The organism is Streptomyces sp. NPDC088116, assembly GCF_044741745.1.
Lineage (GTDB): Bacteria > Actinomycetota > Actinomycetes > Streptomycetales > Streptomycetaceae > Streptomyces.
In genome coordinates this window covers 766,757-822,835 of sequence record NZ_JBIUTF010000002.1, presented here as the reverse complement: position 1 = coordinate 822,835, position 56,079 = coordinate 766,757, and the positions used below count along the sequence as shown (strand labels likewise).

Annotated in this window: 51 protein-coding genes, 1 other RNA gene and 1 riboswitch (2 of these 53 only partly in view); of the genes, 22 read left to right on the top strand and 30 right to left on the bottom strand. The window is 71.7% G+C overall.

The window, feature by feature from the left end; all coding sequences use genetic code 11:
• From ACIOJD_RS09915 to ACIOJD_RS09880, 8 genes are all read right to left on the bottom strand, one after another.
• Positions 1-145: the beginning of a MerR family transcriptional regulator gene (locus tag ACIOJD_RS09915; protein ID WP_401910452.1), read on the bottom strand. The gene continues 608 nt to the left of window position 1, outside the view; the window shows 145 of its 753 coding nt (coding positions 1-145); its start codon is at positions 143-145; its stop codon lies off the left edge, out of view.
• 165 nt (positions 146-310) lie between these two features.
• The gene (locus ACIOJD_RS09910; protein ID WP_401910450.1) at positions 311-1,795 is read right to left on the bottom strand and encodes an NADase-type glycan-binding domain-containing protein; all 1,485 of its coding nucleotides are present in this window, start codon (positions 1,793-1,795) and stop codon (positions 311-313) included.
• Positions 1,792-2,364: a phage tail protein gene (locus ACIOJD_RS09905; protein ID WP_401910447.1), complete on the bottom strand. Its 573-nt coding sequence runs from the start codon at positions 2,362-2,364 to the stop codon at positions 1,792-1,794. The genes ACIOJD_RS09910 and ACIOJD_RS09905 overlap by 4 nt, the downstream gene beginning before the upstream one ends.
• Positions 2,361-4,328: a putative baseplate assembly protein gene (locus tag ACIOJD_RS09900; RefSeq protein ID WP_401910444.1), complete on the bottom strand. Its 1,968-nt coding sequence runs from the start codon at positions 4,326-4,328 to the stop codon at positions 2,361-2,363. The genes ACIOJD_RS09905 and ACIOJD_RS09900 overlap by 4 nt, the downstream gene beginning before the upstream one ends.
• A complete protein-coding gene (locus ACIOJD_RS09895) occupies positions 4,328-4,819 on the bottom strand; it encodes a GPW/gp25 family protein (protein ID WP_401910441.1) in 492 nt (163 codons plus the stop codon). Before ACIOJD_RS09895 ends, ACIOJD_RS09900 begins: the two co-directional genes overlap by 1 nt.
• A complete protein-coding gene (locus ACIOJD_RS09890) occupies positions 4,819-6,720 on the bottom strand; it encodes a VgrG-related protein (RefSeq protein WP_401910438.1) in 1,902 nt (633 codons plus the stop codon). Before ACIOJD_RS09890 ends, ACIOJD_RS09895 begins: the two co-directional genes overlap by 1 nt.
• Positions 6,720-7,493 carry a LysM peptidoglycan-binding domain-containing protein gene (locus ACIOJD_RS09885; RefSeq protein WP_401910435.1) on the bottom strand — a complete coding sequence of 258 codons (774 nt, stop codon included), beginning with the start codon at positions 7,491-7,493 and terminating at the stop codon, positions 6,720-6,722. The genes ACIOJD_RS09890 and ACIOJD_RS09885 overlap by 1 nt, the downstream gene beginning before the upstream one ends.
• Positions 7,494-7,931: a phage tail protein gene (locus tag ACIOJD_RS09880; RefSeq protein ID WP_401910433.1), complete on the bottom strand. Its 438-nt coding sequence runs from the start codon at positions 7,929-7,931 to the stop codon at positions 7,494-7,496.
• A 227-nt stretch (positions 7,932-8,158) separates the two neighbouring features.
• On the opposite strand from ACIOJD_RS09880, the gene ACIOJD_RS09875 reads away from it, so the two are divergent.
• Positions 8,159-8,962, top strand: a complete 804-nt coding sequence (locus ACIOJD_RS09875; RefSeq protein ID WP_401910432.1) for a hypothetical protein — start codon at positions 8,159-8,161, stop codon at positions 8,960-8,962.
• Positions 8,963-10,726: 1,764 nt separating this feature from the next.
• The gene (locus tag ACIOJD_RS09870; RefSeq protein ID WP_401910430.1) at positions 10,727-11,125 is read left to right on the top strand and encodes a hypothetical protein; all 399 of its coding nucleotides are present in this window, start codon (positions 10,727-10,729) and stop codon (positions 11,123-11,125) included.
• A 149-nt stretch (positions 11,126-11,274) separates the two neighbouring features.
• Here ACIOJD_RS09870 and ACIOJD_RS09865 read toward each other — a convergent pair whose 3' ends face one another.
• The 5 genes from ACIOJD_RS09865 to ACIOJD_RS09845 form a co-directional block, all read right to left on the bottom strand.
• Positions 11,275-11,430, bottom strand: coding sequence for a DUF6760 family protein (locus ACIOJD_RS09865; RefSeq protein ID WP_401910427.1), 156 nt, complete (start codon positions 11,428-11,430; stop codon positions 11,275-11,277).
• Entirely contained in the window at positions 11,427-11,933 is a 507-nt protein-coding gene (locus ACIOJD_RS09860; protein WP_401910425.1) for a hypothetical protein, read from the bottom strand. Before ACIOJD_RS09860 ends, ACIOJD_RS09865 begins: the two co-directional genes overlap by 4 nt.
• Positions 11,933-12,373, bottom strand: a complete 441-nt coding sequence (locus tag ACIOJD_RS09855) for a phage tail protein (protein ID WP_401910422.1) — start codon at positions 12,371-12,373, stop codon at positions 11,933-11,935. Before ACIOJD_RS09855 ends, ACIOJD_RS09860 begins: the two co-directional genes overlap by 1 nt.
• A gap of 91 nt (positions 12,374-12,464) precedes the next feature.
• Positions 12,465-14,054, bottom strand: coding sequence for a phage tail sheath family protein (locus ACIOJD_RS09850; protein WP_401910419.1), 1,590 nt, complete (start codon positions 14,052-14,054; stop codon positions 12,465-12,467).
• 178 nt (positions 14,055-14,232) lie between these two features.
• On the bottom strand, positions 14,233-15,444 hold the full coding sequence (locus ACIOJD_RS09845) for a DUF4765 family protein (protein WP_401910416.1): 1,212 nt from the start codon (positions 15,442-15,444) through the stop codon (positions 14,233-14,235).
• A 246-nt stretch (positions 15,445-15,690) separates the two neighbouring features.
• On the opposite strand from ACIOJD_RS09845, the gene ACIOJD_RS09840 reads away from it, so the two are divergent.
• On the top strand, positions 15,691-17,130 hold the full coding sequence (locus ACIOJD_RS09840) for an RICIN domain-containing protein (protein WP_401910413.1): 1,440 nt from the start codon (positions 15,691-15,693) through the stop codon (positions 17,128-17,130).
• A 38-nt stretch (positions 17,131-17,168) separates the two neighbouring features.
• On the opposite strand, the gene ACIOJD_RS09835 is transcribed toward ACIOJD_RS09840, so the two are convergent.
• The 3 genes from ACIOJD_RS09835 to ACIOJD_RS09825 are packed head-to-tail and all read right to left on the bottom strand — an operon-like array spanning position 17,169 to position 20,691.
• Positions 17,169-19,379 carry an ATP-binding protein gene (locus ACIOJD_RS09835; RefSeq protein WP_401910410.1) on the bottom strand — a complete coding sequence of 737 codons (2,211 nt, stop codon included), beginning with the start codon at positions 19,377-19,379 and terminating at the stop codon, positions 17,169-17,171.
• On the bottom strand, positions 19,376-20,026 hold the full coding sequence (locus ACIOJD_RS09830; RefSeq protein ID WP_401910409.1) for a DUF4255 domain-containing protein: 651 nt from the start codon (positions 20,024-20,026) through the stop codon (positions 19,376-19,378). Before ACIOJD_RS09830 ends, ACIOJD_RS09835 begins: the two co-directional genes overlap by 4 nt.
• Complete coding sequence (locus ACIOJD_RS09825; RefSeq protein ID WP_401910406.1) at positions 20,023-20,691, bottom strand: response regulator transcription factor; 669 nt, start codon at positions 20,689-20,691, stop codon at positions 20,023-20,025. The genes ACIOJD_RS09830 and ACIOJD_RS09825 overlap by 4 nt, the downstream gene beginning before the upstream one ends.
• A gap of 429 nt (positions 20,692-21,120) precedes the next feature.
• Here ACIOJD_RS09825 and ACIOJD_RS09820 point away from each other — a divergent pair, with 429 nt between their 5' ends.
• Positions 21,121-22,170: a zinc-binding dehydrogenase gene (locus tag ACIOJD_RS09820; protein ID WP_401910404.1), complete on the top strand. Its 1,050-nt coding sequence runs from the start codon at positions 21,121-21,123 to the stop codon at positions 22,168-22,170.
• 28 nt (positions 22,171-22,198) lie between these two features.
• Here the strand turns inward: ACIOJD_RS09820 and ACIOJD_RS09815 are convergent, their stop codons facing one another.
• The 3 genes from ACIOJD_RS09815 to rnpB form a co-directional block, all read right to left on the bottom strand.
• Complete coding sequence (locus ACIOJD_RS09815) at positions 22,199-22,870, bottom strand: TetR/AcrR family transcriptional regulator (protein ID WP_401910402.1); 672 nt, start codon at positions 22,868-22,870, stop codon at positions 22,199-22,201.
• Positions 22,867-23,541: a DUF998 domain-containing protein gene (locus tag ACIOJD_RS09810; protein WP_401910399.1), complete on the bottom strand. Its 675-nt coding sequence runs from the start codon at positions 23,539-23,541 to the stop codon at positions 22,867-22,869. The genes ACIOJD_RS09815 and ACIOJD_RS09810 overlap by 4 nt, the downstream gene beginning before the upstream one ends.
• 184 nt (positions 23,542-23,725) lie before the next feature.
• Positions 23,726-24,126, bottom strand: an RNA gene (rnpB, locus tag ACIOJD_RS09805) — RNase P RNA component class A.
• 169 nt (positions 24,127-24,295) lie between these two features.
• Between rnpB and ACIOJD_RS09800 the strand changes: the two genes are divergently transcribed.
• The 3 genes from ACIOJD_RS09800 to eda all read left to right on the top strand — a co-directional run bounded on the left by ACIOJD_RS09800 (position 24,296) and on the right by eda (position 26,829).
• Entirely contained in the window at positions 24,296-25,042 is a 747-nt protein-coding gene (locus ACIOJD_RS09800) for a MerR family transcriptional regulator (protein WP_401910398.1), read from the top strand.
• A 204-nt stretch (positions 25,043-25,246) separates the two neighbouring features.
• The gene (gene yaaA, locus ACIOJD_RS09795; protein ID WP_401910396.1) at positions 25,247-26,053 is read left to right on the top strand and encodes a peroxide stress protein YaaA; all 807 of its coding nucleotides are present in this window, start codon (positions 25,247-25,249) and stop codon (positions 26,051-26,053) included.
• 152 nt (positions 26,054-26,205) lie between these two features.
• Positions 26,206-26,829 (top strand): bifunctional 4-hydroxy-2-oxoglutarate aldolase/2-dehydro-3-deoxy-phosphogluconate aldolase, encoded by a 624-nt coding sequence (gene eda, locus ACIOJD_RS09790; RefSeq protein ID WP_401910393.1) that lies wholly within the window; start codon positions 26,206-26,208, stop codon positions 26,827-26,829.
• 83 nt (positions 26,830-26,912) lie between these two features.
• Here eda and ACIOJD_RS09785 read toward each other — a convergent pair whose 3' ends face one another.
• The 4 genes from ACIOJD_RS09785 to ACIOJD_RS09770 all read right to left on the bottom strand — a co-directional run bounded on the left by ACIOJD_RS09785 (position 26,913) and on the right by ACIOJD_RS09770 (position 31,387).
• A complete protein-coding gene (locus ACIOJD_RS09785; protein WP_401910390.1) occupies positions 26,913-28,268 on the bottom strand; it encodes a bifunctional RNase H/acid phosphatase in 1,356 nt (451 codons plus the stop codon).
• A gap of 9 nt (positions 28,269-28,277) precedes the next feature.
• A complete protein-coding gene (locus tag ACIOJD_RS09780; protein WP_401911689.1) occupies positions 28,278-29,021 on the bottom strand; it encodes a zinc ribbon domain-containing protein in 744 nt (247 codons plus the stop codon).
• Positions 29,018-29,962 carry a Nif3-like dinuclear metal center hexameric protein gene (locus ACIOJD_RS09775; protein WP_401910387.1) on the bottom strand — a complete coding sequence of 315 codons (945 nt, stop codon included), beginning with the start codon at positions 29,960-29,962 and terminating at the stop codon, positions 29,018-29,020. The genes ACIOJD_RS09780 and ACIOJD_RS09775 overlap by 4 nt, the downstream gene beginning before the upstream one ends.
• Positions 29,963-30,322: 360 nt before the next feature.
• On the bottom strand, positions 30,323-31,387 hold the full coding sequence (locus ACIOJD_RS09770) for an ABC transporter substrate-binding protein (protein WP_401910384.1): 1,065 nt from the start codon (positions 31,385-31,387) through the stop codon (positions 30,323-30,325).
• A 265-nt stretch (positions 31,388-31,652) separates the two neighbouring features.
• Here ACIOJD_RS09770 and ACIOJD_RS09765 point away from each other — a divergent pair, with 265 nt between their 5' ends.
• From ACIOJD_RS09765 to ACIOJD_RS09755, 3 genes are all read left to right on the top strand, one after another.
• Positions 31,653-33,152, top strand: coding sequence for a hypothetical protein (locus tag ACIOJD_RS09765; RefSeq protein ID WP_401910381.1), 1,500 nt, complete (start codon positions 31,653-31,655; stop codon positions 33,150-33,152).
• A 502-nt stretch (positions 33,153-33,654) separates the two neighbouring features.
• Complete coding sequence (locus tag ACIOJD_RS09760; RefSeq protein WP_401910378.1) at positions 33,655-34,653, top strand: ATP-binding cassette domain-containing protein; 999 nt, start codon at positions 33,655-33,657, stop codon at positions 34,651-34,653.
• Positions 34,653-35,378, top strand: a complete 726-nt coding sequence (locus ACIOJD_RS09755; RefSeq protein WP_401910376.1) for an ABC transporter permease — start codon at positions 34,653-34,655, stop codon at positions 35,376-35,378. The genes ACIOJD_RS09760 and ACIOJD_RS09755 overlap by 1 nt, the downstream gene beginning before the upstream one ends.
• Before the next feature lie 194 nt (positions 35,379-35,572).
• On the opposite strand, the gene ACIOJD_RS09750 is transcribed toward ACIOJD_RS09755, so the two are convergent.
• Positions 35,573-35,980 carry a hypothetical protein gene (locus tag ACIOJD_RS09750; protein WP_401910373.1) on the bottom strand — a complete coding sequence of 136 codons (408 nt, stop codon included), beginning with the start codon at positions 35,978-35,980 and terminating at the stop codon, positions 35,573-35,575.
• Between the two features lie 362 nt (positions 35,981-36,342).
• Between ACIOJD_RS09750 and ACIOJD_RS09745 the strand changes: the two genes are divergently transcribed.
• Complete coding sequence (locus ACIOJD_RS09745; protein WP_401910371.1) at positions 36,343-37,224, top strand: alpha/beta fold hydrolase; 882 nt, start codon at positions 36,343-36,345, stop codon at positions 37,222-37,224.
• A gap of 40 nt (positions 37,225-37,264) precedes the next feature.
• Here the strand turns inward: ACIOJD_RS09745 and ACIOJD_RS09740 are convergent, their stop codons facing one another.
• Positions 37,265-38,020, bottom strand: a complete 756-nt coding sequence (locus tag ACIOJD_RS09740) for a MerR family transcriptional regulator (protein WP_401910369.1) — start codon at positions 38,018-38,020, stop codon at positions 37,265-37,267.
• 47 nt (positions 38,021-38,067) lie between these two features.
• Here ACIOJD_RS09740 and ACIOJD_RS09735 point away from each other — a divergent pair, with 47 nt between their 5' ends.
• The gene (locus ACIOJD_RS09735) at positions 38,068-38,547 is read left to right on the top strand and encodes a DUF6194 family protein (RefSeq protein ID WP_401911687.1); all 480 of its coding nucleotides are present in this window, start codon (positions 38,068-38,070) and stop codon (positions 38,545-38,547) included.
• Positions 38,548-38,567: 20 nt separating this feature from the next.
• On the opposite strand, the gene ACIOJD_RS09730 is transcribed toward ACIOJD_RS09735, so the two are convergent.
• Entirely contained in the window at positions 38,568-40,007 is a 1,440-nt protein-coding gene (locus ACIOJD_RS09730; RefSeq protein ID WP_401910367.1) for an MFS transporter, read from the bottom strand.
• A gap of 412 nt (positions 40,008-40,419) precedes the next feature.
• Between ACIOJD_RS09730 and ACIOJD_RS09725 the strand changes: the two genes are divergently transcribed.
• From ACIOJD_RS09725 to ACIOJD_RS09705, 5 genes are all read left to right on the top strand, one after another.
• Positions 40,420-42,291 carry an MFS transporter gene (locus ACIOJD_RS09725; protein WP_401910365.1) on the top strand — a complete coding sequence of 624 codons (1,872 nt, stop codon included), beginning with the start codon at positions 40,420-40,422 and terminating at the stop codon, positions 42,289-42,291.
• A gap of 262 nt (positions 42,292-42,553) precedes the next feature.
• Positions 42,554-43,198 carry a class I SAM-dependent methyltransferase gene (locus ACIOJD_RS09720; protein ID WP_401911686.1) on the top strand — a complete coding sequence of 215 codons (645 nt, stop codon included), beginning with the start codon at positions 42,554-42,556 and terminating at the stop codon, positions 43,196-43,198.
• A gap of 22 nt (positions 43,199-43,220) precedes the next feature.
• Positions 43,221-44,189: an N-acetylmuramoyl-L-alanine amidase gene (locus tag ACIOJD_RS09715; RefSeq protein ID WP_401910364.1), complete on the top strand. Its 969-nt coding sequence runs from the start codon at positions 43,221-43,223 to the stop codon at positions 44,187-44,189.
• A gap of 181 nt (positions 44,190-44,370) precedes the next feature.
• Positions 44,371-45,216 carry a hypothetical protein gene (locus tag ACIOJD_RS09710; RefSeq protein ID WP_401910362.1) on the top strand — a complete coding sequence of 282 codons (846 nt, stop codon included), beginning with the start codon at positions 44,371-44,373 and terminating at the stop codon, positions 45,214-45,216.
• 161 nt (positions 45,217-45,377) lie between these two features.
• Positions 45,378-45,671 carry a hypothetical protein gene (locus ACIOJD_RS09705; RefSeq protein ID WP_401910359.1) on the top strand — a complete coding sequence of 98 codons (294 nt, stop codon included), beginning with the start codon at positions 45,378-45,380 and terminating at the stop codon, positions 45,669-45,671.
• Between the two features lie 39 nt (positions 45,672-45,710).
• Here the strand turns inward: ACIOJD_RS09705 and ACIOJD_RS09700 are convergent, their stop codons facing one another.
• The 3 genes from ACIOJD_RS09700 to ACIOJD_RS09690 all read right to left on the bottom strand — a co-directional run bounded on the left by ACIOJD_RS09700 (position 45,711) and on the right by ACIOJD_RS09690 (position 49,201).
• The gene (locus tag ACIOJD_RS09700; protein ID WP_401910356.1) at positions 45,711-46,802 is read right to left on the bottom strand and encodes a prenyltransferase/squalene oxidase repeat-containing protein; all 1,092 of its coding nucleotides are present in this window, start codon (positions 46,800-46,802) and stop codon (positions 45,711-45,713) included.
• Positions 46,799-47,563, bottom strand: a complete 765-nt coding sequence (locus tag ACIOJD_RS09695; RefSeq protein ID WP_401910353.1) for a methyltransferase domain-containing protein — start codon at positions 47,561-47,563, stop codon at positions 46,799-46,801. The genes ACIOJD_RS09700 and ACIOJD_RS09695 overlap by 4 nt, the downstream gene beginning before the upstream one ends.
• 252 nt (positions 47,564-47,815) lie before the next feature.
• The gene (locus ACIOJD_RS09690; RefSeq protein ID WP_401910351.1) at positions 47,816-49,201 is read right to left on the bottom strand and encodes a glycosyltransferase family 4 protein; all 1,386 of its coding nucleotides are present in this window, start codon (positions 49,199-49,201) and stop codon (positions 47,816-47,818) included.
• A gap of 475 nt (positions 49,202-49,676) precedes the next feature.
• Here ACIOJD_RS09690 and ACIOJD_RS09685 point away from each other — a divergent pair, with 475 nt between their 5' ends.
• Positions 49,677-50,906 (top strand): S8 family peptidase, encoded by a 1,230-nt coding sequence (locus ACIOJD_RS09685; protein ID WP_401910349.1) that lies wholly within the window; start codon positions 49,677-49,679, stop codon positions 50,904-50,906.
• 112 nt (positions 50,907-51,018) lie between these two features.
• Here the strand turns inward: ACIOJD_RS09685 and ACIOJD_RS09680 are convergent, their stop codons facing one another.
• Entirely contained in the window at positions 51,019-52,044 is a 1,026-nt protein-coding gene (locus ACIOJD_RS09680) for a DUF1259 domain-containing protein (RefSeq protein WP_401910347.1), read from the bottom strand.
• A 218-nt stretch (positions 52,045-52,262) separates the two neighbouring features.
• Positions 52,263-52,324: riboswitch (cobalamin riboswitch) on the top strand.
• Positions 52,325-52,456: 132 nt separating this feature from the next.
• Here ACIOJD_RS09680 and ACIOJD_RS09675 point away from each other — a divergent pair.
• The 4 genes from ACIOJD_RS09675 to ACIOJD_RS09660 all read left to right on the top strand — a co-directional run.
• Positions 52,457-53,854 carry a prenyltransferase/squalene oxidase repeat-containing protein gene (locus ACIOJD_RS09675; RefSeq protein WP_401910345.1) on the top strand — a complete coding sequence of 466 codons (1,398 nt, stop codon included), beginning with the start codon at positions 52,457-52,459 and terminating at the stop codon, positions 53,852-53,854.
• A 68-nt stretch (positions 53,855-53,922) separates the two neighbouring features.
• Positions 53,923-54,570, top strand: a complete 648-nt coding sequence (locus ACIOJD_RS09670) for an SCO2322 family protein (RefSeq protein WP_401911683.1) — start codon at positions 53,923-53,925, stop codon at positions 54,568-54,570.
• A gap of 46 nt (positions 54,571-54,616) precedes the next feature.
• Positions 54,617-55,828, top strand: a complete 1,212-nt coding sequence (locus tag ACIOJD_RS09665) for an energy-coupling factor transporter transmembrane component T (protein WP_401910342.1) — start codon at positions 54,617-54,619, stop codon at positions 55,826-55,828.
• A protein-coding gene (locus ACIOJD_RS09660; RefSeq protein WP_401910339.1) for an ABC transporter ATP-binding protein crosses the window boundary here: on the top strand, positions 55,825-56,079 show its 5' end (the start). The gene runs 1,521 nt beyond the window's last position; 255 of the gene's 1,776 nt are visible here — the first part of the coding sequence; its start codon is at positions 55,825-55,827; the stop codon falls past the right edge of the window. The genes ACIOJD_RS09665 and ACIOJD_RS09660 overlap by 4 nt, the downstream gene beginning before the upstream one ends.

Here is a 56,079-nt window from a genome sequence, read left to right as displayed (position 1 = left end):
GGTGAGCGACGCCGTACTGCTTGTAGCCGTTGGCACGCCGCTCCGGCTCCTCCAGCAGACCGACCTCGTGATAGTGCCGTACCGCCCGCAGGCTCGTACCGGCGAGCTCGGCGATCTCTCGGGTGCTCCAGGCCACGACCGTCATCTCGTTTCGAAAGCGGCTCCGTCGACGCGGTCGCGCCGACGGATGCCAGTCGAAACGTGCCGTAGCGGCATGGTCAAGCGCGGTCACGCCAGAAGCCGCCAAAGTGGCGTGGAACATTCGCTTCGGAGAGTCGCGGGTGCCGGGACGACTCCCTCTGCCGGCTTTCTACCGGGTCGCGTTGGACGGACCGAAGAACTCGACCTCGGCGATGGCCACCTGCTTCTCGGCGTCGGCTCCGTAAGCCGAACGGATCGTGAAGCGGACCGCGGTGACCTCCTGGGCGCGGAAGGGGCGGCGCTGGAAGCCGGCGCCCTGATCGAGATTGAGTTCCCTGGTGGTGGTCTTGCCGTCCACCGTGGTGATGCGGGCCTCGACGCGGTGCGGGAGCGCGGACTCGGTGAGGGTGTCACCGCGGGAGGACTGGCCGGGAGTGATTCCGACGTCCAACAGGCGTACCGGGTCCTTGAAGCGGGCCTCCAGCCATTCGCCCTCGGCGGACTGGCTGACCCCGGGCCCCCACCAGGAGTTGCTGACCACGTCGAACGCCTCGTCCGGGCCGTGATCGGGGTACGAGCGTGACGCCTTGAAGGAGTCCGGCGCGACCGGGGCGCGCTTGGCGAAGTGGTCGCGTACCGCGTCGACGGCCCGCGGGGTCTGGAAGAGGGCCCAGGCCACCAGACTCAGTACCACCGCGAGACCCACCCAGCGCAGGATGCGACCGACCTGGCGCCGCAGGCGCGGGCGGTCGCCGGCCCAGGGCGCCTCCCTGTCGCGGTAGTCGGACATCCGTCGCCACCAGGGGCGGCGGGCCGGATTCTCCGTGCGCTCGGCCATCGGCATGGCACACCGGGCGCAGAAGTGGCGGTCGGGGCGGTTGGCGGTGTGGCACCAGGGGCACGCGACGCCGCCCCGCACCTCCGGTTCGTCCGGGGCACGGACCTCCGGGCGGGCGGGGGCGGGGCGGCCGGGCAGTACCGGGGATACGTACGGAGGGCTCTCCGGCTCGCCCTGGGCGTCGGCCACGGGCACCAGGAGGGCTCTCGCCCGGTCCCGGTCCTGATCCCGTTCCCGTTCCCTGTCCTGATCCCGGCCCGGGGTCCACTCCCGGTCCCGGTCCTGATCCCGGCCACGGTCCCGGTCCCGGTCCTGATCCCGGCCCCGGCCCCTGTCCTGATCCCGGCCCGGGTCCCACTCCTGATCCCGGCCCGGAGCCCACTCCTGGTCCCGTTCCCGATCCCGCTCCCGCTCCTGGTCTGTGGCGGCGGAGCCGGTCCCGGTGGCCTCCGCGGCGGCTTCGTGCGTCCCGGCCGCCGTCCGGGGCACGGGTTGGGTCGATACGTCGTCGGGGTCGGCATCGGTCCACCTGGGTCCGCCCGGAGGGGAGTCCGGCCGCTCCGGTCCGGGCATGGCGTCCCGACGGACCGTCGTCGGGCTCTGCGAGCCGTGGCGCCCCGTCCCTGGGACGGCACCGGTACCGGGCACGGCCTCGCGGTCGGGGTGCTGGGCCGGGACCCGGGTGGGCGTCCAGGGCAGCAGCGCGGAGCAACCGTCGCAGAAGGACTGCTCCCTCTCGTGCCGCGTACCGCACTCGGCGCAGATCACGGCCGGCTTCCCGGTGTCACCGTCGCCGGATGCCTGACTGGGGGTCATGTCTGCTGGGTCCTTTCCGCGGCGGTCACCTGGACCGTGTAGGGGACGTGGGCGGGGCGTGCGGCCGCCACGATGTCGTTCAGCCGGTGCTCGTCGGCAGGGGTGGGCGACGGGAGGCGCAGCGTGACGTGCAGCCCGGGGCGGGGTTCGCCGGGGAACGTGCCGCGCGGGCGGGCGCTCCAGGTCGCGCCGCCGCTCTCGGTGATCTCCGGATCGACGCCGAAGGCGAGCCGTACGGTCTCGGCCAGGCCGCCGCGGGTGCCGCGGACCCGGTGCAGGTACGCGGCGGCGCCGACCGCGTCGCGCAGCCGGGCCAGGCCCTCCGGGTGATCGTCCTCGATGCCGTCGGTCTCGGCGCCGATCCATCCGCCGAGCCAGCGGGTGAAGTCGGCGGGCGCGAGGGCGGGGGTGAAGTAGCTGTCCTGGCAGTCCAGGACGTTGTGGAGAGGAGCCAGGACCTCGTCGAGCCCGGCGACGAAGCGTTGCGCCAGGTCGTCGTCGGCGAAGACGCTGGGCAGCATCGCCGCGAGCGGGGCGGACGAGGCGAGGCCGTCGACGGAGCCCCTCATGAGGCGCCCCCGATCACCCGGACGCGGTGGTCGTAGGAGAAGACGAGGGACGGCGGATCGAGGTCGATCCGGTCGGTCCGGTCGCCGCGTTTGCCGGTCAGCGGATCGGCCGCGTGCAGCCGTACCTCGTCCACCAGCTCCACTCCGGGGACGCGCTGGAGCACCGCGAAGATCTCGCCCGCCTGGACGGGGCGGCCGAAGGGCCAGCCGGTGCCGCCGGCGCCGCCGGTGAGCGGGTCGATGTGGCGGTGGAGGGCATCATGGGCGTCGCGCCGGACGCGGTCGGCGTCGACGCCGCGGAAGGCGTGGACGGTGGCGACGACGGTGATGCCCTGGTAGTACGGCGGGCCGACGGCCAGCCGGGTGCCGATCAGCCGCCGTTCGTCGAGGTGGCGGGTGATCCGCCGGAGCAGCGTGTCGGCGGGGACGAGCTGTTCGAAGCGGAGCCGTCCGCCGGGGTCGGGGACGGCGCGGGGGACGACGAGGACGCGTACGGCGTAGGAGCCGTGCTCCTCGGGTTCGCCCTCCAGGCAGGTGATACGGGCGGTCTCGGGGGCGGCGCGGCGGGCGAGTTCCTCGTAGTCGCGCAGGGTGACGGCCCGGTCCTGGGCGCGCAGCGTGATGGGGGCGCGGGTCTTGGCCTCCTCGACGCTCTCGCCGTCGACCCCGCCCTGGGCGGCCTCGCGGTTGACGACCTCGGCGACGTACGGGACTGAGTCACGCAGGGTGCGGATGGTGCCGCGGGCGACGTTGCCGGTGCGGCCGCCGCCGGTGCGGTAGCGGCGGGCCCGGATCACGGCGCCCTTGGGCGGTACGGCCCCGTACTGGCGCAGGGTGCCGTCGGGTTCGCGTACGGCGGGGCCGAAGGCGATCTCGCCGGTCGCGGCGTCGAGCGTGAGGTGGCGGTCGTGCGGGCCGGAGGCGGCGAAGTGCGGGACGACCTCCCAGTCCTTCCAGCCCTCCTGCCCGGCGTAGTCGGCCACTTGGAGGTCGAGCGGGGGTACGTCGCCGACGACGGGTGCGTGGGCGAGCCGCAGCCGCTGGCCGGGCAGCCCGGTGGACTCGCCCAGGGCCTCGTCGCGCACCGTCTCGGCGTGGACGGCGGGGACGGTGCCGCCCACGGTGAACGTCTCGGCCGACCGTACGGTGGGCGAGGTGGTGTAGAAGGGCTGGCCGGCCCCGGGCTCGGTGACCCGGCAGCGCAGCCAGCCCGCTTCCTGCCGCCCGGTGCGGGAGAGGATGTGCCCGCCGGGAATGTGCAGGACGACGTCGCCGGGGCGGTTGAGGCCGCCGGTGGTGTCCTGGTCGACCTCGCAGACCACCCAGCCGTCGGCGGTCCACGCCTCCCAGACCAGCGGCGGCTGCCGGGGGTCCACACCGACGCCGTCGACCCGGCTGTCGAGCCGCAGCGCGACCGCGCAGTGCGGGACGGCGGCGCTGAGCCCGAGCATCATGCTGTCGCCGGGGGACGGGGATTCGGCGAAGCACAGCAGGTCGGTGCCCTCGGCGAGGTCCGTGGTGCGGTCGGTGACCGGCTGCCCGCCGTGCTGGACGGCGACATGGCGCAACTCGCAGGGGACGACGGTCAGTTCGCGCTCGGTGGCGAAGACGACGGCTTCGTCGCCGTCGGCGCGCCGGGTGGCGGTCTCGGTGCCCAGGGGCACGCTGACGGGGTCCTCCTGCGGGGCGGACAGCCAGAAGGTGAGCTCGGTGCGCGCGGCGGACGGCGGGAAGAGGGTGATGCCGACGAGGTCGAGGAAGGCCAGGTGGTTCTTCTCGGGGATCCGGTTGAGCCGGTAGACGATCTGGTCGGCCATGTGGGCGACCGTTTCCACGAGAGTGACACCGGGGTCGGACACGTTGTGGTCGGTCCACTCGGGGGCGCGCCGCTGGATGTAGCGCTTGGCGTCGTCGACGAACTGCTGGAAGCGCCGGTCGTCGAGGTTCGGGGAGGGCAGTGCCATCAGCGGTCGCTTTCGGTGGCCGGTCCGCCGCCGGTGCCGTCGGGGTCTGCGGCGGACGGGGGAGGACCGGAGGAGGGGTCGGAGGACGGATCGGAATCGTCGTGGGAGGGGATGACGTAGAACGGGAAGACGAGATTGCGCGGGTTGTTGGTGCCGCGGATGACGTAGCGGACGTCGATGTAGAGCACCCCCGGGTCGTCGCCCGCGGTCACCTCCACCTCGCGCACCTCGATACGGGGCTCCCAGCGGTCCAGGGTGGTGTACACCTCGTGCTGAATGCGGCCCGCCGTGGCCTCGTTGACCGGTGCGAAGACCAGGTCGTGGACGGCGCAGCCGAACTCGGGCCGCATCGGCCGCTCGCCCGGCGCGGTCGCGAGCACCAGCCGGATGGCCTCCTCGATCTCCCGCTCCCCGCTGACCAGGGCGATGCCCCCGGTCGGACTGACGCGCAGGGGGAAGGACCAGCCGGATCCGACGAACTGCCCGGCCATCAGAGCGGCACCGGCTTGGTGTTGACGGTGACCAGGCCGGTCAGCGCGACCGAGGTGCCGCCGATGGTGACGGCGCCGGGGGTCACGACATGGAGGACCCCGGGCTGGATGTTCATCGCCCCGCCCGTCACGTTCAGCGTCCCGGCCTGGATCGATCCGGTGGCGCCCTTGACGTTGAAGGTGCTGCCCGCGGTGGCGGACAGGGCGCCGCCCGCCGTGAGGGTCATCGCTCCCCCGGCCTGGAGGTTCATGGTGCCTTTCGCGCGCATGCTCAGGTTGGCGCCGGCCTCGACGGACACCGACCGGGTTCCCTTGATGACGACGCTTCCCGCGCTGTCCACGGTGATCTCGGTCCTGGTGCGGTCCAGGTTGATGGTGAGCCGGTCGTTGCCGGTGCTCAGCCGCACCCCGCGCTTGCCGATCTTCTGACTGAGCAGGTCCAGGCGGTTGTTCTCCCGGTCGGCGAGGGTGTGCCGGGTCGCCTTGCCCTTGAGGGGGTCGTGCAGCGGTACGTCGCCGGGCTTCGGCTTGTCCCTGCCGTTGTAGAGGCCGCCGATGACGTACGGATGGTCCAGGGCGCCGCGGTCGAACGCCACCAGCACCTCGTCGTTGACGTCCAGCGGAAGGATGCTGCCGCCGCCCACCCCGGCGAACTGCACGGTGCGGCTCCAGTCGCTCACGTAAGTGGCGTCCAGCCAGGGGAACTTCAGCTTCACCCGGCCCTGCCGCAGCGGGTCCTTCACATCGGTGACGATCGCGTTGGCCACGGACGGCAGCCGGGACCGGTCCGCCGCACCGCCGCCGGAGGCGAGGCCGTACAGAGACCGCCACTGGCGCCCGCTGACGGTCACCCAGGTCTGGTAGTGGCTGCCCGGCTCGAAGACATGGCGGACACCTGTCATCGTGTACTTGCCGTCGAAGGGCTTGCCGACGTCGGTGAGTGTCACCGGGATGTCGGCGCGCAGCTTGGGGTTGCCGCGCACGGTCATCTCCAGCTCGGCGAAGGCCGACGTCACGTCGTCGGCCAGTGACTGCGCCGCCCGTCCGACCTCCCGCTGCTGGTCGTAGGGGCTCGACGTGTCGACCAGCTTGGCCGGCTTGAACTTCCCCTTGCCTGCGCCGGGTTCGGTGCCGAGGTCGAGGGCGGTGTTGTTGGTGGCCGGCGCCTGGGCGGTGATGGCTTTCTTGCTCCGCACGTTCCAGCCGCGCGCCTGCACCTGGGGCACCTGGTCGGCGGAGGTGACGGAGATCCGGCAGCGCAGGATGTCCTCGCCGCCCTTGAGCACGAACGGGTTCGTGTCGCTGTCCACGCTCTTGGGGGGCGCCCCGGCGGCGCGCTTGCGGCTGACGAACTGGAACTTCCCGTCGGAGTCCAGGAACATCACCTTCTTGCTGTCGTCCGCCAGGCGGGCCAGGAAGTCCCAGTCGCTGATGTTGTCCTGGGTGATGAAGTCGTACGGGGCCCCGGTTGATTCGATCTTTCCCACGGTGATCCCGCTCGCCTTGATCAGCCGCTTGGCGATGTCGCCGGCGGACATGCTCGTGTATCCGGCCACGCGGCGCTGGCGCAGCATGCGGTGGCCGAGGTCGTAGCCGCGTACGACGGTGAACGTGCCGGTGCCGTCGTAGTCCTTCTCCAACCCGGTGACCTCGCCGGTGAACAGCGGATCCTGCGCCCCCTTGCCGTTCGCCACGGGCGCCAGCACGGCCTTGGAGCCGATGTCGATCTTCATCTCCTCCAGCAGTCTGCGGTCCTCGTCACGGAAGGTGAGCTGGAAAGCGCCGGGCACCCCGGCCCCGAAGTCCACCCAGGCATCGGACAGTTGGTTCTCGATCGGGCGGGGCAGCGGCCTGTCGTTCAGCCGGATGTGGATGACACTGGAGTAGGAGATCTTCGTCATCAGGCGGTCACCTCCTCGACCGCGGGCAGCACGAGTTCGGTGCCGGGTGCGAGCCGCGAAGGGTCGTCGATGCCGTTGGTCTCGGCGATCACCCGCCAGACGGCGGCGTCCCCGTACTCCCGCCAGGCCAGCGACTGCAGCGAGTCGCCCGCCACCACCCGGTGGACGCGCCGTGCGGTGAGCGCGCCCGACGTGGGGTTCTGTCCCTTGGTCGTGCCCGGTATCTCATGCAGCCGGACCTGGCAGGCGGCCCGGATCGGCACTCCGGTGGTGCCGAAGAGGGTGTACGTGGCGTCCACGGACTCGACGTAGGCCGTGAAGCGGGCGGTGGAGAACGCCCCCCACTGGAACACCACCCACGGCGTCGACGGCTGCTTGGCGGCGAGGCTGGCCGCCGTCACCTCGCAGCAGGAGAAGAGCGCCTCGACCTTCTTCAGCACGCTGTTGCCGTTCGGCTCGTCGGACGAGTCCAGGAACACGTCGATGCCGAGCTGCCGGGGCTCGGGGCCCATGAACTCCGGCATGGAGCCGTCACGGACCGCCGGGCTCGGCGTGAACTTCCAGTCCGTACGGCGGCTCATGGTGAGCTGCGACGGGTTGAAGTCGAAGGTGAAGTTCTTGATCAGCGCACCCGGGCTGGTGCTCTTCCCGACGGGCGGCTGGTGGATCGCGAGCGAGGCGCGCACCAGGCTCTTGCCGGCGCCGCCTCCCTTGCCGCTCTTACCTCCCTTGCCGCCGCCCCCGGATCCGCCCCTGCTTCCGTAGCCGGCCATCTACGCCGCCCCCGCATCCGTGAAGCCGTGGTGGGTGATCTCCAGCACCTCGGTGGCCACCGCCGGGTTCTCCGGGTTGAGCGAGGGCCCCTGCCAGCTCACCGGCAGCACGTCGATCAGACCCCACTGGGCGACCAGGGAACCGTCCGCGCGCAGCGCGGCGATCTGGCCGGTGGGGCGGGTGACGCCGGTGGTGACGGACGAGATCCAGGCCGCGACCTTCGCCGTGTCCGGGGTGAGGGGGCGGGTGAGCCGGATGCTGGAGAACGTGACGCGGGACGGCAGTTGCCAGACGAAGCCGTTGTTGCCGCCTTCCTGGTGGTTCTCGATCTCCACCGCGGAGGACAGGCCCTCGCAGCCGTTGAAGTACCCCAGGCTCTCGCCGTCGATGGTCAGGGTGAAGAAGATCGTGGATCCCGGGTCGAGATCACTGGGCATCGGGGTCGGCCTTCTTTCTTGCTACGTCCGAGCGCGGTGCTGGGGTTCGCCCGGACGTCGGGCGTCAGTCAGGCGGTCGGGTCAGTGGGCGGGGCACGCGGTCAGGTGGTCAGCGGGGTGAGTCACGGAGCTTGCCGACTCGCTCGCGGTCCAGGCGGAATTCGGCTCTCAGCAGTCGGGTCAGCGGGCCGATCAGACGATGGACCAGCTCGTCGAGCTGGGGGCCCGTGAGTTTCCGGGCATCGAAGGCGGCGGTGCCGCCGCGCTGGGCCGTGGTGGAGGACTTGCGGGTGTCGGTACGTACGCCTGCGTCCGTTTGCGTGCCGGTGCTCGCGTACGTGGGCGTGGGCTCGGTGGTGTTCGTGCTGGTCGTCGTGCTCCTCGTCTGCGGGGGTCGGGAGGTGGAGCGGCGCTGGACGGCCGGGGCGGGCGGGGCCGTTGCCGCCGGGGGTGGCGGCGGTGCCGGGGCCGCGCCCGGGAACGGCAGCAGACCTGGCGGTGGGGTCGTACGGGCCGGTGTGGCGCTGTTCCGCTGCACGGGCAGCGCCACGGGCGGTACGGGTTCCGCCCGCCGCAGCGGTACGGGTACAGGTACGGCGGGCGAGGCACGCCGGGGTGTGGCCGGCCGCGGCTTCGCGGGTGACTGGGCCACGTGGTGGGGAGGGGGCGCCGTTCGCCGTACCGGCACGGCGGCGCCCGGACCACCGTCCACGGACCGCCGCACCGGCGCATGGCCGGGCTGCGGGAGTGGCGGTGCGAGTGGCTGTGGCACGGCGGGCGTACGGGCTTTGGCCGTGCGCCGCGCCACAGGGTCCGCGGGCGGTGCGGACGACGGGGCCCGGGTCGCGGGCCCCGGCATCGTCGCCCCGCCGGACGCCGAAGCGTCGGGCCCCTCCGACCGCGTCTTCGGCTGCCCCTGCGGTGGTACCGGCGGGGTGGACGGTCGCACGGCGGCGCGCTGTACGGGCGTACGGGCCTGCGCCGATCGCGCGGGGGTGGGCTGCGAGGGCGCCCGCGTCGCGTCGGGGTAATCGGTTCCGGCCGGTCGCACAGTCGGTCGTACGGCCGGTCGCACGGTCGATCGCACGGACCCCGAGGGGGCCACTCCGCGCCGCACCGGAGCGGCATCGACCGCCGAGGACCTGGGCTGTGGCGCCGTCGCGGGTGCCGGGACGGCAGTGGTCGGACCGGCGTCCCGAGGCCGCCGCACCCGTACAGGCTGCGCGGGCGCGGGCGACCGCGTCGCATCGGCGGGAGGACCGGCGCTCGGCCGTCCGGTCTCCGGTGTGGCTGCCTTGCGCCGCACCGGAGCGGCATCGGCCGCGGCGGGCCCGGGGACTGGCGCCGCCTCAGGCCCTCCGTCCATACGTCCCGTGGCGGTGGGCTGACCGGGTCGGCCGGGCGCGGGCCGCGAGGGTGACGGCACCGGCGAAGGGCGCGCCTCGCGCTGTACGGGAGTGCGGGACTCTGTCGGCCGCTCCAGTGATAGCGGTGCGTCAACTCCTGCCCCTTCGCCGCCGGTTCGTCGCACCGGAGCGGGCTGTACGGGCGGCTGCGCCGCCTCAGGAGGACCGGCTCCGGTCGACCGCGCCGTTCCCGACGTGGCCGCCCTGCGCTGCACCGGAACGCTCACGCCACCGCCCGCGCCTGACCGCGGCGCGGCAGTGGGCCGCGCCGCGGGAGGGACGGTCCGAGCAGCGGACACCGGCTGACGCGGTGTCCGTGGTGGCGTCGCCGACGCGGACGGCGCGGGCGTGCGCCGCACCGTCGGGGCGGTCCGATGATCGCGACCGGTGGTCGTGGTGTTCGGGAGGGGGACTGCCGACGAGCGCCCGTTCACCGGCCCGGCCGCTGAACCCCCCGGCCGTGGCGCGGCCCCCGTGCCAACGCGACGCAACGGCGCCGCCGTTGGCGCACCGGTGCGCTGTACGGAGGCGGGCCCGGTCGGGGCCGCCGTCGGAAGCGCGGAGGTCAGAGGGCGCGCCGATGCCAGGGGAAGCGAGGCGGAGAGCCCGGGACGGCCGGCCTCGTTGCCGGTCTCTCTGCGGGGCTCGGCTGATACGGCGTCGGCATCCACGGCGGAGGCGGCAGCGGGGGCCGGGAACCTCATCGCGGGCCGTACGACCGGCGCGGCGGTCGCGGGAGGCGTGGTCCCCTCGGAGCGCGGGGGTGGTGTGGACACGTCCCGGGGTGCTTCGTGTCGTACCGGCTCGGACGACGGTGTCGGCGCCTGCGGACTCTCCATCGGAGCCGGGGCCGACGGCAGGGGCACGCCCAGTCCCGTACGGAGGCGGGGCCCGCCCGTACGGAGGCGGGGCCCGGAGGCGGTGGCGGGCGGCGCACCCGTAGCGGACGGAACGCGCCGTTGAACGGGTGCCGGGGACGTCCCGGTCAGGGGCGCGCCCAGACCCGTACGTCGCTGGACCGGGGCCGCCCCGGCGGACGGACCGGTTGCGTCCTGCCTCGTCGAGTCACGTCCCTCTCCCCTGGCCGACTCGCGCCGCTGAACAGGCGGTGGCGGGGCGGCGGGTGACGGAGGCATTCCCGTTGCCGCCACGTCCGGGCGGCTCCCCGTAGGCCGCTCGGACGAGGGCACCCCGGCCTCCGGTGCCGGCGACGGACCAGGAGCAGACGGACCAGGAGCAGACGGACCAGGGGCAGGCGGGGCAGGGGCAGGCGGGGCAGATACGGGCGGAACAGAAGCGGACTGCCGACGCGTCGGCGTGGCCGTCGGCAGCGCCCGCCGCTGTACGGCGGGGGCCGCCGGGGCCGTGGTCAGACCTGCGGGGCGGGCGGTGCGTACGGCACCCGGCCGCACCGGCCGCACCCGGGGCCCCAGCGACCGGGCGACCACCGGCGCCGCGGTCGCCGGACCTGCGGGCATCGCGTCGTCGGCCACCGCACCCGCGGGCTCTGCCGGTTCCTCCGGCCGGGCCACCGGCAGGGCCGGCGAGGGCACCCCGAGGTCCGGGGACGGCCTGCCCGACGTGACGAGGACGTCCCGGACCAGGCCGCCCGGCGCGCCGTCGAGTACGGCGTGCGACAGCGTCCCGGCGAAGGAGGGGTTCTGCCAGGTGGTGAGCGCGCCGCCGAAGCCGGGGTCGGCGACCCCGCGCGGCGGCCGGGCGGCGGCGGTCGGCCGGATCGGGGGCAGGCTTGACCAACCGGCCGCCCCGCGGCCCGTCACGGTCTGAACCGTACGAGCCGCCCCGTCCGGCGTCTCCCCTCCGGACGCCGGACGGACAGCGGCATCCCCCGCCCCGGTCTGCGCCGTCCCGGTCTGCGCGGGCGTTTCGCCGTCGGCCGCTCGGGTCCGGCCGCGCAGCCTGTCGAGGAGTCCCATCTACCCCTCCGTGGCGCGTGTGACGAGGGAGGCGATCTCCTGGGCATAGCGCCGCCGGTCGCGGTGTTCGAGGTCCAGGATGTCCTCCAGACTCCAGTGGAAGTGGTAGGCGATGTACGCGATCTCCTCGTGGATACGGTCGGCCGCGTACGTCACGATTCCCCCAGGCGGCTCCCCGCGAGCTCCACCTCGAAGGGCTGCTCGCAATGCGGGCAGGTCACCCCGGCCCTGGTGTGGCCCTCGGCGTTGACCTGGCGGTAGAAGTCCTGGAGGAAGGCGAGGTCGGAGGCGAACATGTTCTCCACCACCCCGTCGTGCACCATCGGCAGCGTGCCGAGCCGGCTGATGACCCGGCCCAGCAGCACCACCGACAGATACGCCGGGTTCTCCTGCACCCGGACGTCCCGCAGCGGGACCAGTTCGTCCCTGGCGGTCGCCAGCCGCATGGATCCGGTGCGGTGTACGGTGCCGGACTCGTCGACGTATCCGCGCGGCAGCTCGAACTCGAACTCGGTGCGGAGACGCTGTTGTCCGGCGACCCGCGCGGCGGACTCGGCCTGCGGAGCGGGCTCGGGAGCGGGCGTCCCGGCAGGGTCTGCGGCCGGTTCCGTACCCGTGGCCGTATCGGTTGCCGACGCCCGGACGGCGCTGCGGCGCATTACTCGATGACCAGTTCTTCGTAGGTGATGCTCACGGTCTCGGTCAGCGCGGAGGCCTGGCCGGCCTCGACCGAGCTGGCGTCGATCTTGTAGCACCAGGCGTTCCGCATGTTGTACCGCTTGACCGGGTTGTTCTCGGTGTCCATCACGAGGATCGTGGCGTTCTTGCGGGCCATCGCCATGTTGCCCGCGATGGACTGCTGGATCCACTCGGTGAACGCCGAGGACTGCGTCATGCCGCGCACGACCGTGCACTCGCCGGCCTTCTGCACCCCCGGCATCTTGCTGGTCTTGGGCTGGCCGGTGGCGGAGACCTGCTGGAATTCGATGACGTCCTGCTGGAAGCTCAGGCCGTCGACCTTCTGTAGGTACTCGACCATGACGCCGTCGATCTGCAGGCCGAAATTATGTGAAGTGAGGGTATCGCCAGGCGCGATCATGAGCCGCTCTCTGTCCTTCTACTCGATGCCGACGGGGATCGGGACCCCGACCCCGGGAGGGATGCGCGGTGGAACTCCCACGCCCACCGCTCTACTCCTCCAACTCCCCGCTTCCGCTGGAGAACTGGGCCAGCCGGAAGATCACGAACTCGGCGGGCTTGACGGGCGCGATGCCGATCTCGCAGATGACCCGGCCCAGGTCCACCGACTCCGGCGGGTTGCTCTCCTCGTCGCACTTGACGTAGAAGGCCTGCTCCGGGCTGGACCCGAACAGGGCGCCCCCGCGCCACTCGTTGACCAGGAAGGCGGAGACATTGCGCCGGATACGGGCCCACAGGTGATGGTCGTTGGGCTCGAAGACCACCCACTGGGTGCCGATCAGGATCGACTCCTCCAGGTAGTTGAAGTACCGGCGGATGTTGACATACCGCCAGGCCGGGTCGGAGGAGAGGGTGCGCGCGCCCCAGACGCGGATACCGCGGCCGGGGAAGGCGCGGATGCAGTTGACACCGATCGGATTGAGCAGGTCCTGCTCCCCGCGGGTGACCTGGGTCTCCAGGTCGATCGCGCCGCGCACCACCTCGTTGGCCGGGGCCTTGTGCACGCCGCGCTCGAAGTCGTTGCGTGCCCAGATGCCGGAGATGTGACCGCTCGGCGGGACCAGGCCCGCCTGGCCGGTGGCCGGGTCGAAGACCTTGATCCAGGGGTAGTAGAGGGCCGCGTACTTGGAGTCGTACCCCGCGGTCTCCTGCCGCCAGACCCGGATGTCACGGGCGTTCAGACCGGGCGGCGGGTCGATCACGGCGACCCGGTCACCCATCAGCTCGCAGTGCGCGATCAGCCCGAGCTGGACGACCTTGACCGCCTCCAGGTCGATCGCGCCGCGCTGGTAGGCCGCCATCAGGTCGGGAACGGCGACCATCGAGATCTCGTCGACCGCCTCCAGGCCGCCGAAGCCGGTGCGATCGGCGGAGTCGCCGAGGTACTGCGCGGGGCCGGGGTGGTCGACGGTCGCCTCGACGGGGTCGCCGGCCGGAGCGGGCGCGGCGGGACGGGCCAGGGCCACCGACTGGTTCTCGGGCCGGGCGAGTTGCCCGGCGGGAGCCGACTCCTGGACGGTGATGAGCTTGGAGCGCTCCTTGACCTGCGTGACCACGTAGGAGCGGTTGCCCCTCTTGGCGCTCACGTCGAAGGACTCGGCGACCTTGCCGTCGTCCATGACGATCAGCTTGAACCGCTCGGCCGGACCCTCCCCTTCCGGGTCCGCCACCTCGACGCTGAGCGCGCCGCCGGGAGTGAGGGCCTGGACGGTGAACGTGCCCAACTCGGCGGGGGCGCCCGGAGGAAGCCCGGCGGGGGTGCCGGCGGACCCGGTCACCGCGGCCGGGGCGCCGGCGGCCCCGGTCTCCCCCTGGTCCGCGCCGCCGACCCGCACGACGTAGGCGGCGGAGCCGCCGTTGTTGAAGAAGCCGTAGACGGAGTGCGCCAGGTAGTACCCGTCCGTGAACTCCCCGAACGACGCGACGTACTGGGACCAGTTGGTCACCAGCGTCGGCGTGTTCAGCGGTCCGGCGGGCGCGAGTCCGACGAAGGCGGCCACCGAGGTCCCCACCCCCTCGATCGGGCGGGAGCCGCTGGCGACCTCCTCGACGTAGACGCCTGGCGACAGATACGACGGCATGCGCAAGTGCTCCTCGGGGAAAGTGGCTGGACGGTGGAACAGCGTCCACACTGGTTCGCCGCGGATCGAGGCGGAAGGTCCCTCAGGACCTGTTCGAGGGCACCGCCGTTACCCCAACGGGCAGCCGCGCCCCCAACGGGCAGGCGCGGCGGGCTGTCACCCCTGCCACGACGACCACCTACGACGCGTTCACGCCCATACCGGCGTCGGCGGGTTTCCCGTCGCTCCGGTCCACCACGGCGAGGACCTTGACGGGAGCGGAGTGCTCCGCCGCCCAGCCGTTCTCGGGGGCGGAGCACTTCTTGAGGTACCTGGTGTTGATCTCCACCACGATGATGCCCTTGGGGCCCTGCCTGCTGTACTGCCGCGCTATGTAGGGGTCTGTGGTGAACTCCGGGAGAAGGCGGCCGCTGTGGGCTTGTTTGGCCGTGGCCTCGTCGCTCGGGGGCTGGGTACCGCCGTCGGGCGCGGCCCCGCCGGCGGAGCTGTTCTGCACCATCCGCCGGATCTTCTGCATGATCTCCCCGCGGTAAAGGATCACCGTCGTGTCGGCACCGCTGTCGACGGCCTGCTTGACCGCGCTCTCGGACGTCGGAGAGGGAAGGTGCTTCTCCTGGGCGGTGAGATCGTCCTCCGAGCTGTAATCGGAGTCGTCCTCCGTGAGGGTCGTGGCGGTCGTACTCAGGTCGGTCACCCGCTGCACGGCCGGCTCCGCCGCGGATCCGGCCGACCGCTCCACCGCCGTGGCGGAGTCCGTCACCGGACCCGCCGCCACCGGCTTGCTCATGACCTCGCGCGCCTTGGCCTCGGCGCTCTTCTCGCCATCGTCGCCGGGGCTCGACATCCGCGTCCCGTCGCTCTGCAACGTCCCGGGAACGGGTCCGTTCTCCTGGTCGATGGTGTGCGCTATCTCGTGGGCGACGACATGGGGGTCCCGCATGCTCCGCTGGGTGAAGACCATGTGGTTACGGGAGGTGTACGCCTCCGCGTTGATCTCGGCCGCCGAGCGCTGGGCGGCCGTGTCGGTGTGGGTGCGCAGATGGGACAGGTTCCTGTTGAACCGGGCCTCCATCTCCGTGCGCATCGGGCCGTCGAAAGGCTCCCCGGGGGTGGCCAGCACGTCGGGGACGGTCGAGCGCTGTACGGGCGGCGTGTGCCCACAGGCCCCGTCGTGCTCGTGCCGGTCCTGTTCCTGTTCCTGTGCCAGTCTCTGGACGACCGCGTCGTTGCCCGCCAGGCGCTGGAGGGTGGCGATCCGGCCCGGGGTCATCGGACCGCGGAACGCGGCGTGCGCGGCCGCTCCCGCGGTGGCACGGGCCGTCGCGGGGCGGGCCAGGGGCCTGTACCGGTCGGGGGACCGTTCGTTGTCCGGCGTTCGTTGCGCGTGCATCGGCCGTCGCCTCTCCTCGGTCGGATACGTACGCTCCCGCTGATCGGATGCGTACGCTCCTTCTCCTACGCCCCGTGTACACGCCGTCGCCAGGGGCCCAGGGGCAGCCTCCTCGGGCCGTGGGGGCATCCGCCCGGCCCCGAGGCCCGCGGGGCGCCCACCGGGGCAGCGCGCCGAGACCTTCAGGCAACGGACCGTGCCCCCACGCCTGTTACCGGCCCCGGGCGCCCGCCATAGCGTCGTACGGTGAGCCTTTGGACCTCCCTGGAACCCGCCTCGACCACCGTGGACCCCGGTGGCTCGACCACCGTGCGGCTGCGATTGCGCAACACCGGCGACGTCGTCGACGAGTACCGCTTCGTACCCGTCGGCGAACCGACCCCGTGGACGACCGTGGAGCCGCAGACGCTCCGGCTTTATCCGGGCACGACCGGGACGGTGGAACTGACCTTCGCGCCGCCCCGGACCCCGGACGCGACGGCCGGGCCGAATCCGTACGGCGTGCAGATCGTCCCGACCGAGCATCCCGGGGCCACCACCGTCCCCGAGGGCAACGTCACCGTCACGCCGTTCAGCGAGGTACGCGCCGAACTCGTGCCGCAGACGGTGAAGGGCAGGTTCCGGGGGCGGCCGAAACTCGCGATCGACAACGTCGGCAACGTGAAGCTCACCGCGTCCATCAGCGGCAGCGACAACGGCGACCAGATCTCGTACGACATCCACCCGGCCAACGTCCAGATCGAGCCCGGCCGGGCCGCGTTCGTCAAGAGCACCCTCAAACCACGGGAGATCATCTGGGCGGGCTCCAAGGAGTCGCGGCCCTTCACACTCTCCGTGCAGCGCTCCGGCGCCGAACCGCTGCCGGTACCGGGCACCTACGAACAGCCGGGGCTGCTGCCGCGCTGGCTGGGGATGGTCCTGAGCCTCGTGCTCGTGCTGGGCATCGCCCTCGTCACGATCTGGTTCGCGTACAAGCCGCAGGTGAACACCCAGGCCAAGGACCGGGCCGAGCAGGCCGGCACCTCACTGCCGCCCCCGCAACCGCCGGCCCCCAGCCCCCCGCCGTCCGCGGCCCCGGAGCCCGAGCCCACCCAGCCGGAGCCCGACGGTGACGAGCAGGGCGGCGGCGGTGAGGGCGGCGGCGGTGAGGGCGCCGACAAGCCGAAGCCGGAGGACAAGTTCGCCCGTGTCCTGCTCCGGAACGGGACGACGCAGAAGTGCGCCGCCCCGATCGTCGAGAACGGCAAGGCGGGTGGGGGCACCGCCCAGTTCTCCTGCGACGGGTCCAAGGACCGCCAGTTGTGGAATCTCGAAACGGTGTTCAAGGGAAAGGGGCCGGGCGACTCCGACCTCGTCCAGATCCGCAACACCAAGGACGGCTACTGCATGGACATGTCGGAGAAGGGCGCGACGACGGGCCCGAAGGGCGTGCTGGAGACGCCCTGCACCCGCGAAATGAACGACGACCAGCTCTGGTGGCTGGAGGAGTTGCCGGACACGAACGGTCTCCACTGGATCCACAACTACTCCAGGGACCAGCTCTGCCTGGACGTCGCCGGCTTCGTCTCCAAGGAAAAGAACAGGCCGGACGGCACGCGCCTCACTCTCCACGACTGCTCCAAGGACGACGATCAGATCTGGTTCATCGTCAAGCCCGACGTCATGCCCGAGAACCAGCGGAACTGAGCGCACGCGTGAGGTGCGGGCCGCCGCTCAGCAGGAGTTCACCAGGACACCTCGTCCAGCACCAGGCGGCCCGCCTTTCGGTACTCCCGCCGGGCACCGGCCAGCAGATCGGCGCCGGTGACCGGTTCGCCGCGGTCGGCCGCCGCGTAGGCGGCGGTCACCACCGCGCTACGGATGGAGCCGCCCGCCAGCTCGAACTCGCGGGCGCACGGGCCCAGGTCGATACCTTCCTCGCACGGCACATGGACCAGGCTGTGCCGCCACAGCGCGAGCCGCTGCCCGGCGTCGGGGAACGGGAAGTCCACCACCAGGTCCAGCCGGCGGGTGAAGGCATCGTCGATGTTGGCCCGCAGGTTGGTGGTGAGCAGGGCGATGCCGTCGAACGCCTCCAGCCGCTGGAGCAGATACGCGCTCTCCATGTTGGCGTAGCGGTCGTGCGAGCCCTTGACCTCGGAGCGCTTGCCGAAGACCGCGTCGGCCTCGTCGAAGAGCAGTACGGCGTCGGTACGGTCGGCCTCGGTGAAGACGCGCTCCAGGTTCTTCTCGGTCTCCCCGACGTACTTGTCGACGACCGAGGAGAGCTGCACCACGTACAGGTCCAGCCCCAGATCGGCGGCGACCACCTCGGCGGAGAGGGTCTTGCCGGTGCCGGACTCCCCGGCGAACAGCGCCAGGACCCCGTGCCCCCGCCCGCCGCCCGCGCTCAGCCGCCACTCGCCGAGCACCCGGTCGCGGTGTCGGGCGCGCAGGGCCAGCTCGCGGAGGTGGCCGAGCGGCTCGTCGGGCAGCACCAGGTCGTCCCAGCCGACGTCCGGCCGGATCCGGCGGGCGTGTTGCTCCAGCCCGGAAGCGGACAACTGGCGTGCCGCGCGCCGCAGATGGCTCGCGGCGAGAGGGATGCCCTCGAAGGCCGCCAGCTTCAGCGCGGACCGCGCGGCCCGGCGGATCCGCTCACCGCCGAGATGGTACGGGGCGACGGTCGCCGCCAGGTCGAACCCGGGGTCGTCCGCCGGGCCGATACCGAGCGCGGCCGACCACACCTCGACCCCGCCCAGGGGCAGCCGGTCCACCTCCAGTACCAGCGGATCGCCGTCGGACCACTGCGGGTCGTAGGGCCGTGTCCCGGTGAACAGCACCGGTACGTCGCGTACGGACAGCGCCCGGATCAGCGGTCCCGGCCGTTCGGGCAGCTCGGAGACGACGATCCCGCAGCCGCGCAGCCGCGCCTCGCGCAGCAGTTCACGCACCGGGCCGTGCGGGGCGGGACGAGGAAGTCCGGTGGCGTGGTCGTCGAGCCCGGCGCCCGCCTCGCCGCCCGCCTCGTGTCCGTCTCCGTACCCCGCGGATACGGGGGCGTAGTGCAGCGCACCGTATCCGGCGGCCCGCAGCGCGGTGGCCGCGCACAGGAGACCGTCGCCCTCCCGGTTCTCGCGCAGGTAGACCGTGAGGGGCGCCGCGGCGAGGTCCTGTCCGGTCGGTCGTGTCGGATCGGCCCGGGACGTCCGGTGCGGTATCAGGTGCTCGGCGAGCCGGTGGGCCAGGGGGCCGCCTTCGCCCGCGGTCGTCCCGTCGGACAGGGCCGGAAGCGGACGAAGGTGTCCGTCGAGCGCGGCGTCCAGTGTCTCGTCACCCAGCAGATGCGCGACCAGCCGGTCCGGAACGCGCAACGAGCGGCTGAGGAAGGGCCGTTCAGGTTCCTCGACGATCAGCAGGCCCAGCGACGGCAGGGGCGCCGAGAGGTGGAACCGGTCACGGGCCGCGGCATGCGCAGCGGGCAGCCCGCAGACGTCGAGCACCAGCCCGACCGTGGCCCGGCGGCGGCTGACGTCGTCGTTGAGGTAGCCGTACAGCGGCTCGAATCCGCGGTCGAGGTCGGGTGCGAGCGCGATGAGCAGGGCCGCGGTGTCCAGCTCGGTCAGGCCCAGGCGGAGGGCGAGCCGGTGCAGGCGGTCGCCTGCCCGCGGCCTGTCGTCCCCTGGCGACTCACCGGTGGGACCCGGCCTCGCCTGCTCCTGCGGGGGCGGCAAGTCGCCCGGCCGTCCCCGCAGATGGTGGCGTACGGCCTCGTCGGACAGGTAGAGGCCACGCAGCGGGTCGGCCGCGGTGGGGTCCCCGGCGCCGCGCTGTTCGACGAGGGCGGTTATCCGTATCCGCAGCGCGGTGAGCCGGGCGACCACCGCGCGCGCCGGATCGTCGGCACGGAGAGTGGAGGAGGAGACATCGGGCGAGGGAGCCGGGCTGTCGGTCACCGGGTGCGTGCTCCCGTGTCCGTCCGGGCGAGGTGGCGCGGCTGGTGCATCCGGTCGTCGTCCTCCAGAGGGCCGTCCAGTTCGCGGGCGCGCACCAACGCGCCCTCGGTGACCGGCGGTCCGGCGTCGTAGTCGGGGTAGGGCGGGAAGGGCACGGTGATCACGAGGTCGAGCGACGGTTTGAGCGTGCCGCCGAGCGAGGACCAGATCTCGGCCAGGGAACGGGACTCGGACTGCGCCCCGGAGACCGTGAGCGGCAGGCTGAGGCCAAGTGCCGCGAGCGGTTCCGGAAGGCTGCCGGGCGGCAGCACCTCCTGGGGCATCAGGGTGGCCAACGCGGCCGACAGCAGCCGGTGTTCGTCCTCGGGCCGCTTGGTCCAGGCGGTGAGCAGGTACGACAGCCGGAACCAGCGCGGGGCGCGCCGCCGGCTGACGGTGACTCCCCGCTCGTCGCGGACAGGGGCCACGCCGCGTTGCCGCCGGTTGACGTCCTCCCGGATGTCGTACAGGTAGCAGTCCAGGACCGGGGCGTTGCGCCGGGCGGCCCAATCGCTGGTCGGGGCGTCGAAGGCGATCTCGATGTCGCTTCCGGTCAGCGCGCCGCCCTGGAGCAGTTTCCGCAGCAGTCCGTCGACTTCGTGAATCAAGAGATGTACCCCTCGCGCAGCGCGTAGGCCACGGCATGGGCGCGATTGCGCAGGTCCAGCCGGGTGGTGAGTCCTTGCATGATGTTCTTGACGGTCCGTTCCGAATAGGACAGCTTCCCGGCGATCCCCGCGGTGTCCGATCCCTCCGCGACCAGTCGCAGGACGTCGATCTCGCGCGGGGTGAGATAGTTGGTCCGGGCGCCGGGGCTGCCCACCGCTCCCGTCCGTAACGCTCCGACCTGGCTGATCAGCCGGCCGAGCAGATCGGTAGGCAGGTCACCGTTGCCGTGGAAGGCCGCGGTCACCGCCTGGAGCAGCCGGCGGCCGGTGGCCTCGTGGCGCCAGACGATGGCGCCGACGCCGCATTCGATGACGTCCAGCAACTCTGCCTCGCGGATCACGTTGACCACCAGGACGAGGCGCATGCCCTCGCTGCGGACGAGTCTGCGCAACTGGGTCAGCAACGCCTGGTTGAGCGATTCGGCGAGGAGTACGGCCACGCCGTCGTCGTGCGGGGTGACCTCGTCGACGAGGTCCACCTCCGGGTGCCGCCGGAGCTGGCTGATGGTTCCTTCCCGGGAGATCGGATCCGGTGCGTGGACCACCACGGGAATTCTCTTGTCGAGTGTCATCGCGGCCGGTTGAGGACTGGGACTACTACGCATCTGCCCCGCCGGGCGTGAGTTCGATCCGGTTGCCGTGGTGCGTCATCGGACTTCTCCTTGGCCGGGTTGGAAGTGTCGTGCACACACCGGACATCGCCGTCGGCGACGGCCGGGCATGGCATGGCGGCCGCTGCCACTGCCGCTGGGAGGACCGGGGCACACATGGGCACAACTCTCGTCCTGGGTACCGCGACTGTGAGGGCGGGACCGTGTGCCAGCTGACACCATGCCGTTGCGGCACAGTCAACACATGGCCGCGTCGATGCGATCGTGTTGGTGCGACGCGCGGCGGTGAACGCGGTCGTCACGGCGCTGCGCGACCATCCCGAGATCCCGGCCCTGTCAGCGCCGGGCCCCTTCCGAAGGCCGGTGCCCCCGTGATCCGATGGGCGTCCGACCGTCGGAAAACGCGAAAGGTGTGTGGTGCGCGTGCGGGCCGTGGTGTTCGAGGAGTTCGGGCGTCTCCCCGAGGTACGGGACGTACCCGACCCGGAGCCCGCCCCGGCAGGTGTGGTCGTACGGGTCGGGGCGACCGGCCTGTGCCGCAGCGACTGGCACGGCTGGATGGGCCACGACGCAGGGATCGCCCTGCCCCATGTGCCCGGCCATGAACTCGCCGGGGAGGTGGCCGCGGTGGGCCCGGACGTCGCGAACTGGCGTGTGGGCGACCGGGTCACGGTCCCCTTCGTCTGCGCCTGCGGTACGTGCGCGGCATGCGCGGCCGGTGACCAGCAGGTCTGCGAACGCCAGGAGCAGCCGGGGTTCACCTTCTGGGGGTCGTTCGCGGAGTACGTCGCCGTGCCCCGCGCGGACGCCAACCTCGTCGCCGTCCCCGGCACCATGTCGTTCACGACGGCGGCGGCGCTCGGCTGCCGCTTCGCCACCGCCTACCGCGCCGTCGTCACCCAGGGCCGTACCCGCCCCGGCGAGTGGGTCGCGGTCCACGGCTGCGGCGGGGTCGGCCTCTCCGCCGTGATGATCGCGGTGGCCGCCGGAGCGCGCGTGGTCGCGGTCGATGTCGCCCCGGGCGCGCTGGAGTCGGCCAAGAGGTTCGGCGCGGCGGTGTGCGTGAACGCCGGAGCGGTGCCCGACACGGCCGCCGCCGTACGAGCGGCGACGGACGGCGGCGCACATGTCTCCCTCGACACGCTCGGCTCGGCGGAGACCTGCGCGGCGTCCGTGACGAGCCTGCGGACCCGGGGCCGGCACGTACAGGTCGGCCTGCTCCCGGCGGACCGTACGCCCCTGCCGATGGCCCGCGTCGTCGCCCAGGAACTCGAAGTCCTCGGCAGCCACGGCATGGCCGCCCATGCCTACCCGGACATGATGCGCCAGATCGACGCGGGCCTGCTCCGCCCCGACCTGCTGGTGTCCACGTCCATCTCCCTGGACGCGGCCCCGGCCGCCCTGGCGGCGCTGAGCGACGGCACCACGACCGCGGGCATCACGGTCATCACCCCGCAGGCCGGGGCGCGTTGATCGACTCACCGCGGTGCCGGCGGTGCCTCTACCCCTGCCCCGCGTCACCCGGCGGCTGCGCGGAGGGCTTGGGCCAGGTCAGGAGAATCTGACCGTCGGTCATCGCGGACGTGTGCTCCGCCGGGCCCTGCTCCAGACCGAAGCCCATCAGCAGAACCTCGGCGTAGCGTCGCCAGGCCTCGGGCGCGATGTCCTCGGTACGGTCCGCGACCGCGCCGATCATGTACAGGAAGGCGTACACGTCGGAGCCTGCGAAGTCCGCACGGACGGTGCCCGCGGCCACCGCGCCCGCCACCAGGCCGTCCACGTGACGGCCGAGGTCGTCACGCATCCGGGCGATGGGCCTCGCGTCGACGCTCGCGTGGGCGAGGATGACTTCGAGTGCCCGGTCCCGGGCCCGCCACCGGGCCGCCGCGAGCAGGTAGTGGCGCAGTGCCTGTCCCGGGCTCGCCTGCTGCTCGGCCTCTGCCGCGAGCTGGAGGAACGTGGTGAACCGTTCGGTGAACAAGGCGTCGATCAGCGCCTGTAGGTCGGGGAAGCGCCGGTAGACCGTGGCGACGCCGACGCCTGCCTCGCGTGCGATCTCGTTGAGGGTGACGGCGGCTCCGCGCCGCGCGAACATGCGGTCGGCCGTATCCATGATCAGCCGTCGGTTTCGTTCGGCGTCCGCGCGCAGCGGGCGTTGCGTATCCCGGGTCACGCCGGGACATTCTCCCTCATGGACGCGCGGCGCGAGTACCTGACCAGGAGCAGGACTCCCGTCACCACGCTCCACAGCAGCCAGGAGTAGACACTGCCACGCTCGAACGCCCCGGCCGTGCCGGCCGAGACGCCCACGAGCGCCACGCTCACCAGGCCCAGGACGCCCACCGTGACACTGAAGACGCGGTATGCCGAGGGAAGACCGAGTCCGCGCAGTGCCCCCGCCAGGATCGCCAGCGTATTCGCGCACAGGATGCCGACTCCGGCTCCGGCGAAGTGGACGGCAAGCCCGTAGCTCGGGCCGTCCGGGGAGCCGTGGAACAGGCCGACCAGCACCATCCCTGTGCCGTGCGCGACCGCGAGGGCGATGAACACACGACGCGCACGGCCTTCGACCAGCCGGGCCGACAGCAGCAGCACACCGATCGCGAACAGGATCCCTTCGAGCATGAACGACGTACTCATCAACACATGGTCCGGGGAACAGAGTTCGCGGCCCTGCATCTGGACGCCGCAGCTGGGGACACCGAGGTCGCTGATGAAGTTCCGGGCGTAGCTGTACGGCGGATCGGTCCAGGCCGCGGCGGTGATCGCTTCGGCGACCACCCATTGCACCGCGTTCACCACGAGGACCACCGCTCCCAGCGGAAGCCATATTTTGCGGGACATAGGAACCCTCTCGACGTCATGGGGGGGGAGGCGGACGGTTCCAGCGTAACAGTAAACGGATAGATCTATCCGATTAGCTCTCACGCCCGGCCTCGGCAGAGAGCCGCGTTACCGCCGGGAAGAAACCAGAAGGGGCCTCCGACACAGGTCGGAGGCCCCTTCGAAGGAAAGCCGCAGGTGGCGGCAGACGAGTCGGGCTGTACGCCGGGTTCTGTCGCCCGGTCGCCTCGCGGCGGCCGGGGAGACGGCCATCCATCTAGGACCGGCGTTGCCGCCGGTCTCGTGCGGTCTACCCGCGGACTCGGGCGGGCAGCCCTCGGTCGTCCGCGCAGGGCCATCAGCCGATGGCCCCTCTTGACCTTGCTCCGGGTGGGGTTTACCTAGCCGTCCAGGTCACCCTGGACGCTGGTGGTCTCTTACACCACCGTTTCACCCTTACCGGGGACCGAAATCCCCGGCGGTCTGTTTTCTGTGGCACTGTCCCGCGGGTCACCCCGGGTGGGCGTTACCCACCACCCTGCCGTGTGGAGCCCGGACGTTCCTCGGCAAGATCGATGATCTTGACGCGGCCGTCCGCCCGGCTCGTCTGCCGTGCCGGTCATGTTACCCGCCGGGGAAGGACCGGATGGCATCGGCGGCCGGACCCGGCCGCCCGGCCCGGCCGCCCGGCCCGGCCGCCCGGCCCGGCCGCCCGGCGCCGACGCGGACCGGTGGCTCTTGACCCTGCCGCAACGTCAACGTCTCTACTGGTGCCATGCGTATCGGAGAGATAGCCGCACTCGTCGGGGTCACCTCGCGTACGGTGCGCCACTACCACCACCTGGGCCTGTTGCCCGAGCCCGCACGGCGGACCAACGGTTACCGCGACTACGCGGTACGGGACGCCGTCCTGCTCGCCCGGATCAGGCGGCTGACCGAACTCGGCCTCGGACTGGACGAGGTGCAGGACGTGCTCGCCGATGACGCCGGGAGCGAGCTCACCGAGGTGCTCGGCGAGCTGGACGCCGACCTGGCACGGCAGGAGGCCGAGATCCGGGCCCGGCGCCGCAGGCTCGCGGAGCTGATGGAGAACCCGCCGTCCGCCGAGGGTCCCGTATCGCCCGCGCTGGCACGGCTGTTGAGCGGCCTGCCCACCACCGGCTCCCCCTCGGCCGCCAAGGACCGTGAGCTGCTGACGCTGCTCGACACGGCGTCCGGCGACGGCGACTTCCGTGGGCGTTTCTACGAAGCGCTGCGTCCGCTGGCCCAGGATCCGGGGATGCTCGACCTCTACCGGCGGCTGGACGAACTCGCCGACGCCACCGCCGGTGATCCCCGTGTCGTCCCCCTCGCCGAGGACCTGATGGCCGCCCTGCCGGACGCGGTCCTGGCCTCGATACCGACGGACGGGCAACCGGCCGACGCGGGATTCGGGGAGGCCGTCCTCGCCGAATCCCCCCCGGCGCAGGCCGAAGTCGTACGGCACGTCATGCGCGCACTGCTGGAGAGGGGGCCGGGATGACCCGGACGACAGAGGCGGCCCGTGCGGTCGTCGCCGCCGAACTCTGCCTGGCCGGCTGCCTGTTGGCGGGGACAGCGGTGCCGGGGCCCGTAGCCCTGGCGTGATCCGTACCCGGGCGCGCGGCCACGCCCCGTACCCTGGCGCGGGGCCTGACGTCCGGCCCCGGAGAGATCACAGCTCTTGGACCATACGAGGAGAACCACCGTGCTCGTGCTGTTGCCGCCGTCGGAAGGCAAGGCCGCTTCCGGGCGGGGCGCCCCGCTGAAGCCGGAGTCCCTCTCCCTGCCGGGTCTGACCGAGGCGCGGACCGCCGTGCTGGACGAGCTCGTGGAGCTGTGCGCCGCCGACGAGGAGAAGGCGCGCGAGGTGCTCGGCCTGAGCGAGGGGCTGCGCGGCGAGATCGCGAAGAACGTGGAGCTGCGGACGGCCGGCACGCGCCCGGCCGGGCAGATCTACACCGGCGTGCTGTACGACGCGCTGGACCTGGCCTCGCTGGACGCCGCCGCGCGACGGCGGGCGGCGGCTTCGCTGCTGGTCTTCTCCGGGCTGTGGGGCGCTGTACGGGTGGGCGACCGCATCCCGTCGTACCGCTGCTCGATGGGGGTCAGACTGCCGGGGCTCGGCGGGCTCGGCGCGTACTGGCGCGCGCCGATGGCCTCCGTACTGCCGGAGGCGGCGGGCGACGGGACGGTGCTGGATCTGCGCTCGTCCGCGTACACGACCGCGTGGAAGCCGAAGGGCGAACTGGCGGAACGTACCGCGACAGTACGGGTGTTGCACGCGCAGACCGACCCCGTGACGGGTGTGGAGAAGCGGTCGGTGGTCAGCCACTTCAACAAGGCGACGAAGGGCCGGCTCGTACGGGACCTGCTGACGACGGGTGTGCGGCCGAAGGGACCGGCGGAGCTGGTGGAGGCGCTGCGGGATCTCGGGTACGTGGTCGAGGCGACGGCTCCGGCGAAGGCGGGCCGGACGTGGGCGCTGGACGTGGTGGTCACGGAGATCCACTGAGGTCCGCGAGGGTCCAGTGAGGTCCGCCGGGGCCACTGAGGTCCGCCCTGTGGTGCGCGCCGTGTGGTGCGCCGTGACCACACACCCCTGCGCGTTGCATCCTGCGCAACGGCCATTGCGCAGGATGACCAGCACCCGGCAGGATGTCGGTCATGACCTCCGTCCTTGACCTCGCCCCCGTCATCCCGGTCGTCGTCCTCGACGATGCCGCCGACGCCGTACCGCTCGCCCGTGCCCTGGTGGCGGGGGGGCTGCCCGCGATCGAGGTGACGCTGCGGACACCGGCCGCGCTGGACGCGATCCGGGCGATCGCCGCGGACGTGCCGGACGCGGTGGTCGGCGCCGGTACGGTGCTCACGGCCGGCGCCGTGGGCGAGTCGGTGACGGCGGGCGCGCGCTTCCTGGTGAGCCCGGGGTGGACGGACGCGCTGGTGAACTCGATGCGGGAGCCGGGCGTACCGTTCCTGCCCGGAGTGTCGACCACCTCGGAGGTCGTGGCACTGCTGGAGCGCGGGGTGACGGAGATGAAGTTCTTCCCGGCACAGGCGGCGGGCGGCACGGCCTATCTGAAGTCTCTCGCCGGCCCGCTCCCCCGGGCCCGCTTCTGCCCCACCGGCGGGATCACGGCGGCGTCGGCCCCGTCGTATCTGTCGCTGCCCAACGTGGGCTGCGTCGGCGGTACGTGGATGGTCCCGGCGGACGCGCTGGCAGCGAAGGACTGGGCCAGGGTCGAGACCCTGGCCCGCGAGGCATCGACCCTGCGCAACACGCCTTAGGGGAACGGCACTTCGCGGCGCCTTTCACCTTGCTCTCAGCCCCTCAGTCCTCAGCCCTCAGCCCTCAGCCCAACTGTCAGGTGTCAGCGCAGGTACGAGGTGTCGTTCAGGAGCCGCACCGAGGCGTTCCCGTCCGCGTAGTAGGCCACGACCGAGGTCGAGGCCGCTGACAGTTCCATCCGGAACAGGGACTCCGGAGGTGCGCCCAGGGCCAGTTGGACCAGGATCTTCACCGGGGTGACGTGCGTGACCAGCAGCACGGTCCTGCCCTGGTACCGGTCCAGCAGCCGGTCGCGGGCTGCCGCCACGCGGAGTCCGACCGTCGCGAAGCTCTCACCACCGCCGGTGGGTGCGACGGAGGGTGAGGCGAGCCAGGCGTCCAGATCGTCGGGGTAGCGCTCCTTCACCTCGCCGAAGGACATCCCCTCCCAGGCGCCGAAGTCCGTCTCGCGCAGGCCCTCCTCGATGGTGACGTCCAGGCCGAGCCTCGACGCGACGGCCGCCGCCGTCTCGCGGCAGCGCCTGAGCGGTGAGGAGACGATCTCCTGGACGGTGCCGCGCGCGGCCATCGCGGCGGCGGCGTCCTCGGCCTGCCGGCGGCCGACCGCCGACAGTTCCGGGTCGGTGCCACCACTGCCCGAGAAACGTTTCGACGGGGTGAGGGCGGTCTCGCCGTGGCGCAGCAGGATGAACGTGGCGGGTGCGCCGAGATCGGCGGAGGCGCCCCACCCGACGGAGGTCTCCGATTCGGAGGTCCCGCCCGCCGGTGCGGTGGCCTCGGACAGTTCCGGCTGTGTGGCGCGCCCTGCGGCCGCGGTCCCACCGGCCGTACGGGATGTCGTACTGCCCGCTCCCGCCAGCGCCGCTCGGGCGCGCGCCGCTCCCGCGACGGCGTCACCGGGCGGACCGGATTCCGCGCCCAGCGGCGTTGAACGTGCGGCCGAAGCCGACCGCGCCGCCCCCATGTCCAGCGCCGCAGTGGACGCCGACGGGTCCCACTGCCCGCCCTTCTTGCCCGCGTCCATCGCCTCGTTGGCCAGCCGGTCCGCGTGCTTGTTCTTCTCGCGCGGGATCCACTCGTACGTCACCTGCCCCGGGGGAAAGACCCGAGCGGCCTCGGCGGCCAGCGGCTTCATGTCCGGGTGCTTGATCTTCCAGCGCCCCGACATCTGCTCGACGACCAGCTTGGAGTCCATCCGGACATGGACCCTGGCTGCCGGGTCCAGGGCCTTCGCGGCCTTCAGTCCGGCGACCAGGCCCTTGTACTCGGCGACGTTGTTCGTGGCGACCCCGATGTACTCGGCGGCCTCGGCCAGCGTCTCGCCGGTCGCCGGGTCGAGTACGACCGCGCCGTACCCGGCGGGCCCCGGGTTGCCCCGGGAGCCGCCGTCGGCCTCGATGACGAACTTCGGCGCCGTGGCCCCCGACGGCATCGGCATGGACATCGGCTACAGGCCCGAGTCGGCGGTGCGGACCAGGATGCGACGGCAGTTCTCGCACCGGAGCACGGTGTCCGGGGTGGCCGCCTTGACCTCGTTGACCTCGGTGATGTTCAGCTCCAGCTGGCAGCCCTCGCAGCGCCGCCGGAAGAGCCGGGCCGCGCCCACCCCGCCCTGCTGCACGCGCAGCTTCTCGTACAGCTTGAGCAGATCGGCCGGTACGGAACCGGCCACGACCTCGCGCTCCTTGGTGACCGTCGCGGCCTCGCCGTCGAGCTCCTCGACGGCGGCGTCGCGGCGCGTGACCGCGTCGTCGGCCTTGGACTGGACGGCGGAGACACGCTCCGTCAGTTCGGCGACCCGCTCCTGCGCGGACTCGCGGCGCTCCATGACTTCGAGGACCACGTCCTCCAGATCGCCCTGCCGCTTGGCGAGCGAGACGATCTCGCGCTGGAGGTTCTCCAGGTCCTTGGGCGAGGTGACCGTGCCGGAGTCCAGCCGCTGCTGGTCGCGTACGGCGCGCTGGCGCACCTGGTCGACGTCCTGCTCCGCCTTGGTCTGCTCGCGGGCGGTGTCGCTCTCCTCGGTCGACGCGGCGACCAGCAGGGAACGCAGCTGGGCGAGGTCCTTGGTGAGCGACTCGATCTCGGCGTGCTCGGGCAGCGAGCTGCGCTTGTGGGCGAGCTGCGACAGTCGTACGTCGAGGGCCTGGACGTCGAGGAGTCGGATCTGGTCGGCGGGCGCGGCGTTCAGTTGGGGGCTCCTGAGGTGGCGGGGGCGAGATGGGCGGACCAGGGATCGGTGACCGTCTTCGAGACGTGGACCCGCAGGTCCCAGCCATGGCGGTCGGAAATCTCGTCGAGCTGGGCGGCGGCCTGTTCGCACCAGGGCCACTCGGTGGCCCAGTGCGCGGCGTCGATCAGTCCCAGCGGTGAGTGCCGCGGCGGCTCCGAGGGGTCGGAACCGGCCGGGGAGACAGGCGGGGCAACAGCCTGCGCGACAGCCTCGGAGGCCGGGTGGTGGCGCAGATCGGCGGTGAGGAACACGTCCACGCCCGCCGCCCTGACCTGGTCGAAGAGGCTGTCGCCGGAGCCGCCGCTGACCGCGACCGTACGGACGAGGGCGTCCGGGTCACCGGCGATCCGGATGCCCTGCGCGGTGGCGGGCAGCCGGTGCGCGACGCGCGCGGCGAAGTCGCGGAGGGTCGCGGGACGGTCCAGCTCGCAGATCCGGCCCAGGCCGCGCCGGCCGGCGGCGTCGGTGGGATCCGGTACGAGGGGTCCCACGATCCGCAGGTCCAGCGCGCCCGCGAGGGCGTCGGAGACACCGGGATCGGCGGTGTCGGCGTTGGTGTGGGCGACGTGCAGCGCGATGTCGTTCTTGATGAGGGTGTGTACGACACGGCCCTTGAAGGTGGAGGCGGCGACCGTCGTCGTACCGCGCAGATAGAGCGGATGGTGGGTGACGATCAGGTCGGCGCCGAGCCGTAGGGCCTCGTCGGCGATCTCCTGTACGGGATCGACGGCGAACAGGACTCGGGTCACCGGGGCTTCGGGATCACCGCAGACCGTGCCGACGGCATCCCACTGTTCTGCGCGCTCGGGGGGCCAGAGGGCGTCGAGTGCGGCGAGTACGTCGGACAGCCGGGGCGCGGCCGGACGAGGCGCTGGGGGGACGGAAGACACGGAAGACACAGTGCAAAGGCTACCTGGCCCGTGTACCCGTCCGGCCAGGGATCGGACGGGCCGGCGGGCCAGGGCCCGGACGGGTTCTCGGCCACTGCCGACGCCCGTGCCGGTACCGCCGCCGACGGCGCTGCCGGCACGGCTGTTGATGCCGCTTGCGATACCGCTGCCGACGTCGCCGCCGCGGACCGTTTCCCGCCCGGGGCCGGTCCCGTACCCGCTCGGGCGGCACCCGCTCGGGGCCCGCTCTCCGAGGCCGTACTCGCTCGGGCGGCACCCCGCTCGCGCCCCGCTCTCCGAAGGCCGTACCCGCTCGGGCCGTACCTCCCGGAACCGTCTCGCGCCCCGCCACGCTCCGTACCCCGTCCGTCACTTGGCCAGGTAGCCGCGGAGATCGTCCAGCACCAGGCCGGCCGCCGTCACGCCCAGACCCAGGTACCAGGTCTCGTCCCGCACGTCCTTGGCCCGGCCGTCCTCGACCGCCGTCAGGTTCTTCCACAGCGGGTTGGAACGCGCGCTGTCCCGCTCGGTCTTCTTCGGGTCGCCGTACACCCCGGTGAAGATCCAGTCGGCGTCCGCGTCGTCGATCTTCTCCGGGCTGATCTCCACGGCGAGATCCTCGACCTGCTGGTTCTTGGGGCGCGGCAGGCCGATGTCGTCGAGGATCGTGCCGATGAAGGACGCCTTCCCGTACAGCCGCAGCCGGTCCGGCATGTAGCGCACCATCGAGACGGTCGGCTTGTCCGGGCCGATGTCGGCGGAGAGGCCGGCGACCTTCTTCTCGTACGCGGCGAGCGCGGCCTTCGCCTCGGCGGTACGGTCCAACGCCTGGGCGTTCAGGAGGTAGTTCTCCTTCCAGGTGAAGCCCGGCCGGATCGAGAAGACCGTCGGAGCGATCGCCGACAGTTCCTTGTACTTGTCGGCCGCGCGCAGCTGGCTGCCCAGGATGAGGTCGGGCTTCAGGCCCGCGATCGCCTCGAGATTGAGGTTGTTGATCGTGCCGACGTCCTTCGGGCTGCCCGCGCCCTTCTTCAGATAGGCCGGAATGCTCTCGGCACCCTCGGTCGGTGCGTAGCCGACCGGCTTGATGCCGAGCGACACCGCGTTGTCGAACTCGCCGACATCGAGCACGACGATCCGCTCGGGGCGCTTCTTCAACTCCGTTGTGCCCATGGCGTGCGTGATCGTGCGCGGGAACCGGCCGGGCTCGGCGTCGGTGCCGTACCCGGCCGTCTTCTCGGCCGCGTCGGCGAAGTCCTTGCCGCCGGTGGCCACGGCGGCCTTCTTGCCACCGCTGTCACCGCCGGAGGCGGAGTCACCGCCGGAGGAGCCGCCGCAGGCCGCGAGGGAGAACGCGGCGGCGAGGGCGACAACGGCCGCCGTGCCACGACGTGTTGCCGTACGGGCAAGGGATGTCGACAGGGATATGGGCATGCTTCGTGCTCCCGGTGAGCGAGGCCGAGCAAGGCGTGCAGAGCGGACAACAGCGGTGCAGGACGGTGCTCAGTAGCGGTGGAGGACAGCGGTCGGTGAGGTTACTTAGGTGGGCCTTACCTTAAGCCAACGCCGTCGGGCAGCACACCCGCCCCGCGCTCTCAGGTGAATGCCGTGACGGCCACCCTTATGTGTGAAGTGACGAGGCACGTGTTGTTCGGCAGGAAGTGCGAAAACTAGTTTCGTCGCCGGAGGTGACCAACCGATGACGGCCTGTGCTACCGAGACGGCTACCGAGGGCGGGACCGGAGCCGTGCGCGAGGCGGTCCGGCGTGCGGAGTTCGCGATCACGGCGAACGGGACCTACGCCGCGCGGCTGACGCTCGGCGCATCGCAGCGGGACGGCGCGACCGCCGGTGCTTACAGCGGTGGACACCGCGGTGGATACGGCGGTGGATACGGCGGTGGATACGGCGGTGGATACGGCGGCGGGGACAGCGGCGGGGACAGCGGTGTGTACGGGAATGGACACGGCGGCGCCGGCGCGGACGCGTGGTTCCCGGAGCGCTGGACCCTCGACGGACCCGAGCCGTACGCCGTGCCCCTCCCCCTCGACCAGCCCGAGGAGCCCGACACCGATGTGCTGCCCCTGGCCGACGGGCGGGTGCTCATCCGGCGCCGGGTGGCGGACCGGCACGACTTCTCCCTCCTCTACCCGGCCGGGCGGGGAACGGGCCAACTGCCCGTGGGCGCGGTCGGCTGCGAGGACGAGTACGCGGAGCTGACGCTCCTGCCACCGTCCCCGGACGGCCGCCGCGCGTACGCGCTCTCGGTCGGCGCGCACTCCACCACGATCTGGCTGGTGGCGGGCAGCACCTTCGGTCCTGAGCGGGTCGCCGAGGTGCGGGGCCGCTGCTCGGGCGGCGCCTGGCTCGACCGTACGGGCCGGATACTGGCCCTGGACCGTGAGGATCACGACGGCGTGGTGAAGGCCGTCGCCATCGATCTGGAACGGGACGGCGAGGCGACCCCGCTGCTCCAGATCACCGACGAGAGCAACGACCGGCTGCTGCTGGCCGATCCGGACAGCGGACTGCTGCTGATCCGCTCGGACGCGCCGGGGCACGACCGGCTGGGCTGGGGAGTTCTGGGGAGCCGGATGCCGGTGCGCTTCCCCGAGTGCCTGCGGCCGGTGGACCGCACGGTGACGCCGTTCGCCGTGCAACCGGGGCAGGTACTGACGCCGGAGAGCTGCGCGGTGGCGCTGCGGATCGACGGGGTGACGGGCAGCGGGGTGACGGGCAGCTGGGTGGGGGTGTGGCGGCCGGCGGGCCGGCAACTGCATCAACTGCCCGCGCCGGAGGGGTGGCTGGCGGGGGCGGGGCTGTGGACCCGGGAGGGCGAGCTGCGACTGCCGTACGCCACGGGGGCGGTGCCGTGCGGAGTCTCGCGCCTCATGGCCCCGGTGGACATGCCGCTACCGGAGCCGCACCCCGGAGCGGTCGCGGGCGCGACTCCGGAGCCGTGCCCCGGACCCGGCGCCGTACCGGAGCCATGTCCCGGACCCGGCGCCGTACCGGATCGAGCGCGGCCTCCTGGACCCGCTCGCGCACCGGATCACCCCTCCCGTCCGAGGCCGTACGCAGAACCGGCACAACCGGAATCGCCGGGCCGGGAACCGTACACCGCCCCGCGGACTCCTCTTCTGCGCAGGCCCGTTCCCTTGCAGCAGGCACCCCTCACGGACCGCGAAGCACCTGGCTAGACTTTCGCCGGGGCTGCGCCACCGTACCGACCGGGCCTTTGTCGGTGACGGTGATGTGGACGCGTACCGCCATGCTGGAGGGCGGTACGGAAGCGGCCGGGGCCCTGCGTCACACAAGTAAGCGATCACGACGGGGTGACTTCCCAACATGTCTGAAGCCCGAACCGACACCACCCAGGAGCGCCCGCAGGGAGCGGACGCCGACCAGGACGGCATCGGCGGTCTCGGAAAGCACCGAGGGGGTGCGTCACCGACGGAGGACTCAGCGACTCCCGCGCATGGCCGCCACCGCCGCCCGGGACAAACGGAAAACAGCAAAGCGGCCTGATACCGAGGCCGGACGTCGAGAGGCCGTTGCGGTACGCCCGCAGCGGCCTCCCGGCATTCCAGCCCTTACGTCCCGCGCGGGAAGTCCCGCGCGGGAATGAGTGGCATTTGTACCGGTCGAGTTCGTATATGCGTGGCTTCCGCAGCGCCGGGCCCACTCCGTAGCGTCGGGGGCATGACGCGAACAGCAGACTCGGTGAACGCCGCGAACGCGGCGAGCGCCGTGAGCTTCACCGGTGTGATCAAGAACTTCGGCGCCGTACGGGCCGTCGACGGCGTCGACCTGGACATCCCGCGCGGCGAGACCGTCGCGCTGCTCGGACGCAACGGCGCGGGCAAGTCGACCACCATCGGCATGCTCCTCGGCCTGGACGAGCCCGACGCGGGGACGGTACGGCTCTTCGGCGGGCCGCCCGCGCGGGCCGTCACGGCCGGGCAGGTCGGGGCGATGCTCCAGGACGCCCGGCCGATCAAGCGAGTGACCGTACGGGAACTGATCGCGTTCGTCGCGAGCACCTTCCCCCGCCCGCTGCCTGTCGCCGAGGCGCTCGAACTGTCCGGACTCACCGAGTTCGCGGACCGTCGCGTCGACAGACTCTCCGGTGGCCAGTTGCAACGGGTCAGGTTCGCGGTCGCGCTGGCCGGCCGCCCGGAGCTGATCGTCCTCGACGAGCCCACCGCCGCCCTCGATGTGGAGGCCCGCCGCGCCTTCTGGACGTCCATGCGTGCCTACGCCGAGCGCGGCAACACCGTGCTCTTCTCCACGCACTACCTGGAGGAGGCCGACACCAACGCCGACCGGATCGTCGTCATCGACCACGGCCGGGTCGTCGCGGACGGCACCAGCGAGCTGATCAAGAGCGCGGCCGGCGGCCATCTCGTCTCCGTGGACCTGGCGGGCCGCGCCACCGAGGAGTTCGGCCTGCTGCCGGGTGTCGGCTCGGTCGAGGTACGCGGCGGCCGGGCCCTGCTCCGTACGGACGACTCCGACGCCACGGTCGTCGCCCTCGCCGGACTCGGCGCGATACGCGGGCTCGAAGTGACCCCGGCGACCCTGGAAGACGCCTTCTTGAAGCTCACGAACACAGCGCCGAACACGGGCACGGGCACAGGTACGGGCACAGGTACGGGTACGGGTGCGTCCGCCGCCGCGTCCACGAAGGAGTCGGTGTGATGCTGAAGTACGTCAAGCTCGAAGTCCGCCGGACGCTGCGCGACCCCGGCTTCGTCATCTTCGGCGCCGGCATGCCGGTCCTGATGTATCTGCTCTTCACCAACGTGGCCGGGGCCGGGGCCGACGACGCCAGTTGGAAGACCGCCTCCATGGTCGGCATGGCCGCGTACGGGGCGCTCGGCGCGGCCATGAGCACCGGCACCGGTATCGCCGAGGACAAGTCCCTGGGCTGGCTGCGCCAGTTGCGGATCACCCCGATGCCGCACCGGCAGGTGGTGCTGGGCCGGGCGATCGCGGGCTCGGTGACCGTACTGCCCGCGGTGCTCGCCGTCCTCGTCGCGGGCGGGCTGATCAACGGCGTACGGCTCGGCCTCTGGCAGTGGGCCGCCCTGATCGCCCTGCTGTGGGCGGGCGCGCTCCCCTTCACCCTGCTCGGCATCGGCAACGGCTACCGGCTCTCCGCGCAGACCACCGGCGTGGTGAACACGGGCTGCCTGATGGGCCTGGCCGTGATCGGCGGACTCTGGTTCCCGGTCGACGCGTTCCCGGACTGGCTGCGCTCGCTCGCCGTGTACACCCCCGCCAACCGCTTCGCCGACCTGGGCTGGTCCACCACCCACGGCACGGCCCCCGGCGCCACCACGATCGTGGTGCTGCTGGGCTGGGTGCTCGTGTTCGGTTCGTACGCCGTGGTCTCGTACCGCAGGGCGGCGAGGACCATTTGATATCGGAGAACCACTTGATATCGATGGACAACTGAATGGAAGCGCCGGACCACCGAACCGCCCACCGATGATCCGACGCACATGGAATTCACCACCGCACCGCCAGACGCGGTGGTGAATCCCAGTCAGCCGAAGGAGCCCTCACAGCTCCTTGACCGGTATTCGTACCGGTGCCGCGAAGGGCGATGAATCGTCTAGCACTTCGGGATCTTCTGCGACCCCTCGTTGACCCATTCGCTCAGGACGTAGCGGACCTCCACGTCGTTGTAGTAGAGCCGGAACCAGTCCTGCCCGTCATCCCCCTTCGGGATCCAGCACCCCACGTAGAATTTCGTACCCCTCAGAACGGTGCCCCACAAGTTGTTGCGTGAGTCTTCGACCGTGCTTGTACGGATATTCGCAGCGCTGGCGTTGTTCTTGACAGCAACGGTGTAGCGGGCCGCCGCAGGCGCCTTGGCCTCGGCGACCGTACGCTCGACACCGGCGGAGGCGCGGGCCCCGGTGGCGGACGACGCCGAGGTGGCCGCCACAACTCCGGTGCCGGCGACCGCGAGCGCGGCGAATACCGCGACCCCCTTGACCTTGATACGCAGTTGACGCATGACTTCCTCTTTTCTTGGGAGAGTGCGAACGGCGAGAAGGGAAGAAGAGCCTCGCCATTCGCACATCTCCTTTATGGCATGCCAAATGACGTATCGACCAGAGGAGTTGGCGACTATCACTCGTACGAGGGGGCGGCACAGTATGAACAATGGCGTATCTGCGCCAGATCGTTTAATTCCCTGTGCAGGAAATTCTCAAGAATTCAGCAAGGCATGGGATTTCACCGGCCAAGTCGCCGGGCGATTTCGGCCTCACGGCGACCTCAGCCCCGCCCTTCCGGTCGGAGGCCGGCGGCCCGCCCCGCGGGATCGGCGGCCGACGCATGGTGGATTTTAGTCGACCGGTCGGCTAGTTTGAGGCCATGAACGACAACACACATCAGGACGGCGTCCACCCCTTCCCGGCCGGTATGCAGTCGCGTGAGATCGAGACCAACGGCGCCAGGATCCACGTACGCGTCGGCGGGCATGGTCCGGCGGTCGTCATGCTCCACGGCTTCGGCACGACGGGTGACATGTGGGGTCATCTGGCGAGCGCACTCATCGAAGACCACACGGTTGTCGTGCCCGACCTGCGTGGGCTGGGCCTCTCCTCGAAGCCTGACGGCGGCTACGACAAGAAGAATCAGGCGGCGGACGTATGGGGCGTCCTGGACGCCCTGGGGGTGCGCACGATCGAGTTGGTGACGCACGACATCGGCATCATGGTCGGCTTCGCGGCTGTCGCCACCCACCCCGAGCGCGTGAGCCGATGGGTGGCGATCGACGCGCCGCTGCCCGGCATCGGGCCCTGGGATCAGATCGCACGGGATCCGCGCATGTGGCACTTCGGCTTCGGTGGTCACGACATGGAGCGCCTGGTCGCCGGCCGTGAGCGCATCTATCTCGACCGTTTCTGGAACGAACTCTCCGTGGAACCGAAGCGGTTCGACGAAGCCAAGCGCCAGCACTATGCGGCGCTCTACGCGCAGCCCGGCGCGATGCGCGCGAGCTTTGCCCAGTTCCTGGCGTTCAGCCAGGACGCGGCCGACAACAGGGCGTTCCTCACGCAGGGCAAGCTTCGGATGCCGGTCCTGGGCTTCGGTGGCGAAGCCGCATTCGGCCCCGCGATCGGCGAGGTGCTGCGGTGTGTCGCCGATGACGTCGAAGAGGCGATCATCCCGGACTGCGGGCACTGGATCACGGAAGAGCAGCCGCAGGCGACGACAGACCTGGTCGTCGACTTCCTGCGCCGGGCGCGTTGAAAGGCGGTTGCCAGTCCCTGTCCGGGACCCGGTGGCGGTTTTACCCAGGCTCCCCGGGCGTGGTCGCGGAGGTGGCGGCGACGGCGGCCAAGTCCGCGCCCGCCCGGAGGAGTTCCACGGTCCGTACGGCGATCCGGTCGAGACGTTGCCCCAGGATGCGTCGCGCCTCTTCCAGGCCGTCGAACCGGTGCAGGGATTCCATGATCTCGCGCACCGCCACAACGCCGTAGCCGCTGCCGCGCAGGGCCGCGACGATTCTGGCCGCTCTGATCGCCGGAAGGCCGTAGCGACGTGCTCGCAGTGACGTCACTCGCTCCGGGGCGACAAGCCCTTCCTGCTCCCAGAACCGCAGGGTCGAGGGACGTACGTTGAGCGCCTCGGCGAGTTCCGTGATCGTCATCGCGTCGCGCTCCTGCTCGAACTCGGCGGTGTTCGCTTCGGCCTGGATCGCGCGCAACGCTTCTTGGGCGCGCAGAGCCTCCTCCCGTTCCCGCGCGAGCCGGACGTGTACCGCGTTGACCGCCGAGGCCGCCTCCGCGAGCGTCTGCGTTCGCAGCTCCGCGAGTATCCGCCTGGCCACCACGGGCCCGGCGGCACTCGCGAGTCCCCGGTAGGCGCGAAGGGCCCGTACATGTACCGGCGTGTAGGAGCGGTAACCGTTGCTCGACCGAGCCGCCGGGGGAATGACTCCCAGCCGCTCCAGGTCGCGAACCTGTTGCACCGAGTAGCCCGACTCCCGGGCGACATCGACAGTTCGGAGCGGTTCCCGTCGCGCCCCGCTCTCCGGCTCCCCCATCGGCCAACCCCACATAAGCACTTGAAGGTGATGCTTGAACCATGAGTATGGAACAGATCATCGCGACGGTGCGCGGCTTCGACGGCGCGCTCGTGTTCGTCCCGGAGCAGGGAGGCGGCTTTCCCGAACTCGCCTGGGGGGACGCGTTCTTCTACTACGCCCCCGACGGGCGGATGCCTCAGAACGTCCAGCCCTACGGGACGATCGTCACCAAGGACTACCCCGACGACACCGCTTCCGACCTTGATCCTCCGGGCCGCTGGCGGGTGAACATCCACGTCGACCGTGCGACGTTCCGGGAGTTCACCGGGGAAGAGCCGCGCGGCCTCAGCCGCCCTCGCGACCACGCGGCCGCCGACAGCGTGATGCCGCACCCGGTGTACGGCGCGCTCGGCTGGATCTGCGTCGTCAATCCCGGCGAGAGAACGGCGGACACGGTCGCGCGGCTTCTGCGCGGCGCCCACGACACCGCTCGTTCCCGGTACGAGCGGCGGCACGAACCGGGGAGGCCGCCGGAGAAAGACTGACGCGACCGTCTCTTACGTTCTTACGACTCCGTGCGGCGCGGCAGCCACACCAGCAACAGCAGCACCGCCGTCAGCAGCACCCCCGCGCCGGTCCTGAAGGCCAGCGCGTACCCCTCGGTCAGGGCCTCCGGGCTCGTTCCGCCCGCCGTACGGGACGCGGCCACCGTGGAGAGGATCGCCAGCCCGAGCGCGCCGCCCATCGTGCGGGAGGTGTTGATCAGGCCCGAGACCAGGCCCGCGTCGCCGGGGGCCGCACCCGCCGTGGCCAGTGCGGCGAGCGGGGTGGCGGCGAGGCCCATACCGGTCATCATCAGGACGCCGGGACCGAGGACGGACGAGAGATACGTTCCGTCAGCGGTCATCAGGGACTGCCAGCCGAAGCCGCACGCGGCCAGCAGCGCGCCGGTGATGGCCAGGTCGCGGGCGCCCATCCAGGTCATCAGCCGGGGCGCCAGCTTCGAGCCGAGCACCGCGCTCAGGGAACTGGGGACGAGCGCGAGACCGGCGGTCAACGGGTCGTACCCCAGCACGTTCTGGCAGTACACCGTCATAAAGAACCAGGTACAGAAGGACGCCGCGCCGCAGACGAACAGGGCCGCGTTGGCCGCGGACACGGCCCGTACGCGGAACAGCCCCAGCGGCATCAGCGGCGCCTTCGTCGATGCCTCCACCGCCACGAAACCGCCGAGCAGCAGCAGTCCGCCGAGCAGGGGCAGCAGTGTCGCCGCCGCGCCCCAGCCCCGCTCGTCGGTCTGCACGACGCCGTACGCCACCGTCGCCAGCCCGACCGTGACCAGCACGGCCCCCGGCAGGTCGAGGCGGCGCGCCCGTGCCGTACGGCTCTCGGTCACCCAGAGCGCGGCACAGGCCAGGACCAGCACACCGATCGGCACATTGATCAGCAGCACCCAGCGCCAGGACAGCAGATCGGTGAGGACACCACCGACCAGACCGCCGGCCGCGCCGCCGCCCGCGCCGACCGCCGACCAGGTCCCGATCGCCCGGGTCCTGGCGGCTCCCGCCGGTACGGCGCTCGTCAGGATCGTGAGGGTGGCGGGCGCCAGCACGGCCGCGCCGAGCCCTTGCACGGCCCGTGCGGCGAGCAACTGCCAGCCCTCCTGGGCGAGTCCGCCCGCCGCGCTGGCCAGGGTGAACACACCGAGTCCGGTCAGGAACATCAGCTTGCGTCCGAAGAGATCCGCCGCCCGCCCGCCGAGCAGCATGAAGCCGGCGAAGGCGATCGAGTAGGCGTTGACAACCCACTGGAGACCGACGGTGGTGAGTCCGAGGTCCGCACGCATCGACGGCAGTGCGACATTCACCACGGATACGTCGAGAACGACGAGGAACTGCCCTGCACAGGCGGCGAGCACCACCGCCCAGGTGCGGCGGGACTCGGCGGGGGCGGGTATGTGGACGGCATCGGTTTGCGACGACGAAGCTCTGACCATGGCTGTCATGGTCGCATCAGCCACACTGTCCGTACATCAGGATACCGGGCTGCGATCCGGCCCAGGCCGTGTTTCAGAAGCCCCGCGTGCCCGTCGGCGTCGGCCGGATTCCCCTCGCGCCCGCCGGAATAAGCACGCCCGCGAAAAATGTTTCATACTGCATCCACTTGGCGATCGCCGCTGCCCACCGGCGGCGGCGTCCGCCTGTCCGCCCCGTCCGTCCGCCCTGTTCGCACACACCCGCGCACCTCCCCGCGCTTTCCACCGCCCTCTTCCCGCCCTGCCTGACCTAACGCGCTTCCTGTCACCCTCGGTCCGTACCGCCCGCTCCCCTTGACTTCCCGTACATCTGATTCCCGCATGCTCGTTCTCCCGCACCGCCAAGCTTCCCGACCCTCACTCCCCGCCGGAGGCCACACGTATGACACAGACGACGACCGACCAGCACGCCGGAGCGCTCCCTGATCCACAGGGCCGCCGCGCCGGTGGTGTCGTCCCCGTCCTCGCCTTCGCGGGGATCACCGTCGCGGTGATGCAGACCCTGCTGGTCCCCGTCATCAAGGACCTGCCCACCCTCCTGGACACCGCCCCCGCCAACGCCACCTGGGTGATGACCGCGACACTGCTCGCCGGTGCCGTGTCGACGCCGATCATGGGGCGGCTCGGCGATCTCTTCGGCAAGCGGCGCATGCTGCTCGCCAGCCTCGCCGTCATGGTGTTCGGCTCGCTGATCTGCGCGTTCACCGACGACCTCATCGTCATGATCGTCGGTCGGGCGCTCCAGGGCTTCGCCATGGGCGCGATCCCCCTCGGCATCGGCATCATGCGCGACGAACTGCCGCGCGAGAAGCTCGGTTCGGCGATGGCGCTGATGAGCTCCTCCATAGGCGTGGGCGGCGGACTCGCCCTCCCCGTCGCCGCGCTGATCGCCCAGAACGCGGACTGGCACGTACTGTTCTTCGCCGCCGCCGGGCTCGGCACCCTGTCGATCCTGCTGACCCTCCGGTATGTCCCCGAGTCCTCGCTACGGGCCACCGGCACGTTCGACTGGCTCGGCGCGATCGGTCTGTCTGCCGGGCTCGTCTCGCTGCTGCTGCCGGTCACCAAGGGCAGCGACTGGGGCTGGGGCTCGTCCACCACCCTCGGACTGTTCGGTCTGGGGACCGCGATTCTCCTGCTGTGGGGCTTCATGGAGCTGAGGAGCCCCGCGCCGCTGGTCGATCTGCGGACCACCGCCCGTCGTGAGGTGCTGCTCACCAACCTCGCCTCGATCATGGTCGGTGTCGCCTTCTACGCGATCTCGCTCGTCCTCCCCCAGCTGCTCCAGCTGCCCGCCGCGACCGGGTACGGCCTGGGGCAGTCGATGGTGGTGGCGGGCCTGTGCGTGGCACCCCTCGGCCTGACGATGATGTTCACCGCGCCGGTCTACGCCCGTATCTCCGCCAAGCACGGCCCCAAGGCTTCGCTGATCCTCGGCATGCTGATCATCGCGATCGGGTACGGGGGCGGCCTCGGCCTGATGAACGCGGCCTGGCAGACCATCATCATCTCGGTGGTCGTGGGCGCGGGCATCGGTCTCGCGTACTCCTCGCTGCCCGCCCTGATCATCGGTGCCGTCGACCCGTCGGAGACCGGCGCGGCCAACGGCCTGAACACCCTGATGCGCTCCATCGGCACGTCGGTGTCGAGCGCGGTGATCGGCATGGTGCTGGCCCATACCTCGGTCCGGATGGGCGGGGTGGCGGTGCCGACCATGCACGGCTTCCGTGTCTCGTTCCTCATCGCCACGGGTGCGGTGATGGCCGGTCTGGTGCTGGCGGCGTTCCTGCCGTCGCAGCGCCCGGCGGCGGCGAAGTCCCTGACGGCCGACGCGGAGTCCCCGGCCGACGGCGACGTGCCGGTCCCGCGGCCGAACCGGCACGCGAACCCTGAGCCGCACCGTCAGGGGACACTCGTCGCGGGGTCCGGCGGATTCCGGGGACGGGTGCTGGACGCCGACGGTACGCCGGTGGCGCACGCGAACGTCACCCTGATCGACCGGCGGGGCAGGCAGGCGGGCCTCACCACCGCCGACGAGGACGGCCGCTACGCGCTGCTGCCGCCGAGCGGTGGCCCGTACGTACTGGCGGGGTCGGCCACCGGACACACACCGCACGCGCGCCCGGCGGAGTACGCCGGGGACGGTCTGCCGGTCGATGTCGATCTGGTCCTGGGCCTGGGCCCGGACCGGGACCACCTCGGGGGCCGAGCCCGCAACGAGGACCGGGACGCCGTCCGGTCAGTCCGCTCATAGGCCCTGCGCGCCGTAGGTCCTGTCCGGTCGCGGCCCTCATGCCGTGCACCCCCGGCGCCCGCGTCGACGGGGGTGCGCGGCACCATGGGGCCGCCCCGGCCTCGCGGGCCGCCCGACAACTTACGGAGAGCGCATGCCCACCGGTACCGAGCCCGAGGCAGTCGAACCCCAGGCACCGCTGCCGACGCACGCACAGGCACCGGCACCGGCACCGGCACCGGCACCCGAGATCCTCGCCGCCTTCGAGGCCGCCAAGGGATTCATGCCCGTCCACGAGGGCCTCGCCCTGTACGCGGCGGCGGTCCACGCCTCCGCGCTCGGTCTGCCGCTCCTGGAGGTCGGCACCTACTGCGGTCGCTCCACCCTCCTGCTGGCCGCCGCCGCCCGCGAAGCCGGTACGGTCGCCATCACCGTCGACCACCATCGCGGCAGCGAGGAGCAGCAGGCCGGCTGGGAGTACCACGACCCGACCCTGGTCGATCCCGACACCGGCCGGATGGACACCCTCCCCACCTTCCGCCGTACGCTCCACCACTCCGGCCTGGAGGACCATGTGATCGCGGTCGTCGGCCGCTCACCTCAGGTGGCACAGGTCTGGGGCGGCCAGGTCGGGCTGGTCTTCATCGACGGCGGCCATACCGACGAGCACGCGGGCGGCGACTACGAGGGCTGGGTCCCCCGGCTGGCCGAGGGCGGACTGCTGGTCATCCACGACGTGTTCCCCGACCCGGCGGACGGCGGCCAGGCGCCGTACCGGATCTACCGCCGCGCCCTCGCGTCCGGTGCCTTCACCGAGACGACCGCCGAAACCGCGACGGCCTCCGGGCCCCCCGTACCAACCGGATTCTCCGTCCCCCCGGTGACCGACTCGTTGCGTGTTCTGCGCCGCTTGGCACCGGGAATCTGACCGCTCGCACTACCATCGCGTCGTGTCGTACGACGAGAGCCAGCAGCCCGTCCGCCGCCCCTTCGGCCGGAGCAACCTCACTGTCGCGGTCGCCGCACTGGTGCCGACCGCGTTGGCGGGGTGGTTCGTCTGGCAGGGCATCAGCGGCCCCGGCGGTGATGGTCCGGACGCCGCGGCGGCGGCCGGCGCCGCCTCCCAGGCCTCCCCCACACCCACCGGGCATCCCGCCTCACCGACCTCATCCACCACCTCAAACAACACAGAAGGCACACAGGGCACACAGGACGACAACACTTCCGGGGATACCGACCCAACCGGCCCGCTCGCCGGAAAGGTCATCGTGATCGACCCCGGCCACAATCCCCGCAACCGCGACCACCCCACCGAGATCAACGAGCCGGTGGACATCGGAACAACCAGCAAGGAATGCGACACCACCGGCACCTCCACCAAGTCCGGTTATGCCGAGGCGACTTTCACCCTCGACGTCTCTCACAGGCTGCGCACACTTCTCCAAAAGGAAGGCGCGACAGTCACGTTCACCCACGACGACGACCGGCCCTTCGGTCCGTGCGTGGATGAGCGCGCCCGTATCGGCAACAAGGCGAAAGCCGACGCCGTCGTCTCCGTCCACGCGGACGGCTCGGCGCCCGGCAACCGCGGCTTCCATGTCATCCTTCCCGCCCTGGTCAAGGGCGGGGAAGCGGACACCGCGGCCATCGTCGGCCCCTCGCGCACACTCGGCGAGGAGATCGTCGCGGAATTCGCTCGGGCGACCGGCAGTAAACCCGCCAACTACCTCGGCGAGGGTACCGGGTTGGACGTACGCAGCGATCTGGGCGGCCTGAATCTGTCGACGGTGCCCAAGGTCTTCCTCGAATCCGGCAACATGCGTGATTCGAAGGACGCCGCCCTGCTCACCGACGCGAAATGGCGGCAGAAAGCGGCGCAGGGACTCTCGGACGGCATCAGCGGTTTTCTGCTGAACTGAGCTGCACCGAGCTCGCGTAACGGCTGGATACCGGGCCCGATACCCGGAAGACGCCCCGATCGGGCAGACGATACATTCATCCGTACGATAGGGAGCCGCCCCCGAGCTTTCGCAGCGCGTACCGCCGTACCGGCGGCCGCGACGACCGCCCCGACGAGACGACTGACGAAGGACTTTTCACGTGAACATCCGCTCCCTCACTCGAGGCGACGGCGTGGTGATCGGAGCAGCGGTGTTGCTGTTCATCGCCTCGTTCCTCAATCTGTACGAGTCCAGCGCCTTCGGGTCCAGCGGCGCCCCGAACGCGTGGGACTCGCTGGGCACCGTGATGAGCATCCACTTGGCCGGGGTCATCGCCGCCGCGCTGATCGTTCTCGCTCGTGCGTTGCCGCAGCCGCGCAAGGTCGCGGGTCTCGACCTGGGGCAGTTCGGTGTCGCGCTGGCGATCTTCGCGGCCTGGACGGCGCTCTGGTCGCTGATCGGTCTCGACGGTGTCAACGCGGGCAGCGGTCTGATCCTCGGCTTCATCGCCGCGCTGATCCTGGCGGGCGGCGCTGTCGCCACCCCGCTCGTCCCGCAGTTGAAGGGCTCGCTCATCCCCGCCCCGAAGCCGGCGGCCCCGCAGCCGTACGGCGGCCAGCCCGGCCAGGGGTACGGCTACCCGGGCAACCCGCAGCCGTACGGCGCGGGTCAGCCCCAGCCGTACGGCGCGGGCCAGCCCGGCGGATCGTTCGGCGGCCAGCCGGGCCAGTCCCAGCCGGGTCCGGGCGGCCAGCCCTCGGGAGGTGGCCAGGCCCAGCCGTCGGGTGGCGCCGCCGCCCCCGCGGGCGACTTCGCGCCGTTCTGGTTCGCGGTGCCGGTGGCCCGTCCGCTGTTCGGTGAGGACGGCTCGCCGTCCCCGATCGCCGAACTGGCGCCGGGCACCTGGTACCTCGCGGTCGAGCAGCGCGGTGCCGCCCTGGTGGCGCAGACGCAGGACGGGCGCCGGGGTGTCCTCCAGGACGCCTCCGGGATCCAGCGCGGCTGACGGCCGGTTCGCACCGCCGGAAACAGCATGACAACGGCCTTCGCCGGAACTCACGTTCCGGCGAAGGCCGTTGTCGTTGTCCCGCGCCCTCCCGCCCACGACCGCCCACCCGGGCCGGACCGTCCGGGTTTCACGCGCACACAATCGGCAACACGTTCGACATGACTTCACGCCATCGCAGTACAAGCGGATCCGCGGCGGCGATCATCATCGTCGTCGCGGACGTCATGGCCTTCATCCTGGGCCTCTGGATCCTGATGTACCTGCTGGACGCCAACCGCGCCAACGACCTGGTGGACTTCGTCCAGGGCGCGGCCCGCTGGCTCGCCGGCTGGTCCTACGACCTGTTCACCTTCAACGAGGCATGGGCCCGTGTCGTCTGCGGCTACGGCCTGGCCGCCGTGGTGTACCTGTTCATCGGCCACGGTCTCGCCAACCGGATGCGTCGCCTCTGACACCACTGACACCACTGACACCCGTGATGACGGGTCCGCTCAGCCGCAGCAGTCCGGCTCCAGCCCACGCGGCAGACGTTCCCCGCTGAACACGGCGGTGGTCGCCTCGTCTCCCCCGAGCGCGGCCACCGCCAGCAGCAGCGAACCCGCCGTCCAGGTGGTGAGTTCCTCCGGCCAGAACGCCCGGTCGCCCTCGAAGACGTACCCCGTCCAGTACATCCCGCCCTCGGCGCGCAGATGCTGGATGGACTGGAGGATCTCCAGCGCCCGGTCGGACTGCCCCATCACCCAGAGTGCCAGGGCGAGTTCGCAGCTCTCGCCGCCCGTCACCCAGGGGTTGGGCAGCACACAGCGTACCCCGAACTCGGGCACGACGAAACGGTCCCAGTCCGCCTCGATCCGCGCCGTGGCCTGCGCGCCCGACACCGCGCCGCCGAGCACCGGGTAGTACCAGTCCATCGAGTAGTGGCTCTTGTCGAGGAACCGCTCGGGGTGACTGCGGATCGCGTGCCCGAGCGCACCGGCCGCCAACTCCCAGTCGGGCTGTGGCTCTTCACGCTCCTCGGCGATCGCGAGCGCGCAGCGCAGCGCCTGGTACACGGACGAACAGCCGGTCAGCAGCGCGTCGCCGGCGATCGTGCCGTCCGCCTCCCGCTTCCAGCCGATCTGGCCGCCGGGCTGCTGGAGTCCGAGGACGAACTCGATCGCCGCGTAGACGACGGGCCATGTCCGGTCCAGGAACGCGTCGTCGCCGGTGGCCAGGTAGTGGTGCCAGATGCCGACGGCGGCATACGCGCAGAAGTTGCTCTCGCGCCCCCCGTCGACGGGGCGTTCGGCGTCCCCGTCGCGGTAGGCCGCGTACCAGGACCCGTCCTGGTTCTGGTGCCGGATGAGCCACTCGTACGCCCGCGCCGCCGCCTCGTGCTCGCCCGCCGCGTCCAGCGCCATGGCCGCCTCGGTGTGGTCCCACGGATCGAGGTGGTGCCCGCGGAACCAGGGGATCGCGCCGTCGGGGCGCTGTACGGCGAGGATGCCGGCGACGGTCTCGGCGGCTTCTTCGGCGGTGAGGACGCCGGGCAGGACGAGGTGTTCCGTGGCGTCGGGGCCACGGCCGGTGCTGGGCCAGGTCACTTGACGACCGCCACGGACGCGCTCGCCTCGGACGCAGCCGCCACGGGAAGGTGCGGCTTGGTCGCGTAGGCCACGAAGCTCTTGCCCACGACGGGGTTGAGGAGCTGCTCGGTGACCCGGGTGGCCAGGGGCTTCTTCATGATGTCCCAGACCAGGAGCTTGTGGTAGGCGCGGACGGGCAGCGCCTTGTCGTTGTCGACACCGAAGGCGCACTTGAGCCACCAGTACGGCGCGTGCAGGGCGTGCGCGTGATGGGTGCCGTACGGCTTGAGCCCGGCCTCCCGCATTCTGCCCAGCAGTTCGTCGGCCTTGTAGATCCGGATGTGGCCGCCCTCGACCTCGTGGTACGCGTCGGAGAGCGCCCAGCAGACCTTCTCTGGTCCGTACCTCGGCACGGTGACCGCGATCCGGCCGCCGGGCCGCAGGACGCGGACCATCTCGGCGAGTACGCCCTTGTCGTCCGGAATATGCTCCATGACCTCGGAGATGATCACGACGTCGAAGGACTCGTCGGGGAAGGGCAGCTGGAGCGCGTCCCCCTCCAGGGCGGTGGCGGTGGCACCCTGAGGCGCTTCCCCGGCCTCCTTCATCGCGGCGAACCACGTGGCCACTTCGCGGATCTCCTCGGCGTTCCGGTCGAGTGCCACGACCTGGGCGCCGCGCCGGTAGCACTCGAAAGCGTGCCTGCCTGCGCCACACCCCAGATCGAGCACGCGGTCGCCCGCGGCGAGCGGGAAGCGGGTGAAGTCCACGGTCAGCACAGGGGCCTGCTTTCGCGGTCGAAGGTACGGAGAGATCGGAGAAGACGTAGAGGTCGGAGAGGACGTAGCGGTCGGAGAAGTCGTAGCGGTCGGAGAGGACGTGGAGGGTGGAAAGGTCGTACGTACCCGGGGTCGGCGTCGAGGCCGTACGGACACGCGGAGCGCACACACACCGTACGAGCACCGCACCGGCGCGTGACGGCCACGGCCGGATCCACGGCCGCGGCTACGGCTTCCGCCACGGATACGGCGTCAGCGGGTGCTGCCACGGGCCGCGGCCACGGTACGCCCCGGCCGCCGGGCGCCCGCTCGCCGGGTGTCGGCAACCGGCCGCCGGGCCATCGCCGCCCGGTACAGCTCGGCCGTACCCTGCGCGGCCCTGGCCCAGGTGAACCGGGCCAGCACCCGCTCCCGTCCCGCCGCGCCCAGCCGGGCCCGCAGCTCCGCGTCACCGAGCAGCCGCCCCAGGGCGGCGGCCAGCGCGCCCGCGTCGCCCGGCGGAACGGCCAGACAGGTCTCGCCGTCGGGGCCGGCGACCTCGGGGATCGCGCCGCCGGTGGTGGCGACCAGTGGGGTACCGGTGGCCATCGCCTCGGCGGCGGGCAGCGAGAAGCCCTCGTACAGGGACGGCACACAGGCGATCTGCGCGCCACGGACCAGCGTGACCAGTTCGGCGTCGGTGATGCCCTTGACGAACTCGACGGCGCCTTCGAGCCCGTATCTCTCGATCGCCTGGGCGACAGGGCCGTCCTCGGCCCGCCTGCCGACCACCACCAGGTGTGCGGTGGGCTGTTCGGTACGGAGCTTGGCGAGGGCCTCGACGAGATGGACGAGGCCCTTGAGCGGGACGTCCGCGCTGGAGGTCGTGACGATCCGGCCCGCGATCTCGGGCACGGCCGGATCCGGCGAGAACAGGTCGGTGTCGGCACCGATGTGCACGACGTCTATACGGTCCGACGGCACCCCGAGATGGTCGGTGATCTCCTGCTTCGAGGAGCCGGAGACGGTGAGCACGGACGGCAGCCGGCGCGCGACGCGCTTCTGCATGTGGGTGAAGCCGTACCAACGGCGTACGGAGGCCCGCGCGCGCCAGTTCGCGGCGGCGTCCAGGTCCAGCCGCCGGTCGACGGTGATGGGGTGGTGGATGGTGGTGACCAGGGGCGCGCCGAGGTCCCCGAGGAGGCCGTATCCGAGCGTCTGGTTGTCGTGGACGACATCGAACTCGCCCGCGCGGGCGGTCAGATGGCGCCGGGCGCGGAGCGAGAACGTCAGCGGCTCGGGGAAGCCCCCGGTCCGCATCGTGACGACCTCGAGCGCGTCGATCCAGTCGCGGAACTCGCCGAGTCCCGGTGTACGGAAGGGGTCCGGCTGCCGGTAGAGATCGAGGCTGGCCAGTTCGGTGAGCGGTACGCCCTCGTCGAGTACGGGGTAGGGCTGGGCGCCGATCACCTCGACGCTGTGGCCCAGGCGGGCGAGTTCACGGGAGAGGTGGCGGACGTAGACGCCCTGGCCGCCGCAGAATGGATTCCCCTTGTAACTGAGAAGTGCGATACGCAACGGGCGGTCGTCGCCCGGGGACGCCGCTCCGGTGCCCTGGGGCTCCGCTCCGGTGCCCGCCTCCACAGCCTCAGCGGTCACTCTCGGCCCCCTTCTCACGGCACCCTCTGCGCTTGTTCCGTCTGTTGTTCCGCTTGTCGCCCGACTTGCTGTTCACTGCCCGACTTGCTGTGCGGCCCGCTGCTGTCTGACCCGCGGTCCGACTCGCGGTCCGACTCCGTGTTCCGCCGCCGTTCCGCCGCCGTTCCCTCTGCTGCCTCTTCGCCTCTTCGTCTCTTCGCCTGTTCGACGCCCGGCGGAGCGTAACCGCTGGCGATATTCCGCAACAAGTTGCCGCCGGGCGGCCTCGCCCGCTCGCCGACTGAGAATCTACCGGCAGGTAGCGTTGCCGTACGCGCCGCATCGGGTGATTCACGCCACGGCGCGCGTGCGCCGTGCCGCGCGGTCCGGAGCACGATGGCCCCTTGCTCCATCCGGCGGATACCGCTCAAGTCACGTGCACGCCGCAGCCGAAGGACGGGTGTTCGCACATCTCCGCAATACGCAAGGAGCACGCATGCGCTTGAGCAAGCGCTGGGCACCGGCCGCCCTTCTGCTACTCGTCCCCCTGATCGGCGGTACCGACGCCACGGCCAGCCCCATCCCGCTCCCCGGCCAGAGCCGCGTCCCGGTGGAGCGCTCGGCGGAAGCGGTCCCCGGGCAGTACATCGTCACCCTGAAGCCCGCGTTCTCGTCGGCCGGTGTGCTGCGGCAGCTCGGCATCAAGGCCCTGTTCACGTACGAGACGGTCCTGTCGGGGTTCGCCGCCACCCTCACCCCCGGCCAGTTGGGCCAGGTGCGCGCCCTGCCCGGCGTCGCGGCCGTGGAGGAGAACGGCGTCGTCTCGGTGGACCCGGCCCTGGCCGCGTCCAAGCCCGCGTCCGCGTCCAGGACCACGTCCGGATCCCGGCGGGCGCGGGTCACGCCCGGGAGTTGGGGGCAGGACCGGATCGACCAGCGGTATCTCCCGCTCGACAACGACTACGACGTGACCGGCACCGGCAAGGGGGTCAGCGCGTACATCGTCGACACCGGAATCGAGACGGGACACAGCGAGTTCGGCGGCCGGGCCACCGTCGGCCTCGACACCGTCGACGACGGCCGCAACGGCCAGGACTGCAACGGCCACGGCACCCATGTGGCGGGCACCACCGGCGGCGCGACCTACGGCGTGGCCCGCTCCGTCTCCCTCGTCGCGGTCCGTGTCCTCAACTGCAAGGGCAACGGCGACTGGGCCGGGGTCATCGCCGGTTTCGACTGGGTGGCCAAGCACGCCAAGAAGCCCGCGGTCCTCAACGCGTCCCTCGGCGGCCCCTCGTCGACCGCGGTCGACGCCGCCGCCAACGCGGTCACGGCAGCGGGCGTCCTGCCCGTCGTCGCGGCCGGCAACGACCACAAGGACGCCTGTACCGTCTCGCCGGCAGGTGCCGAGCAGGTGATCGCCGTGGGAGCCACCGACATCGAGGACCACGAGGCCAAGTTCAGCAACTACGGCAAGTGCCTCTGGACGTACGCACCGGGCGTCGCCATCGTCTCCGCCAAGCTCGGCGGAGGCTCCGTCGCGCTCAACGGCACCTCGATGGCGAGCCCTCATGTCGCCGGTGTCGCGGCGCTCTACAAGGAGAAGCACCCGGACGCCGACCCGAAGTCCGTCGCCCTCTGGATCGCACGGCAGTCCACCAAGTACATCGTGTCGCCCATCGGCGCGGACTCACCGAACCGCCTCCTCTACACGGACGGGCTCTGACGGCTCGATGACGCCCTGAGGCGATGAGGCGCTGACGGCGTTCCGAAGCCGGTCCGAGTGGGCCGACTCCACGACGGAGTCGGCCCATTCGGCCGTGCCGGTGCGACCGCTGTCACCCGGCGCCCTCACCGGTCGCCGTGACGTTCGTGGCGTCCACCGCCGGGCGCAGGGCGCGGGCGAGCTTGACGGCGTCGTCCACGGCCCAGAAGTGGGTGAAGAACAGCCGGGGTTCGTCCGTCAGGCCGTGATTGTGGAGTTCGACGATGCTGATCTTGCCGCGTCGCAGGGCCTTGAGGACATGCTGGACCTCTCCGGCGACCATGGCGAAGTCACCGTTGAGCGCGGCCCTGCCGTCGCCGAGGGGCTGGAAGTTGAAGGCCGTGGTGGAACCCAGACCAGGGGGCAGCACCATGCCGTTGTCGACAATGGTCTCGCGGCGGATGAAGACGCAGTTGTAAACCCCCGCGATGCGACGGCCCTTGGCGCCCAGCGCGGCGTCGATCCCGGCGGTGTCGAGATCGACGGGCTGTGGCGGCGCGGGAGGCTCGGCGGGCGGGGTCCCCGTGCAGTCGAGTGCCGCGCGCAGCCTGCGGGCCAGGTCCACCGGGTCGTGCCCGTGCGCGTGGACATGGGTCCACCAGACGTCGGGGGTCTGGGCGAGCAGATGCTTGTGGAGCGCCGTCTGCTCGATCCGGTGCTTCTGCAGAGCGTCGGTGGTCCGCTGCAACTCCCGCTCGGTGAGCACCAGATCGCCCATGAGCATCACACTGCCGTCGTCGTAGCGGACGAAGCTCACGTGCGAGCCCAGGGCGAGTCCCGGTGAGACGGTGACGCCGTAGGAGACCACGTGCAGGTCCCCGCGTGGAAAAGGCGTGTGGTACATGACCCCGCGCAGCAGGTCGCCGGGACGGCCCAGCGCCTTCGCGACGCCACGCCAGTCCGCCAGGGTGGTGGGCACCGGTTCGGTCGACCGCCCGCCGTCCGCCCCGGCCTTCCCGCCGGGCGCGGCGCGGGCCGTGGTCGCCCCCGCTCCCGCGCCCACTCCCGCCAGCACCGGCGCCAGGGCCGCCGCGGTCAGCAGCCGGCGCCGTGGAGTGGCCGGGCGCGTGTACGTGTCCCGCTGTCGGTTTCCGCTCATCACATGAGCACCTCCCTGTGCGATCGAAACACGCGACGGCGAAGGCGTCGTGGGGAACGAGGGCCGGATGGACCAGTGCGGTCCGCCGGGGCCGGCCGGGCAAAGGGGCCCGCCCCACCGTCCCCGGCCGGATCCGGACCGGGGAGGCGTCCGGCCGGGGACGGTGGGGCGGGGGCCGGTAGAGTGGGCGCGTCGTCATCATGCCCGTACGGGGGAAAGCCGGTGCGAAACCGGCGCTGACCCGCAGCCGTGAGCCGCTGTCGCAGGCGGTGAGCCGGAATGCTCCGTACAGCTCATGACCGGCTCGTGCCATCGGAAACCGCCGGTGGTCGGCATCGTCGAGGTTTACGGAGCCGGAGCCTGGTGCCTCAGTGTGCCTGTGCCCCCGGCCGCAGGAGAGGCTCAGCCGCCCATGACCACCGTTCGCCGTTGCGCGGCCGCGCTCGCCGCATCCGTCGTGCTCTGCGTGGCCGTCGTTCCGGCCGCCCACGCCGGAGGCGACGTACCCCCGGCTCCCTCCGGGTCCGGTTCCGATACCGATGTGCCGCCCACCGCGCCCTCCCCCGCCGAGTCCCCCGATCCCTCCGAGTCCTCCGGGGCCCCTGAGTCCTCCGATTCCGCACCTGCCACACCGGCCCCTTCGCCCTCTCCGGTCAAGCTTCCGCCGGGGCTGTACGGCGACAAGGACCCCACGTACGACGGGGTGTGGCGCCAGTCGATGGCGATGCTGGGCCAGTTCGCGGCGGGTGTCAGGCCCTCGAACCAGGCCGTGGCCTGGCTCAAGGGCCAGCAGTGCGCCAACGGCGCCTTCCCCACGTACCGCGCCGATCCCACCAAGCCCTGCGACGCCAGGACCGCCGTCGACTCCAACGCCACCGCGACCGCCGTCCAGGCGCTCTCCACTCTCGGCGGCCAGCGGCCCCCCATGGACAAGGCCCTGAACTGGCTGCGCTCCGTGCAGAACAAGGACGGCGGCTGGAGCTACACCCCCGGCACCCCGAGCGACGCGAACTCCACCTCCCTCGTGATCGCCGCGCTGGTCACCGCGGGCGTACGGCCCAGCTCGATGCGGTACGGGAGGTCCCCCGAGGGCAAGCACGCCTACGACGCGCTGGAGAGCCTGTCGATTCCCTGCGGCCCGGGAGCGGACGCGGGTGCCTTCGCGTACCAGCCGGACAAGTCCGGGAGGCTCAGCGCCAACGACGACGCCACGGCGGCGGCCGTGCTCGGCGCGATCGGCAAGCGGCTGGTGTCCGGGCCGGTGAAGGACGGAGGCCGCGAGCCGTCCTGCGTACGCAGGGCGAACCCCTCCCCGGAGCGTGTGGCCCGTAACGGCGCCGCCTACCTGGCTTCCGCGCTCGCGGCGTCCGGGCACCTCGACCAGCCGCCGATGCCCGGCGCCGACGACAGCACGCCGCGGCCCGATGTCGGCAACACCGCCGACGCGGTCGTCGCCCTGACGACCGCCGGGTACGGGGACCAGGCGACCGGCGCGCTGGAGTGGCTGAAGCGGAACTCCGGCGCCTGGGCGCAGGAGAACGGTCCGGCCGCCTACGCCCAGCTGATCATCACCGCCCACGCGACGGACACGGATCCGCGCAACTTCGGCGGTATCGACCTCGTACAGCGGCTGAACGCGACCGGTCCCACCCCGACGGCCGTGGCGTCCGCGACCGCTCCGGCCGTCGCGGAGAGCGGGATCGACGGCGGCTCAGGGCGCATCGTCCTGTGGGTCGTCGGCTTCGGTCTGATCGCGTTCGTCGGACTCGGTTTCCTGGTCGGCAACCGCAGGAAGACGCGACAGCCGTGACCGGCGCCCGGTCCTTCCCGTTCTCCACCTCCCTCGCTCTCCCGCTGGTGCTCTCCCTCGTCGGCCTCATGCTGGGGCTCGGCGCCGGGAGCGCGCAGGCGGCCGGTTACCGCTACTGGTCGTTCTGGGACGGCCGCGACGGGCAGTGGGCCTACGCCACCGAGGGCCCGGCCACCGCACGACCCGCCGACGGTGAGGTCAGCGGCTTCCGCTTCTCGGTGAGCGCGGACAGCGCCGACGCGGCCCGGCCCCGCGGGACACCCGACTTCCGGGCCGTCTGCGGCAACACCCCGGCGAAGGACGGCCGCAAGCGGATCGCGGTCGTCATCGACTCCGGTACGGCGGCCGACGCCCCGGGCGGGGAACGGCCGCCCGCTCCGCGGGTGCGGTGCGCCCGGGTCGGCGAGGACGCGACCGCCGCCGAGGCCCTCGCCTCGGTGGCGAAGCCGCTGCGCTACAACGGCCAGGCGCTGCTCTGCGCGATCTCCGGCTATCCGGCGTCGGGCTGCGGCGAACAGGTGCGGGGAGGGGAACGGGAGTCGGACGGAGAGCCGACGCCACAGGCCACCCCCACCCCCACCTCCACTCCTACGCCGGCAACCGCCGACGGTGGAAATGGCGGCGGCGGCCCGTCCGTCGGTGTCTTCGCCGGCATCGCCGCGGTGGTGGCCCTCGGTGCCGCCGGGATCTGGCAGTCCCGCCGTCGGCGCGGATGAACCGGCCGTACGTCATGAGCCCGCTGTACGGCATGAGGCGACCCCGATGAGCCGCGTCGCGGACCCCCGTCGAGCAGACCGCCGTAGGGCAGACCGCCGCGGAGGAGACCGCCGTGGAGGAGAGGCGAGCCGTCTCCGCCACCCCTCCTCGTTCCGCGCTCCCGAGGCGAACCGCTCCAACGCCCTGCATTCCGGCGCCTGGTGGCTCTGGGCGCTCGGGCTCGCCGTCGCCGCCTCCCGTACGACCAACCCGCTGCTCCTCGGCCTGCTGGTCGGTGTCGCGGGCTATGTGGTGGCGGCGCGCCGTACCGCCGCGCCCTGGGCCCGTTCGTACGGTGCCTTCGTCAAGCTCGCCCTGGCCGTCATCCTCATCCGGCTGCTGTTCTCGGTCGCCCTCGGCTCCCCGGTCCCGGGCTCGCACCTGCTGGTCACCCTGCCCGAACTGCCCCTGCCCGACTGGGCGGCAGGCATCCGGATCGGCGGCCGGGTGACGGCGGAGCAACTGGCCTTCGCGCTGTACGACGGCGCGAAACTGGCCACGCTGCTGATCTGCGTGGGCGCTGCGAACGCGCTCGCCAACCCGGCCCGGCTGCTCAAGTCCCTGCCGGGCGCGCTGTACGAGGCCGGGGTCGCCGTCGTCGTGGCCATGACCTTCGCGCCGAACATGGTCGCCGATGTCGTGCGGCTGCGGACCGCCCGCCGGCTGCGCGGCCGTCCCACCGGCGGGGTGAAGGCGGTGCTCCAGATCGGACTGCCGGTCCTGGAAGGCGCGTTGGAGCGGTCGGTCGCGATCGCGGCCTCGATGGACGCGCGCGGATACGGCCGTACGGCCGAGGTCCCGCCCGCCGTACGGCACACCACCAGCGTCCTCACGCTCGGCGGACTGCTGGGCGTCGCGGCCGGTTCGTACGGGCTGCTCGCCGCGCGGGGCGCCGGGTACGGAGTGCCGCTGCTGGCCGTCGGGCTCGCCGCCGCGGTGGCCGGGCTGTGGCTCGGCGGCCGGCGCTCCGTGCGTACCCGCTACCGCCCCGACCGCTGGGGTGTGCGCGCCTGGCTGGTCGCGGGGTCCGGCGCGGCCGTCGCGGCGCTGATGATCCGGGCGGGCGGCACCGATCCGGCGGCTCTGCACCCCGGCGTCGTACCGCTGGTGGCGCCGACGCTGCCGCTGTGGCCCGCGGCGGGGGCGCTGATCGGTCTGCTGCCCGCGTTCGTGGCACCGGTACCCGCACCACCACCCCCGAGGGAGCCGACGCCGTGATCAGGTTCGAGCAGGTGTCGGTGGTGTACGAAGGCGCCTCCGCGCCCACCGTCGGCGGCGTCGATCTCACCGTGCCCGAGGGCGAACTGGTGCTGCTCGTCGGTCCGTCCGGTGTCGGCAAGTCGACACTGCTGGGGACGGTGTCCGGGCTCGTCCCGCACTTCACGGGCGGCACGCTGCGCGGCCGGGTCACCGTCGGCGGCCGGGACACCCGTACCCACAAGCCGCGTGAACTCGCCGATCTGGTCGGC

Excerpts from the sequence above, each read along its gene's own strand:
- ACIOJD_RS09850 (WP_401910419.1), bottom strand. The coding sequence starts at position 14,054 with ATGCCGTCGTATCTGTCGCCAGGCGTCTACGTCGAGGAGGTCGCCAGC.
- ACIOJD_RS09725 (WP_401910365.1), top strand. The coding sequence starts at position 40,420 with ATGACACAGACGACGACCGACCAGCACGCCGGAGCGCTCCCTGATCCA.
- ACIOJD_RS09810 (WP_401910399.1), bottom strand. The coding sequence starts at position 23,541 with ATGTCCCGCAAAATATGGCTTCCGCTGGGAGCGGTGGTCCTCGTGGTG.
- ACIOJD_RS09740 (WP_401910369.1), bottom strand. The coding sequence starts at position 38,020 with ATGGGGGAGCCGGAGAGCGGGGCGCGACGGGAACCGCTCCGAACTGTC.
- ACIOJD_RS09735 (WP_401911687.1), top strand. The coding sequence starts at position 38,068 with ATGGAACAGATCATCGCGACGGTGCGCGGCTTCGACGGCGCGCTCGTG.
- ACIOJD_RS09880 (WP_401910433.1), bottom strand. The coding sequence starts at position 7,931 with ATGCCCAGTGATCTCGACCCGGGATCCACGATCTTCTTCACCCTGACC.
- ACIOJD_RS09745 (WP_401910371.1), top strand. The coding sequence starts at position 36,343 with ATGAACGACAACACACATCAGGACGGCGTCCACCCCTTCCCGGCCGGT.
- ACIOJD_RS09665 (WP_401910342.1), top strand. The coding sequence starts at position 54,617 with ATGAGCCGCGTCGCGGACCCCCGTCGAGCAGACCGCCGTAGGGCAGAC.
- ACIOJD_RS09720 (WP_401911686.1), top strand. The coding sequence starts at position 42,554 with ATGCCCGTCCACGAGGGCCTCGCCCTGTACGCGGCGGCGGTCCACGCC.
- ACIOJD_RS09705 (WP_401910359.1), top strand. The coding sequence starts at position 45,378 with ATGACTTCACGCCATCGCAGTACAAGCGGATCCGCGGCGGCGATCATC.
- ACIOJD_RS09895 (WP_401910441.1), bottom strand. The coding sequence starts at position 4,819 with ATGGCCGGGCAGTTCGTCGGATCCGGCTGGTCCTTCCCCCTGCGCGTC.
- ACIOJD_RS09885 (WP_401910435.1), bottom strand. The coding sequence starts at position 7,493 with ATGGCCGGCTACGGAAGCAGGGGCGGATCCGGGGGCGGCGGCAAGGGA.
- ACIOJD_RS09685 (WP_401910349.1), top strand. The coding sequence starts at position 49,677 with ATGCGCTTGAGCAAGCGCTGGGCACCGGCCGCCCTTCTGCTACTCGTC.
- ACIOJD_RS09855 (WP_401910422.1), bottom strand. The coding sequence starts at position 12,373 with ATGATCGCGCCTGGCGATACCCTCACTTCACATAATTTCGGCCTGCAG.
- ACIOJD_RS09760 (WP_401910378.1), top strand. The coding sequence starts at position 33,655 with ATGACGCGAACAGCAGACTCGGTGAACGCCGCGAACGCGGCGAGCGCC.
- ACIOJD_RS09680 (WP_401910347.1), bottom strand. The coding sequence starts at position 52,044 with ATGAGCGGAAACCGACAGCGGGACACGTACACGCGCCCGGCCACTCCA.
- ACIOJD_RS09845 (WP_401910416.1), bottom strand. The coding sequence starts at position 15,444 with ATGCACGCGCAACGAACGCCGGACAACGAACGGTCCCCCGACCGGTAC.
- ACIOJD_RS09910 (WP_401910450.1), bottom strand. The coding sequence starts at position 1,795 with ATGACCCCCAGTCAGGCATCCGGCGACGGTGACACCGGGAAGCCGGCC.
- ACIOJD_RS09750 (WP_401910373.1), bottom strand. The coding sequence starts at position 35,980 with ATGCGTCAACTGCGTATCAAGGTCAAGGGGGTCGCGGTATTCGCCGCG.
- ACIOJD_RS09800 (WP_401910398.1), top strand. The coding sequence starts at position 24,296 with ATGCGTATCGGAGAGATAGCCGCACTCGTCGGGGTCACCTCGCGTACG.
- ACIOJD_RS09730 (WP_401910367.1), bottom strand. The coding sequence starts at position 40,007 with ATGACAGCCATGGTCAGAGCTTCGTCGTCGCAAACCGATGCCGTCCAC.
- ACIOJD_RS09765 (WP_401910381.1), top strand. The coding sequence starts at position 31,653 with ATGACGGCCTGTGCTACCGAGACGGCTACCGAGGGCGGGACCGGAGCC.
- ACIOJD_RS09890 (WP_401910438.1), bottom strand. The coding sequence starts at position 6,720 with ATGACGAAGATCTCCTACTCCAGTGTCATCCACATCCGGCTGAACGAC.
- ACIOJD_RS09905 (WP_401910447.1), bottom strand. The coding sequence starts at position 2,364 with ATGAGGGGCTCCGTCGACGGCCTCGCCTCGTCCGCCCCGCTCGCGGCG.
- ACIOJD_RS09900 (WP_401910444.1), bottom strand. The coding sequence starts at position 4,328 with ATGGCACTGCCCTCCCCGAACCTCGACGACCGGCGCTTCCAGCAGTTC.
- ACIOJD_RS09675 (WP_401910345.1), top strand. The coding sequence starts at position 52,457 with ATGACCACCGTTCGCCGTTGCGCGGCCGCGCTCGCCGCATCCGTCGTG.
- ACIOJD_RS09860 (WP_401910425.1), bottom strand. The coding sequence starts at position 11,933 with ATGCGCCGCAGCGCCGTCCGGGCGTCGGCAACCGATACGGCCACGGGT.
- ACIOJD_RS09670 (WP_401911683.1), top strand. The coding sequence starts at position 53,923 with ATGCTGGGGCTCGGCGCCGGGAGCGCGCAGGCGGCCGGTTACCGCTAC.
- eda (WP_401910393.1), top strand. The coding sequence starts at position 26,206 with ATGACCTCCGTCCTTGACCTCGCCCCCGTCATCCCGGTCGTCGTCCTC.
- ACIOJD_RS09825 (WP_401910406.1), bottom strand. The coding sequence starts at position 20,691 with ATGCGTAGTAGTCCCAGTCCTCAACCGGCCGCGATGACACTCGACAAG.
- ACIOJD_RS09755 (WP_401910376.1), top strand. The coding sequence starts at position 34,653 with ATGCTGAAGTACGTCAAGCTCGAAGTCCGCCGGACGCTGCGCGACCCC.
- ACIOJD_RS09770 (WP_401910384.1), bottom strand. The coding sequence starts at position 31,387 with ATGCCCATATCCCTGTCGACATCCCTTGCCCGTACGGCAACACGTCGT.
- ACIOJD_RS09785 (WP_401910390.1), bottom strand. The coding sequence starts at position 28,268 with ATGCCGATGCCGTCGGGGGCCACGGCGCCGAAGTTCGTCATCGAGGCC.